Annotated in this window: 38 protein-coding genes (2 of these 38 only partly in view); 3 read left to right on the forward strand and 35 right to left on the reverse strand. The window is 37.0% G+C overall.

Annotation, left to right across the window (positions count from 1 at the left end; genetic code table 11):
• A protein-coding gene (locus DMB68_RS02730; protein WP_110345132.1) for a response regulator crosses the window boundary here: on the reverse strand, nt 1-257 show its 5' end (the start). The gene continues 409 nt to the left of window position 1, outside the view; 257 of the gene's 666 nt are visible here — the first part of the coding sequence; its start codon is at nt 255-257; its stop codon lies off the left edge, out of view.
• Nucleotides 258-422: 165 nt separating this feature from the next.
• On the reverse strand, nt 423-839 hold the full coding sequence (locus tag DMB68_RS02735; RefSeq protein WP_110345133.1) for a DUF4293 domain-containing protein: 417 nt from the start codon (nt 837-839) through the stop codon (nt 423-425).
• Nucleotides 840-1,026: 187 nt separating this feature from the next.
• Here DMB68_RS02735 and rho point away from each other — a divergent pair, with 187 nt between their 5' ends.
• Entirely contained in the window at nt 1,027-2,853 is a 1,827-nt protein-coding gene (gene rho / locus DMB68_RS02740) for a transcription termination factor Rho (protein ID WP_110345134.1), read from the forward strand.
• Between the two features lie 176 nt (nt 2,854-3,029).
• Here the strand turns inward: rho and DMB68_RS02745 are convergent, their stop codons facing one another.
• The 4 genes from DMB68_RS02745 to DMB68_RS02760 form a co-directional block, all read right to left on the reverse strand.
• Nucleotides 3,030-4,046, reverse strand: coding sequence for a M28 family peptidase (locus DMB68_RS02745; RefSeq protein WP_110345135.1), 1,017 nt, complete (start codon nt 4,044-4,046; stop codon nt 3,030-3,032).
• Between the two features lie 9 nt (nt 4,047-4,055).
• The gene (locus DMB68_RS02750; RefSeq protein ID WP_110345136.1) at nt 4,056-5,027 is read right to left on the reverse strand and encodes a DUF3667 domain-containing protein; all 972 of its coding nucleotides are present in this window, start codon (nt 5,025-5,027) and stop codon (nt 4,056-4,058) included.
• A 32-nt stretch (nt 5,028-5,059) separates the two neighbouring features.
• Nucleotides 5,060-5,833, reverse strand: a complete 774-nt coding sequence (locus DMB68_RS02755) for a dienelactone hydrolase family protein (protein ID WP_110345137.1) — start codon at nt 5,831-5,833, stop codon at nt 5,060-5,062.
• A gap of 123 nt (nt 5,834-5,956) precedes the next feature.
• Complete coding sequence (locus DMB68_RS02760; RefSeq protein ID WP_110345138.1) at nt 5,957-6,409, reverse strand: Lrp/AsnC family transcriptional regulator; 453 nt, start codon at nt 6,407-6,409, stop codon at nt 5,957-5,959.
• 149 nt (nt 6,410-6,558) lie between these two features.
• Here DMB68_RS02760 and rocD point away from each other — a divergent pair, with 149 nt between their 5' ends.
• On the forward strand, nt 6,559-7,812 hold the full coding sequence (rocD, locus tag DMB68_RS02765) for an ornithine--oxo-acid transaminase (RefSeq protein WP_110345139.1): 1,254 nt from the start codon (nt 6,559-6,561) through the stop codon (nt 7,810-7,812).
• 115 nt (nt 7,813-7,927) lie between these two features.
• On the opposite strand, the gene DMB68_RS02770 is transcribed toward rocD, so the two are convergent.
• On the reverse strand, nt 7,928-9,727 hold the full coding sequence (locus tag DMB68_RS02770) for a glycoside hydrolase family 15 protein (RefSeq protein WP_110345140.1): 1,800 nt from the start codon (nt 9,725-9,727) through the stop codon (nt 7,928-7,930).
• Nucleotides 9,728-9,808: 81 nt separating this feature from the next.
• Between DMB68_RS02770 and DMB68_RS02775 the strand changes: the two genes are divergently transcribed.
• Nucleotides 9,809-12,013 carry a bifunctional alpha,alpha-trehalose-phosphate synthase (UDP-forming)/trehalose-phosphatase gene (locus DMB68_RS02775; protein WP_110345141.1) on the forward strand — a complete coding sequence of 735 codons (2,205 nt, stop codon included), beginning with the start codon at nt 9,809-9,811 and terminating at the stop codon, nt 12,011-12,013.
• Between the two features lie 99 nt (nt 12,014-12,112).
• On the opposite strand, the gene DMB68_RS23705 is transcribed toward DMB68_RS02775, so the two are convergent.
• From DMB68_RS23705 to DMB68_RS02905, 28 genes are all read right to left on the reverse strand, one after another.
• Entirely contained in the window at nt 12,113-14,011 is a 1,899-nt protein-coding gene (locus tag DMB68_RS23705) for a family 2A encapsulin nanocompartment cargo protein cysteine desulfurase (RefSeq protein WP_110345142.1), read from the reverse strand.
• Nucleotides 13,995-14,915: a family 2A encapsulin nanocompartment shell protein gene (locus DMB68_RS02785; RefSeq protein WP_110345143.1), complete on the reverse strand. Its 921-nt coding sequence runs from the start codon at nt 14,913-14,915 to the stop codon at nt 13,995-13,997. Before DMB68_RS02785 ends, DMB68_RS23705 begins: the two co-directional genes overlap by 17 nt.
• 133 nt (nt 14,916-15,048) lie before the next feature.
• Nucleotides 15,049-15,957, reverse strand: a complete 909-nt coding sequence (gene cysK, locus DMB68_RS02790; RefSeq protein ID WP_110346324.1) for a cysteine synthase A — start codon at nt 15,955-15,957, stop codon at nt 15,049-15,051.
• Nucleotides 15,958-16,192: 235 nt separating this feature from the next.
• Entirely contained in the window at nt 16,193-17,017 is an 825-nt protein-coding gene (epsC, locus tag DMB68_RS02795) for a serine O-acetyltransferase EpsC (protein WP_110345144.1), read from the reverse strand.
• 535 nt (nt 17,018-17,552) lie between these two features.
• The gene (locus DMB68_RS02800) at nt 17,553-19,028 is read right to left on the reverse strand and encodes an APC family permease (RefSeq protein WP_110345145.1); all 1,476 of its coding nucleotides are present in this window, start codon (nt 19,026-19,028) and stop codon (nt 17,553-17,555) included.
• 21 nt (nt 19,029-19,049) lie between these two features.
• A complete protein-coding gene (locus DMB68_RS02805) occupies nt 19,050-20,216 on the reverse strand; it encodes an LLM class flavin-dependent oxidoreductase (RefSeq protein ID WP_110345146.1) in 1,167 nt (388 codons plus the stop codon).
• A gap of 5 nt (nt 20,217-20,221) precedes the next feature.
• Nucleotides 20,222-20,380: a hypothetical protein gene (locus DMB68_RS23285; protein WP_165830082.1), complete on the reverse strand. Its 159-nt coding sequence runs from the start codon at nt 20,378-20,380 to the stop codon at nt 20,222-20,224.
• A gap of 17 nt (nt 20,381-20,397) precedes the next feature.
• On the reverse strand, nt 20,398-22,101 hold the full coding sequence (locus DMB68_RS02810; RefSeq protein ID WP_110345147.1) for an amidohydrolase: 1,704 nt from the start codon (nt 22,099-22,101) through the stop codon (nt 20,398-20,400).
• Nucleotides 22,102-22,149: 48 nt separating this feature from the next.
• Nucleotides 22,150-23,622 carry a RagB/SusD family nutrient uptake outer membrane protein gene (locus DMB68_RS02815; RefSeq protein ID WP_110345148.1) on the reverse strand — a complete coding sequence of 491 codons (1,473 nt, stop codon included), beginning with the start codon at nt 23,620-23,622 and terminating at the stop codon, nt 22,150-22,152.
• Nucleotides 23,623-23,658: 36 nt separating this feature from the next.
• Nucleotides 23,659-26,844: a SusC/RagA family TonB-linked outer membrane protein gene (locus DMB68_RS02820; RefSeq protein ID WP_110345149.1), complete on the reverse strand. Its 3,186-nt coding sequence runs from the start codon at nt 26,842-26,844 to the stop codon at nt 23,659-23,661.
• A 660-nt stretch (nt 26,845-27,504) separates the two neighbouring features.
• Nucleotides 27,505-29,160 carry an arylsulfatase gene (locus DMB68_RS02825; protein WP_110345150.1) on the reverse strand — a complete coding sequence of 552 codons (1,656 nt, stop codon included), beginning with the start codon at nt 29,158-29,160 and terminating at the stop codon, nt 27,505-27,507.
• 17 nt (nt 29,161-29,177) lie between these two features.
• The gene (locus DMB68_RS02830) at nt 29,178-30,590 is read right to left on the reverse strand and encodes an aryl-sulfate sulfotransferase (RefSeq protein ID WP_196783671.1); all 1,413 of its coding nucleotides are present in this window, start codon (nt 30,588-30,590) and stop codon (nt 29,178-29,180) included.
• Nucleotide 30,591: 1 nt separating this feature from the next.
• A complete protein-coding gene (locus DMB68_RS02835; protein WP_110345151.1) occupies nt 30,592-32,049 on the reverse strand; it encodes a RagB/SusD family nutrient uptake outer membrane protein in 1,458 nt (485 codons plus the stop codon).
• Between the two features lie 11 nt (nt 32,050-32,060).
• The gene (locus DMB68_RS02840) at nt 32,061-35,108 is read right to left on the reverse strand and encodes a SusC/RagA family TonB-linked outer membrane protein (RefSeq protein WP_110345152.1); all 3,048 of its coding nucleotides are present in this window, start codon (nt 35,106-35,108) and stop codon (nt 32,061-32,063) included.
• A 746-nt stretch (nt 35,109-35,854) separates the two neighbouring features.
• Nucleotides 35,855-37,126, reverse strand: coding sequence for a YeiH family protein (locus tag DMB68_RS02845; protein ID WP_110345153.1), 1,272 nt, complete (start codon nt 37,124-37,126; stop codon nt 35,855-35,857).
• Nucleotides 37,127-37,257: 131 nt separating this feature from the next.
• The gene (locus tag DMB68_RS02850; RefSeq protein ID WP_110346326.1) at nt 37,258-39,576 is read right to left on the reverse strand and encodes an arylsulfatase; all 2,319 of its coding nucleotides are present in this window, start codon (nt 39,574-39,576) and stop codon (nt 37,258-37,260) included.
• A 70-nt stretch (nt 39,577-39,646) separates the two neighbouring features.
• Nucleotides 39,647-40,921, reverse strand: coding sequence for an enolase C-terminal domain-like protein (locus DMB68_RS02855; RefSeq protein WP_110345154.1), 1,275 nt, complete (start codon nt 40,919-40,921; stop codon nt 39,647-39,649).
• Nucleotides 40,922-40,928: 7 nt separating this feature from the next.
• Nucleotides 40,929-41,933 carry a glycoside hydrolase family protein gene (locus DMB68_RS02860; protein WP_196783672.1) on the reverse strand — a complete coding sequence of 335 codons (1,005 nt, stop codon included), beginning with the start codon at nt 41,931-41,933 and terminating at the stop codon, nt 40,929-40,931.
• A gap of 12 nt (nt 41,934-41,945) precedes the next feature.
• Nucleotides 41,946-43,205, reverse strand: coding sequence for a hypothetical protein (locus DMB68_RS02865; RefSeq protein WP_110345155.1), 1,260 nt, complete (start codon nt 43,203-43,205; stop codon nt 41,946-41,948).
• A 16-nt stretch (nt 43,206-43,221) separates the two neighbouring features.
• Nucleotides 43,222-45,498: a sulfatase-like hydrolase/transferase gene (locus tag DMB68_RS02870; protein ID WP_110345156.1), complete on the reverse strand. Its 2,277-nt coding sequence runs from the start codon at nt 45,496-45,498 to the stop codon at nt 43,222-43,224.
• 24 nt (nt 45,499-45,522) lie between these two features.
• A complete protein-coding gene (locus DMB68_RS02875) occupies nt 45,523-47,058 on the reverse strand; it encodes a RagB/SusD family nutrient uptake outer membrane protein (protein WP_110345157.1) in 1,536 nt (511 codons plus the stop codon).
• Between the two features lie 27 nt (nt 47,059-47,085).
• Nucleotides 47,086-50,142: a SusC/RagA family TonB-linked outer membrane protein gene (locus tag DMB68_RS02880; RefSeq protein WP_110345158.1), complete on the reverse strand. Its 3,057-nt coding sequence runs from the start codon at nt 50,140-50,142 to the stop codon at nt 47,086-47,088.
• Between the two features lie 192 nt (nt 50,143-50,334).
• Complete coding sequence (locus DMB68_RS02885; RefSeq protein ID WP_110345159.1) at nt 50,335-51,954, reverse strand: sulfatase-like hydrolase/transferase; 1,620 nt, start codon at nt 51,952-51,954, stop codon at nt 50,335-50,337.
• 185 nt (nt 51,955-52,139) lie between these two features.
• Nucleotides 52,140-52,856: a thioredoxin domain-containing protein gene (locus tag DMB68_RS02890; protein WP_110345160.1), complete on the reverse strand. Its 717-nt coding sequence runs from the start codon at nt 52,854-52,856 to the stop codon at nt 52,140-52,142.
• An 11-nt stretch (nt 52,857-52,867) separates the two neighbouring features.
• Nucleotides 52,868-54,820 carry an alkyl/aryl-sulfatase gene (locus tag DMB68_RS02895; RefSeq protein WP_165830083.1) on the reverse strand — a complete coding sequence of 651 codons (1,953 nt, stop codon included), beginning with the start codon at nt 54,818-54,820 and terminating at the stop codon, nt 52,868-52,870.
• A gap of 7 nt (nt 54,821-54,827) precedes the next feature.
• Entirely contained in the window at nt 54,828-55,895 is a 1,068-nt protein-coding gene (locus DMB68_RS02900) for a sterol desaturase family protein (protein WP_110345162.1), read from the reverse strand.
• A gap of 154 nt (nt 55,896-56,049) precedes the next feature.
• A complete protein-coding gene (locus DMB68_RS23290; protein ID WP_165830084.1) occupies nt 56,050-56,211 on the reverse strand; it encodes a hypothetical protein in 162 nt (53 codons plus the stop codon).
• A gap of 129 nt (nt 56,212-56,340) precedes the next feature.
• A protein-coding gene (locus DMB68_RS02905) for an arylsulfatase (RefSeq protein ID WP_110345163.1) crosses the window boundary here: on the reverse strand, nt 56,341-57,671 show its 3' portion. 565 nt of this gene lie beyond the right edge of the window; the window shows 1,331 of its 1,896 coding nt (coding positions 566-1,896); its start codon lies off the right edge, out of view — the gene reads right to left on this strand; the stop codon is at nt 56,341-56,343.

Below are 57,671 nucleotides of genomic sequence, written 5' to 3' on the forward strand. Positions count from 1 at the left end.
CTGGACAGGATGATAACTTTGCAAGGATACCCTTTTTGATGAAACTCTTTTAAAACTTCGATGCCGTCTTTTTCAGGCATACTCAGATCAAGTACAAGGATTTGGGCCTTATTGGCTGTTACTTCATCAAAAATATTCAAACCGTTAGAGGATGAACCTACAATTTCGAATTCAGAAACAGTACTTAATAAATTGGTTAATCCATCAATAAGTACTAAATGGTCATCAGCGAGATGTATTTTTATTTTATGTGTCATAAATAAATTGAAATAACAAAAGCGAAATTATGAAAATTCTACTTAAAAGATTGGATTTCTAAAGTTTATTTTCTTTGATTGATAGTAAATGTAGTGAATTTTCCACAAAAAAACCCGAATCTTACAATTCGGGTTCTCTTCGCGCAATAAACTAAGTTTATAGGTTTATCTCAAACGATCCACAGATTTTACAAGATCTTCATCCTTTTTGATGGCCTTATTAGCTAAAACTAATAACACGATAGCAACAATAGGAAGAAACATCCCAATACCTTTCTCAGAAACCGCGTTAACAGTTTCTCCAGATAAATTTAGTGAACGGTAAACAAATAATCCTAATAAAATTAAATTTAATAAGATGTTCAGTCTGCCCATAACAAACTGATTTTGTCTTTTTTTGTATGATATAATACTGATAATCGTTAACATGGTACTCAAACCTAAAAGTACAGTGTAGAGCTGATCCTGCATAAAATAAAAAGCTTTTCCATTATTTAATGTCCAAAGAGGAATAAAAAACAACAAAACGCCTGTAATTAAAAAGGTAAGGAGTAAATATATAGTTTGAATTCGTTGTAGCATAATCTGAAATTGTTTTACAAAAATATATTTTCTTTTTTATAAATACTATTGTATGATTAAATTTTATTCGTATTATTGCATCATAATACCGTAAGCACTTCATACTGCGGTCAATTCAAAAAAATAATTATCTACCTATTCTTTTTACAGTATTTTCCGTTAAAATAATTAAATTCATAGAACATTCATGTTTGACATTTCTGCATTAAAAGAAATGAAGCTTTCTGAGCTTCAAGAAATAGCTAAGTTAGCTAAAACTATAAAGTTTAATGGTGTTAAAAAAGACACTTTAATTTCTCAGATTTTAGCACACCAAGAAGCGACTGTAGCGCCGCCTGTCCCTACTGTTGATCAGGCAGAAATAGTTGATGACAAACCAAAAAGAGCCAGAATAGTTCCTGTGAAAAAAGCGGTAATTAGTAAAAATGCTCCCGTTTTAGAATTTGATAAGGTAGAAGAACCCCGTGAAGAAATACAAACTCCGGTTGTTTCAAAGCCAAATGCCAAAATTCAGGAAAAACCAAAAACTGAGGAAACTGCTGAAAATAAAACAGTACAGAAAGTAGATAAAAAAGAACCAAAAATCGTAAAATTTAATAAATCAGCTTACGAGAAAAAGGTTGCTCAACAAAAAGAGAAAGAAGCCGAAAAAGAAGAAAATGTTGTAGAGGAAGTTAAGGAAACTGTTGAAAACCAATTGCCAACAGCTGAAAAAACAGAGGCAGCTGCTCCGGTAAAAAAGATTAATCCTAATCAGAATAAAAATCAAAATCTTAACCAAAACCCGAATCAGAATCAGAATCCAAATCAAAACGGGAATGGAAATGGAAATAACGGAAACCAAAATCCAAATCATAAAAATAAAAAGAATAATAATTTCAGGGATTCAGACTTTGAATTTGACGGAATTATCGAAAGTGAAGGAGTTCTTGAAATGATGCCCGATGGATACGGTTTCTTGCGTTCATCAGATTATAATTATTTAGCTTCTCCGGATGATATTTATCTATCCACTTCACAAATCAGGTTATTCGGTCTTAAAACCGGAGATACCGTAAAAGGAGTGGTTCGTCCTCCAAAAGAAGGAGAGAAATTTTTTCCATTAGTTCGTGTATTAAAAATTAACGGACATGATCCGCAGGTAGTTCGCGACAGAGTTTCTTTTGAACATCTGACACCTGTTTTTCCTTCTGAAAAATTCAAATTAGCCGAAAAAGGCAGTTCTATATCCACCCGAATTATTGATTTATTTTCTCCAATCGGAAAAGGGCAGCGTGGTATGATAGTCGCACAACCGAAAACCGGTAAAACAATGTTGCTAAAAGATATTGCTAATGCGATTGCAGCAAATCATCCTGAAGTTTATTTAATCGTTCTTTTGATTGATGAGCGTCCTGAAGAGGTTACAGACATGCAGAGAAGTGTACGTGGAGAAGTTATTGCTTCGACTTTTGACAGAGAGCCACAGGAACACGTGAAAATTGCTAATATTGTGCTTGAAAAAGCAAAACGTCTGGTAGAATGCGGACATGATGTTGTGATTCTTTTAGATTCAATTACCCGTTTGGCAAGAGCATACAATACAGTACAGCCAGCGTCAGGAAAAGTATTAAGTGGTGGTGTTGATGCTAATGCATTACAAAAACCAAAACGTTTCTTTGGAGCGGCAAGAAATGTAGAAAACGGAGGTTCATTAAGTATCATCGCAACTGCATTAACTGAAACAGGCTCTAAAATGGATGAAGTTATCTTCGAAGAATTTAAAGGAACAGGTAACATGGAGCTTCAGCTGGATCGTAAAATTGCAAATAAACGTATTTTTCCTGCAATTGATCTTACATCTTCAAGTACTCGTCGTGATGATTTATTGCTGGATGAAAAAACATTACAAAGAATGTGGATTATGCGTAAATATCTTTCTGATATGAACCCGGTAGAATCTATGGATTTTGTTAACGATCGTTTCAAGAAAACCAGAAATAACGAAGAGTTTTTGATTTCTATGAATGATTAGTAAGGGACAAAGGTTTGGAGGTTCAAAGTTATAAAGTTTTTAAAAATTTAATAAACTTCTGAATTTAGATATATAAATAAAAAGGATGAGTTTTAACTCATCCTTTTTTTATTGTTTAAGATTTCCAAGACCTATGAAGCTTTGCAACTTTGAGCCTTAGTATCTAAAATAGAAATCTATTTTTTATCAACTACTGGGCGATTCTCTCTATTTGCCAACTCCCATGCAACAACAAAAGCAAGTTGGGTTCTTTTGGTTAAAGCATCATATTCAATTTTTTCTGCTATATCATCTTTTCCGTGGTAATCTTCATGGACTCCATTAAAAAAGAAAACGGCTGGAATGCCATGTTTTGCAAAATTATAATGATCAGAGCGCTCATAAAAACGGTTAGGGTCTTTAGGATCGTTAAATTTAAAATCCAAGTCCATTTTGATATATTTGTCATTTTGTGACACAACAGCATTATGTAAATCTGTAGACAATCTGTTGGCTCCAATAACATAAACATAGTTGTTTGTTTTAGCATGCTCTACATCACGGCGGCCAATCATATCAATATTAATATCAGCAACTGTATTTGCTAACGGGAATAATGGATTTTCAGAGTAATATCTTGAACCATGCAATCCGTGCTCTTCGCCTGTTACGTGAAGAAATAAAATTGAACGTTTTGGTCCGTGTCCGTCTTTTTTTGCTTTTGCAAAAGCCTTCGCCATTTCTAATAAAGCTACTGTTCCTGAACCATCATCATCGGCACCATTAAAAACTTCACCATTTTGAATGCCTACATGGTCGTAATGGGCTGAGATTACCAAAACTTCATTCGGTTTTTCTGAGCCTTCAATATAAGCCCAGATGTTTTCTGAATCTGGCAAGTTCTCATTGCGTCTTGCATTTAAAAAAGATGCCGGAATATGTTGATAATAGTCAGTTGCTCCTTTAGGAAATGAAATTCCATTTTCCTTGTATTGTTCAATCATGTAAAGTCCCGCTTTCTTTTGTCCTTTTGATCCGGTTTCGCGACCTTCCATTTCATCAGAAGCAACAACGTAAAGCATTTCTTTCAGGTCTTTTTCTTTAATGACCTTTATGTATTTGGTTGGGTCAGAATTATCTTTATAAGTAACCGATTGAGTGTTTTTACATGAAAATGCAGAAGCAATTAATAATAGAAATACAATTTTTTTCATTATTTGTTTTTAGTGTATGTTTATAAATGTGTAAATAACATAAAGGGATAGTAAAAATATAATAAAAAGAGCGTTTATAATGAATAATATCGCGCTTTTAACAAAAGAAACTATTCTGGATTCTCCATAAAAACGATGATGCGCAGGATAAAAATAATAACACATCCAGATTGTTCCGACAATGCCGGTAATGGTAGAAATAATACTCAACGGACTATCATCTCCAAAAAGACCGATAATCCTGTCAATCATAAACATTACAAGGAAAATCAGCAACAAAAATGAAAAATAATGAAGTGTAAAAATGCCATGATCGAAATAATACCATTTCTTTTTATCATGAAACAGCCATAGGAAAAAGGCGAAAAAAGGCATAATTATAAAAAGGATCTTCGGGATATTGTGAGAAAAGGATTCTATGAATTTTTCAATTATTTCTTTCTTAGTAAACTTTTCAGTTATATGTACCGCTTTTTCATAAGTCCAATAAGAAAATGAGTTAAGCTTATTTTTCTCGTTGCCATATTTCTGAATAGAATCAATTTCTTTCATTGATTTTAAATGAAAATATTTATCATTGCTTCCTATGTCCCCCAACTTTATATTAGATTTAACCATCTCCGCATTCAATTCTTTTTCACTTTTATTAATATTTTCATTAACACTGCCGGGAAATATAGCAATTAATAAAAAAGTAATAAAACTGATAAAGATATACAAACGAACAGGAGCTAAATAAGACAATCGCTTTCCTGAAAGGTATTCTTTTGTTAATGTCGCAGGTTTAAAGAGAAGGTTTTTAATGGTTTTCCAAAAAGCATTTTCGTAGTGTGTTAAGTCTTCAAAAAAATGAATAAAAAGATGGTGAAATGTTTTTCTGGAATCTGTGTTTTCCTGTCCGCAGTTAGGGCAGAATTTTTGCTCAACAAAATGACCGCAATTTAAACAGGTTTTATCTTCTCTAATCGGACTGTGTGACATGGACTTTTTTGGTTTTGATTAGTATATAATGCTTATTTTTTAAGAACTTCATTCAGAAAAAGCTGCAAATGTTCAAATGATCTTTTCGCAGCAACTGCATTATAGGCAGCGCCTTTAGAATTATCATTTCCAGCCTCCGGATTCGTAAATGAATGTACCGAATTTGCATAATAAATCATTTGCCAGTCGGCTTTTGAATCACGCATTTCTTGTTGAAAGGCAGCTATTTCTTCTTTTGGAACAAATGGATCATCTGCTCCGTGGCATATTAAAACTTTAGTTGAAATTGGTTCTGTTTTTCTGGCAGCATCCTTACCTAAACCGCCATGAAATGATGCAACTCCTTTTAGTTTCAGTCCTCCTCGTGCTGCTTCCAGAACTCCTGTTCCTCCAAAACAATATCCAATAGCTACAATATTATCAGTATTTGCTCCGGATTTGATTAATTGATCCAAAGCCAATTGAATTCGTTTTTGATAAGCCTGATAGTTATTTTTGTAAAATCCTGCCTGTTTTCCTGCTTCAGCAGTGTTTTTTGGATAATTTCCCTCACCATAAATATCAGCTATGAAAACGGTGTAGCCCAATTTTGACAGGTCCTCTGCAATTCCTTTAGAAGCATTATCAATTCCAAGCCATGCCGGCAAAAGCAAAATTCCAGGATTTTGGCTGCTTTTTTTCGCAGATTTTATAGACAATCCATTCAGAACCTGATCTCCATCAATGTATTTTACGGTTTTTAATTGGGCGTTCATAGTGCAGAAAAATAAGGAAATAACTAAAATAAAGAATGTTGATTTTTTCATGATTTTTTACAATTTTAAACAAATATCTGAAATATAATCGTACGAAAAAACCTCAAAATGGTTTTCTTTTGAGGTTTTTTAAAAGAATTCAAAATGTTGAGAATTATGTTTTTAGAAGATGTTTTAAAGCGTAATGTTTCTCTTAAAGGCACATCCTAATTCGACTATGGAATCGGTTTTGGCAATCCCTGAAATCCGGTCTATTTTTTCGTACAGAACCTTTCGCATATGTTCATGATTCTGGGCGATGATTTTGATGTAAAGCGTAAAAGAACCAGTTACATAATAACACTCTGTAATTTCCGGAATTGCTTTTAATGCTTCGATAATCCTGTCGGAATCTGAATCTTTATTGAGTGTGATTCCGGTAAAAGAAGCCCAGTCATAACCAATTTTTTTTTCGTTCACCAAAGGCCTGATTCCAGAGATGATGCCCTGTTCTGTTAATCTGTTAACACGCTGGTGTACCATGGTGTTTGAAATTTTTAAAGTAGCAGCAATAGTAGAAAAAGCCATTCTGCCGTCTTTTTCAAGTTCTTTTATAATTCTAATGTCAAATTCGTCTAAAGGGTTCATTTTTTAATGTTTAAAAATTAAAATTGACTTTTTTATTTCTTTTATATGTAAAATTAACTTTTTATTGGGTAAATAAAGTCAAAAATAGTGTCTTATATTGTTAAATAATATAATATGATTATTTTTGTAAAAGTTATAAATAGACAATCATGGCACATAAACAAGAAATCCTTTCAGTGAAATCAGAAGTTTTAATTGAAAAAGAAAATAAATACGGAGCTCACAATTATCATCCACTTCCGGTAGTGTTAGACAGGGGAGAAGGTGTTTATGTGTGGGATGTTGACGGCAAAAAATATTATGATTTTTTATCTGCTTATTCTGCCGTAAACCAAGGGCATTGTCATCCTAAAATTGTGGGAGCAATGGTGGATCAGGCGCAAAAACTGACTTTGACTTCAAGAGCTTTTTACAACGATAAATTAGGAAACTACGAAGAGTTTGTAACCAATTATTTTGGTTTTGATAAAGTATTGCCAATGAATACGGGTGCTGAAGCGGTAGAAACTGCTCTAAAACTTTGTAGAAAATGGGCTTATGAAGTAAAAGGAATTCATGAAAATCTGGCACAGATTATTGTTTGCGAAAATAATTTTCACGGAAGAACGACTACCATTATTTCTTTTTCAAATGATGAGAGTGCCCGTAAAAGTTTTGGACCTTTTACAGAAGGTTTTATAAAAATAGAATATGATAATTTAACGGCTTTGGAAAAAGCTCTTGAATCCTCTAAAAATATTGCCGGTTTTCTGGTGGAACCAATTCAGGGCGAAGCCGGAGTTTATGTCCCGAGTGAAGGTTATTTAGCAAAAGCAAAAGCCCTTTGCGAAAAACATAACGTCTTGTTTATTGCCGATGAGGTTCAGACTGGAATTGCCCGTACCGGAAAATTATTAGCGGTTCACCACGAAAATGTGCAGCCTGATATCCTGATTTTAGGAAAAGCAATTTCTGGCGGAGTTTATCCTGTTTCGGCAGTTTTGGCGAATAACGAAATTATGAATGTAATCAAACCGGGACAACACGGATCGACTTTTGGAGGAAATCCTGTTGCAGCAGCGGTTGCTATTGCAGCTCTTGAAGTGGTAAAAGACGAGCAGCTGGCTGAAAATGCTGAACGCTTAGGAATTGTTTTAAGAAAAGGCTTAAACGAAATAGCAGAACGCAACAATCTGATTACTTTGGTTCGTGGTAAAGGTTTGCTAAATGCAATCGTAATCAATTCTGATGAAGAATCAGATTTGGCCTGGGAAATCTGTCTGAAATTCAGGGATAACGGTTTATTGGCAAAACCAACCCATGGCAACAAAATTCGTCTGGCTCCACCTTTGGTTATTACCGAAACTCAGATTCAGGAATGCCTTGAAATTATTGAGAAATCTTTGAATCATTTTAGAAATTAGACTACACGCTGAAAGGAATTAATTTGATTCTAATAGCATTATTTAAAAAACCGTATCATTCCTGAAGGTATTAACTTCAAATGATACGGTTTTTTTATTGTACAAACTTTATTTTTTATCGAATGGCATCCAGTACAATCTCCTCATGAGTAATATTGGAGAGATTTATAGCAGTTTCTATTAGGGCTAAATGCGAATATGCCTGCGGGAAATTACCTAAAAGGCGTTTGGTTTCAAAATCGATATCTTCGCTAAATAACCCTAAATGATTACTATAAGAAAGCAATTGCTCAAAGAGTTTTTCCGCCTTCTTCTCTTCTCCAATTTTGTACAGACTGTTAATGAACCAAAAAGTACAAATGGTGAAAGAAGAGGAGGGAAGACCAAAATCATCTTTATTTTTGTATCGGTATAAAAGTCCGTCATTGCTCAGATCACGTTCAATCGCCTTAACTGTTGCCACATATTTTGGATCCATGGCTTCAATAAACCCGTAACTTTCCATTAAAAGTACAGAGGTATCAAGATCGTTAGAACCATAGGATTGTGTAAAAGCCTGTACCGATTCATTCCAGGCGTTTTCCATAATATCATTTTTTATAACTTCGGCCAAGGGTTCCCATTTTTCTACTTTGTGATTTTTGCCTAATATTTTGGCTACTTTGATGGCTCTGTCTATTGCTGTCCAGCATAATATTTTAGAAAACGTAAAATGTCGTTCTTCTGTTCTGAATTCCCAAATTCCTTTATCTGGTTCCTGCCAGTGTTTGTCGACTACCCAGACAATTCCTTTGGTGATGTTCCACAGTTCTTCACCATTTTCAGTATCATTGCTAAACGTAATAAGCTGCTGGTAAATCACATCCATCAAAATGCCATAAATATCATTCTGACGCTGAGAGTAGGCTGCGTTGCCAATTCTTACAGGCTTGCTTCCCATGTAACCGCTCAGGTGATCGAGGGTTTCTTCAGTCAGTTTTTTTTCTTTGTTGATGCCATACATGATTTGTAGCTTCTCATCTTTATTAGGAACCAGGTCTATAATAAATTGCAGATAATCTTTCGCGAGTTTTTTATGTCCAAGTTCAGAAATCACTTTTACTACCATAGAAGCATCCCTGATCCAGCAAAATCTGTAATCCCAGTTTCTGACCTCACCAATAGTTTCCGGCAGAGAGGTTGTGGCTGCGGCCAAAACAGCACCGGTTTTTTCATAACTAAGCAATTTCAGTGTGATAGCACTTCGGGCAATCTGCTCATTGTATTTTTTGTATTCTGTAGTTTTATCACTCCAGCTCAGCCAATAGGTTTTGGTTCTTTCGAATTCCAGATTTATTTTTGTGAGCGTTGGAATAAAAATTTTCTCATTATAGGCCATCAACAAATAGCCATCATCCTTAAGTGTGATCTCGTTTCCGTTAGCTATACTTTCCAGATCTAAATTGCTGTACAAGAAAAGCGAATCGAATTTGATTGTTCCTGTAAGGCTCACAATATGATTTGTTTTGACAAAACTGGTAGTAACGCCTGATGCATAATCAAGGCGCGGTTCATATTTTATTTTAAATGATGGCGAACCGGAAACTTTTTTAAAATACCGGATAATTTCCGGAGGAGCCATATAGCCTCCTTTATCTTTCCGGTAACGGGGCATGAAATCATTAATTTCAAAAGTATCAGTACCGTTAGAAAAGGTAGTTACTAATATACTTGTATTGGGTATGTATTTTTGAATAATTGTATAATCATCAGTTACCAGAATTTCGAAACTTCCTCCAATTTCCTGATCTAATATTTTTGCAAATACTGATGCAGAATCAAATTCCGGAAGGCAGCACCATTCGATGGCTCCTTTATCCGAAACCAATGCAGCACTGCGACAATTACCAATAATACCGTAGTTTAAATTCTTCATAAAGTAATCTTTTAGTTAGGTAAAAGGGTATTAATTATTTAAATTTACTAAAACGATGTTATTAATCCAAACCATTCTTAAATGAATAAAACAATTATAATTTCCAACAGGCTTCCTGTAGACCTAAAATTTGATGAAGAAAAATTAGTAGTAAAATCAAGTATTGGCGGTTTGGCAACAGGAATGAAATCAGTGCACTCTGAAGGAAACGGAATCTGGATAGGATGGTCAGGACTCACAGAAGAAGAAATAGAACCCAGCAGACAAAACGAAGTAGACAAGGCTCTGGCTAAAGAAAAATGTATCAGAGTTCCCCTGACAGCATACGATATAGAAAATTATTATTATGGCTTCAGTAATACTGCGCTATGGCCGCTTTTTCATTATTTTCAGGCTTATACTGAATTTGAACTTACACATTGGGAATCTTATAAAAATGTGAATCAGAAATTTGCTGATATCATCCTTGAAAATGTAAACGAAGGTGATACTGTCTGGATTCATGATTATCAGCTTTTATTGCTTCCTGAATTACTTCGGGAGAAAGCGCCAAATCTTACCATTGGATTTTTTCTGCATATTCCGTATCCGTCATTCGAGCTCTTCAGGACTTGCCCATGGCGTGATGAGCTATTATATGGTATGCTTGGTGCTGATCTTATTGGTTTTCATACGTATGATTATGTGAGGCATTTTATCAGTTCTACATCCAGAATTACCGGTCTTGAAATTCGCTTTAATGAAATATTTTACAAGGACAGAATTGTAAAAGTAGATTCTTTTCCTATGGGAATTGATTATGATAAATACCATAATGCGGCTCTGGAACACGAAGTACGTCCGGATGCTACAAAATCAGAACTGATGCACAATATCGAGCTGCATAATATGTCTTTTTCTGAAAGTAAGCTTATTTTATCAATCGACAGAATGGATTACACCAAAGGTATTCCGAACAGGATAAAATCTTTTGAATATTTTCTGAACAAATATCCGGAATATAAAGGGAAAGTAAGGCTGGTGATGCTTTCTGTTCCCTCAAGGGAAAATGTTCCTCAATACCAGCGATTAAAACGAGAAACAGATGAATTAGTGGGCAGGATAAACGGTCAGCTGGCAACTGTAAACTGGACTCCTGTCTGGTATTTTTACAGATCAATGCCGTTTGATGACCTGATTGATTTATATGTTGCTTCTGATGTTGCTCTGGTCACACCCACAAGGGACGGTATGAATCTGGTTGCTAAAGAATATGTAGCAACAAAAACACAAGGAAAAGGTGTACTTGTTTTAAGTGAAATGGCTGGCGCAGCTAAAGAAATGCATGAGGCACTTTTGGTAAATCCCAATAATTTCGAGCAGATTGCAGATACACTGAAATATGCCCTGGAAATGCCTGAAGCGGAACAAAAATCGAGACTGGAAGTCTTGAAGAAAAGAATTTCACGCTACAATGTAGAAAAATGGGCCGACTCATTTCTGAATGCCCTTGAAATCACTAAAAATGCAAAACCTGTCACAATTACCAAAAAAATGAATCCTGAAATAATTCACGATACTTTATTGGATTATAAGAATTCAGGGAAAAGACTGCTTTTACTTGATTATGACGGAACACTCGTAGGATTTAAGAATATACCCGGAGATGCAAGTCCGGATGATGAATTATATACTCTTTTGGACACTATTGCAGCAGATGAAAATACGGAAATCGCTATAATCAGCGGACGTGATCGTAAAACACTGGAAAACTGGTTTGGACATAAGAACTATACTTTAATAACAGATCACGGTGTATGGCTTAGGAAAAAAGAAAAAGAATGGGTAAGCCTGGAACACATTAAATCAGAATGGAAAGAAAATATCCGACCCATTATAGAAAGTTTTACAGACAGCACTCCCGGCACTTTTATTGAAGAAAAAAACTATTCTCTTGCCTGGCATTACCGAAGGGCTGATGCTGAGCTTGCCAATTTAAGGACAATGGAACTTAAACATGTTCTGACCAGCCTTTTGGCAAACAATTCGCTTTCAGTGCTGGAAGGGAATAAAGTGCTCGAAGTGAAGAGCAGTAATGTGAATAAAGGACGCGCAGCAGGAAGATTGGTAACTCAGGGCAATTATGATTTTATTTTGGCTATTGGAGATGACTGGACTGATGAATATATGTTTCAGGAATTACTGGAGAGTGCTTATACCGTTAAAGTAGGAAATACAAAAACTGCAGCCCGATATTTTGTCAATGATATCTCTGAGGTTCGACAGATTTTACAGATTTTAAAATAAACACAAAAAGGCGATTGAACAAACAATCGCCTTCTGTTTATAACTGCTTAAAATATCAAAAAAAGCAATTATGAGTTTGAGTTAGTGAACTCTGTTTTATTAGAACCTGACTTTTTTAAGTTCCCACAAAGTCTCGATAAATTTGTCGACATCCTGAGTGGTGTTATAAAAGGCCAGTGAAGGACGAACCGTAGTTTCGACACCCAATCTTCGTAAAATTGGCTGTGCACAATGATGGCCGGTTCTAACTGCAATTCCTTCTTTGTTTAAAGCCTGACCCACTTCGTCATTAGAATATCCTTGTAAATTAAAAGAAAGTACGCTGGCTTTGTTAGCCGCAGTTCCGATTAATCGAACACCCGGAATTTCTTTTAGGAGTTTCGTGGCATATTCCAGCAAATAATGTTCATATTGTCCGATCGCGTTGATACCGATTTTTGTAACGTAATCAATCGCGGCTCCAAGACCAATAGCGTCTGCTATATTACCGGTTCCGGCTTCGAAACGATTCGGGGCTTTATGGTATTTAATCTCCTCAAAAGTCACATCCTGAATCATGTTTCCACCTGATTGGTATGGCTGCATATCGTTTAGTAAATCTTCTTTTCCGTATAAAACACCAATTCCTGTTGGACCAAATATTTTGTGACCGGAAAAAACCAGCCAGTCGGCATTTAAATCCTGTACATCTACTTTCATATGCGAAACAGATTGTGCTCCGTCCAGTAAAACTTTGGCTCCAACAGCATGTGCCATTTCGACCATTTTCTTCGCAGGCGTTACAGTTCCGAGTGCGTTTGAAACCTGCGTAAAAGCCACAATTTTAGTTTTTGAATTCAGTAATTTAGCATATTCATCCAACAGAATTTGTCCGTCATCATCAACCGGAATCACTCGTAATTTCAAACCTTTTTTATCCGCTAATCGTTTCCACGGAACAATGTTGGCGTGGTGCTCTAAATTACTCACCACAATTTCATCTCCGGCTGAAAGATTGTTGTCACCCCAGCTTTGAGCGACAAGATTGATTCCTTCGGTAGCACCACGAACAAATACTACTTCATTTATCGAACCCGCATTCAGAAACACTTTTACTTTTTCGCGGGCAGCTTCATAGGCATCAGAAGCTCTTGCAGCCAATTCGTGTGCCGCACGGTGAATATTCGAATTTTCATGCTCATAAAAATAAGCAATACGATCGATAACCGATTTTGGCTTTTGTGTCGTTGCAGCATTATCAAACCAAATCAATGGTTTTCCGTTTACTTTTTCGCTTAGAATTGGAAAATCCTTTTTGATTAGATTAGCATCAAAAGGAGCACTTTCTAACTGATGAATTCCATGAAAAGAACTTCCTGTACCTGCTGTTGGAAATGAATTCTTTTTATCAAACGCAAAAGGATTGTTTTCAAGGAAATAATACGAATTCTGTGCTTCTGCCGGGTTTGATGTCAAAGCAGACTGGATTCCGAATGCTGTGTTGACACTTGCTAATGCTTCTCTCAATTCACTTTCAAAAGAGGAACTCTGCGTTTGAAAAGGCAGATAATTATCATTTAAAGGAAAAGAAGAAAAAGGATTATTGTCATTGCTGCTTCCTTTTAAATTAACATCACTAAAACCTGTATTAGGATTATTAATGTTGAAATTTTTGTCGTTAGGAAAAACAGTATCCAGATCCGTAATGGGATATAAACCGGCAACACCAGTGTTTGCATAATTTCCAACAGAAGGGGATACTCCAAAACCACTCACGGGTGAATGAGAAGGGTAGGTCGTAGTTGGATTCTGTAAACTGCTATTTGGCGTAAACTCGGCCAGATTTCCTGCACTCAATAGCGTCTCTACAACTTTAGTAGCTTTTGGATGATCGTTATGGTCCGGACTCAGTGAAATTTCTTTTGGAAACTCATTGGGTAAGGCCTTAAACAACTCATTGGCTATGTGCTGCAAATCTGCTACGTCATACAAACCGTTGTTGTTAGTATTTGTACTCATGATACTTTCCTATTTCTACATCTTCTAAAACTGCTATAGCGTCATCAACCAAAATTGCTAATGAGCAATAAAGCGATACTAAATAAGAAGCAATTGCTTTTTCGTTTATTCCCATAAAACGAACTGATAATCCAGGAGACTGTTCGCCTTGTAACCCCGGCTGAATCAATCCGATCACGCCCTGACGGCTTTCGCCTGTACGTAACAAAATGATTTTTGATTTACCATTTTGAATAGGCAGTTTATCTGATGGAATAAGCGGAATACCTCTCCATGTCAAAAACTGAGAACCAAATAAAGAAGTAGTAGGAGGCGGAACACCACGACGTGTGCACTCACGTCCAAAAGCTGCTATAGCTAACGGGTGTAATAAAAAGAATCCAGGTTCTTTCCACACTTTTGTCAATAATTCATCTAAATCGTCAGGAGTTGGCGCACCTGTTCTGGTTTTTATAATTTGAGAAGGAGCTACGTTGCTTAATAAGCCATAATCTTTGTTATTGATTAATTCGCTTTCCTGACGTTCTTTGATCGTTTCGATTGCTAAACGTAATTGCTCTGTAATCTGGTTATACGGCTTGCTGTACAAATCAGAAACACGTGTGTGAACATCAACAATGGTCTGAACAGCTGCTAAATTATACTCTCTTGGATTGTCGATGTAATCCACAAAAGTGTTTGGTAAAATTCTTTCGTCCCTTGCTGAGCAATCTACTTCGATATGGCTGCCGTCTTTTACTTTATTCAGACGATAAACTCCTGATTCTACCGGAGTCCAGTGTAAAAGATGTGTTAGCCAGCGTGGTGAAATAGTTCCGATTTGAGGAACAGAACGCGTAGCAATCGCTAATTGTCTTGCAGCTACATCGCCTAATGCTGTCTGTTGTTTTTTTAATTCTGTCATAATTTAATTTTTAAAGGTTAATTGATTGGTTTATTCGTTATTATGTTTGTGAGTAAATTTATGTTAAAAAAATAATCGATAAATGTTTTAATTTTAATTATTTGGATATTAATATGTTAAATTTCAAAAGCCATTAATACAGTTCATCAATGGAGAGATATCTTTCTCCGGTATCATAATTGAAAGTCAGAATCACAGCATTCTCAGGAATATCTTTCAGTTTCTGAGAAACGGCCGAAAGTACTGCCCCAGTTGAAATACCTGCAAAAATTCCTTCTTCACGGGTGATTTTTTTCGCATAATTAAAAGCAGCATCTTTTTCGACCGTAATAATTTCATCAACATATTTGCTGTTAAAAACCTGAGGAATAAACCCTGCTCCAATTCCCTGCAAAGGATGAGGTGATGGCTGACCACCGCTTAAAACAGGCGATAAGGTAGGTTCGACAGCAAAGGTTTTTAAATTTGGAAAATGCTGTTTTAAAATTTTGGAAACTCCGGTAATGTGCCCACCCGTTCCAACACCTGTTATCAGATAGTCAATTCCATCTGGAAAATCTTTAATGATTTCCTGAGCGGTTGTTCTTTCATGAACTTCGACATTTGCAGGATTATTGAATTGCAATGGTATAAATGAATTGGGAGTTGCGGCAGCAAGTTCATGTGCTTTTTCAACAGCACCCGAAGTTCCTTTTTCTCTTGGCGTCAAAACAAATTCGGCACCATAAGCATTCATGATTTTTCTTCGTTCCAGACTCATGGATTCCGGCATTACCAAAATGACTTTGTACCCTTTGACAGCTCCAACCAATGCCAGTCCAATTCCGGTATTTCCCGAAGTAGGTTCAATAATAACCGAATCAGGATTTAAAAGTCCTTTTTTCTCTGCATCTTCAATCATGGCTAATGCGATTCGGTCTTTGATGCTCGAACCTGGGTTTGTTTTTTCCAGTTTAATCCAAACCTGATGATTTTTGAAAAGTTTGTTAAGCCTTACGTGAGGTGTATTGCCTATGGTTTCGAGTATATTTTGATATTTCATAATAGTTGGTTTGTTTTTCTCACCATATAAGTGATATAAGTTCATTTTAGTTTTAGTCTATTGCTATGCTTTAAAAATTTTTCACGCAGATTTAAAAAAGATTTTAAGCAGATGTACGCAGATTTTTTTCATAAATAGTATCTAGATTAAATCTGCCAGAATTTGCGTGAAACAAAAAACTTTTTTAGACATTGCTTTTAAATGAACTTATAGAACTTATATGGTTTAAATTTTTTTATATCGAATAAAAAATTGGTTCAGGGAACGGATTGTTATCTTTTACTTTCATTTCATTTTTATGATACACAACCGAGTTTGAAGGAACAGTATAAGTAAGCCAAACATTTCCTCCAATGATGGAATCTCTGCCTACAGTTGTCTGTCCTCCAAGGATAGTGCTGTTGGCATAAATAACCACATTGTCTTCGATTGTGGGATGTCTTTTAATGAAAGCTTCTTCTTTTTTTACACTTAGAGCACCAAGCGTCACACCCTGATAAATTTGGACATTATTGCCAATAACAGCCGTTTCTCCAATGACTATTCCGGTACCGTGGTCGATGGCAAAATCGTCTCCAATCTGCGCTCCGGGATGAATTTCTATACTGGTTTTAATATGTGCATATTCTGAAATGGTTCGTGCCAAAAGCTTTAAATCCTGTTCCCAAAGCTGATGCGAGAAACGATAAATTGCAATGGCAAAAAAGCCTGGGTAAGAGTATAAAACTTCTTCGAGAGTTTTGGCTGCAGGATCTTTTGAAAAAATAGTTCTGGCATCATCTATGACTTTTTTATGTAAACCCGGTAATGCCTCAAAAAATGTTTTGGTTTGCCACTGGCTTTCTTCGCTTTCCGGAGCAAAATCCAATACCAATTCGTTGAACTGAATTTCTAATTCAGTGAATTTGCCCTCAATAATAGTCACATTGCCTAAAGATTTAGACGTAGTTGAAAACAACACACAAAATAACTCATCAATAAAATGATGTATTAATTTCTTAGGAGGAAGAATTAATAAGTTTTGATGCTGATTTGCTATTTCCTGATAAAATGAGTTCATATTGAATTATTTTTGCGTTAAAAATATTTTGGCTGATGCGTATTGAATCAGTTTTTGAATATAGTTCTGCGCACCTTTTTGAAATTGGGTGTCAGTAATGGTTATATTTTGATGTAAAAGAGTCTTTTTTTGTCTCGATTTAATAAATAAATCCGATTGAATATGAAAAGGGCAGGAGGTTAACAACAGAAGCACATATAACAAAAGTTGTTATAAGTATATTTTTTAGAAGGGATGTAAGATATGCTTGCCGTTGTTTTCAAAATGTAGTTTTTTATAATTTTATAACTCTACTAATTCTATAGACAAAGTTAAATTTAAAAACATAAAATCCAAAAGTTTTTTAAAATTTCTTTGATATCAAGAGGTGAAATATGAATTTATATAGAATTTTTAAATTTAATGTTTTGATTTTTAATTGTTTATATGTTTGTGTTTTGTAAATAAAAAAGACAGCAGAATAAGTATGTGTACTCATTTATGCTGTCTTTATTATTTTTTATGATATGAAAAAGTAAATTTCAGGTTTTAAAATCTACTTTTTAGAAGACGTATCCGAAATTAATTCGTCCTTTTGTCTGAATTTGAGGGTTATTTTACGGTTATAATTTTCTCTGATATAAAAAACAGGTATTCCAATGCCGGCAATAATTAACCCCGGCCAGGTGTAAGTTGGCTTATAAATAATTAGCAGAATACAAAAGGCTAATCCCAAGACAATATAAATGGCAGGTAAAAATGGATAACCAAAGGCTCTGTAAGGTCTTTCGTGTTGTGGCTTTTTAATTCTTAAAACAAAAATCCCTGCAATTGTTATAACGTAAAAAATCACTACCACAAATGAAATCATGTCCAGTAAATTTCCGTATCGGCCGCTTAAACTTAAAATTGCAGCCATAAAAAATTGTATCCAGAGCGCATTGGCAGGAACCGAATGCTTGTTCAAAATCGCTGTTTTTTTGAAAAACAAACCGTCTTTAGCCATACTTTGATAGACTCTTGCACCTGATAAAATCATTCCGTTGGCACATCCAAAAGAAGCAATCAGAATCATTAAAGCAATAATCGACGTTCCACTAGAGCCAAAAATAGCCTGAGCTGCGGCAATTCCAACCCTGTCTTTTTCCGGTGTTCCAATGGCTTCAACAGGCAATACTGCTGTAAACATTACATTTACCGATACATAGATAAGTGTAACTACAGCTGTTCCTAAAAGTAAACTCAATCCAATATTTCGTTTTGGATTTTTTATTTCGTCAGAAACAAAAGTCACATTATTCCACGCATCATAACTGATTACAGTTCCCACTAATGCTGAAGCGATCGCTCCCCAAAAGGCAGGTGTATTGGTATATTGTAAAGAAGACCCATCCGGATTTAGTTTTTGCAAATGAAAAGGATTAGTCCAGTTTGCCTGCCAGATTTCGGGTTTAAAAAAGATAAACCCGAAGACAATCAGAATTAGTAAGCTGATTAATTTCGTTCCGGTAAAAAACTTCTGAATTACTTTACCCAGTTTTACTCCTTTTGTGTTGATGTATGTCAATATGAATAACAAGACAATAGACGAGAGCTGTGCCGGAGAAATTGTAAAAGAATCTCCAATTTTAAAGGCTACCAAATCTTCACTGAAAAGTGGAAAAAAATACGCCAGAAATTTAAAGAACGAAACACAAACTGCAGCAATGGTTCCGGTTTGAATGACCGTAAATAAACTCCAGCCATAAACAAATGCTACAAGCGGATTGTAAGCTTCTTTTAAATAAACATACTGACCACCCGATTTAGGAAACATTCCGCTTAATTCTCCATAACTAACGGCTGCAGTCAAAGTCATGAATCCACCGATTAACCATACTAAAATAAGCCAGCCCGCTGATCCGATATTACGGGTAACATCGGCACTTACGATAAAAATTCCCGAACCTATCATTCCGCTGGCGACCAATAAGGCAGCATCGGCAAGACCGAGTTCTCTTTTGTATTCTTGTTTTTTTTCTATTTCTGACATTTTAAATTTTAATTTTTATAACTAAACCAATTCTGCATTGGTTAAAGGTGTTGAAGGTGTTTCTTTTGGAATTCTTCCTTGTAAATCAGGCAGCGAAACATTGGGCAGACGTGGTAAAACGAGTTTGGCAAAATAATTCGCTTCTTCAATTAGAGGAAAACCGGAGAAAATAAAAGAACGGAAACCCATATCCATATAGCGGTTTAGTTTTTTGATAATCTGGTCGGCACTTCCTACCAATCCGCTTCCGCAGCCGGAGAATACTTTACCGATATCTGTCCATAAAATATCTTCAACATATCCTTCATCATCAGCCGTTTCCCTTAATTCATCTTGTTTTAAAACTCCCAGTGAGCGCGAATCTTCTCCACGGCTTCTGATTTCCAGTCCTCGTTTCTCATCAAATTTTGAAATCAGTTTTTTAGCGTAAGCTCTTGCTTCTTCCTGCGTTTCGCGAACAATTACATGGATTCTTAATCCAAAATCGATAACTCTTCCTTCTGCTGCAGCACGTTCACTCATTTCTTTTAAGGTTGCATACATCGATTCTTCAGATTCCGGCCAGGTCAAAAATACATCGCAGTGTTTGGCGCAAACCGCTCTTGATCCCGGCGATGTTCCTCCAAAATACAATAACGGACCACCATTTTGCTGATACGATTTTACAGGATCTGACGGCAGGTCAAACTGATAAATTTCGCCTTTGTGAGAGATTCTGTCCTGTGTCCAGGCTTGTTGTAAAATCTGAATTACTTCAGAACATCTTTGGTATCTTAAATTAGGATCTTCACGGGTTCCGGGTAAATCAGAGTTGATAATGTTTAAAATCAATCTTCCCTTTAAAATATGATCTAATGAAGAAATGGCTCTCGCTAACATGGGCGGATGAACTTCTCCGGTACGAATCGCCAGCAATAATGTAATCTTACTGATTTCAGGAGCAACGCTGGCAGCAAAAGTGAGCACGTCCTGTCCGACAGTATAAGCTGAAGGATAAAGAATATTACTAAATCCGAGTCGTTCAGCCTCTAAAGTGATCTCTCTGCAATGCTCGTAACTGCTTCTTCTGGTGTTGTCTAAAACCCCTAAATATTCTGTATCTCCACCAATAATATCATTAAACCAGGAAATTTCAGCTACTCTTTCTGTGGTTCTGATGCTTACAGTTTCAATTTTTCCTTTAATCATTTTTATTATTTATTTTTTTTAGAATCCTTTTTCAATTTTGTATTCCTGCTGTCTGAAGCGTTTGTATTTCTGGAAACAGTTTCACTAAACCATGAAATTTCATCATTCTTTTTCGATACTCTGATTGCTATAGCAGGTGCCGGATTAAGGTTTGTCTGAGTCATTTTTTTTAGTTTTTAAATTAGTCCTTTTTAAAAATCGTTTTCCCTTCTTTTATGGTTTCCAAAACAGTAATGTCTTTTATTTTTGAAGGTTCTATTTTGGTCAAATCATCTGACAGTACCACTAAATCTGCCAATTTTCCGGCTTCGATAGAACCTTTGCTATTCTCTTCAAAATATTCGTAAGCACCGTTTATGGTAATGGCTCGTAATCCTTCAATAGGCGTAAGTCTTTCATCAGGACCGATAACTTGTCCTGTACGGGATTTTCTTTCTACCGATGTCCACAATAAAAACAACTGATTCAATGGCGTAACCGGATAATCAGTATGGTTGGTGGCTACAACTCCTTTTTTTAGAGCCGATTTTAAAGGACTTAAAAAACTGGCTCTTTCGATACCTAAATTGCGGGTATGTACATCACCCCAAAAGAAAGCGTGATTGCTAAAGAGAGCGGCGATTATGCCCAGTTTTTTGTAGTCATCCAATTGATCAGGTCTTACAAACTGTGAGTGAATGGTTACAGGTCTGCGATCGCTGCTGTTTACATTTAAAGTTTTATTCGCATTTTCGATTGCTTTTAAATACATATCGATCGTCGCATCTCCGTTGCAATGCACAAATGGTCTGATATTGTTTTGGAAAGTTTTAATAACGAGTGCATCAAACTGCTCCTGTGTAATGTTAGGAAAACCTGTACAGTGATCGTGGTTACAGCCCGGTACTTCTACCAGATAAGATTTACTGAAAAAAGCGGTTTTGCCTTGTGGAGAACCATCAGCAACCATTTTTGTTCCTGCCAGTTTCAAATGATTTTTTAATACTCCAAATTTAAATTCAGGATTTTCTAATACTTTGTCTAAAGTTGGATAACCAGGTAATGCCTCGATATCAATAAATAAAGCGTTTTTGTCGGCTGCTTTCTTTAATAACTGAAGCGACTCAAAACTCGTGTAACCATCCTGAGCAGTTGTAATTCCGTTACTTGCATAAAACAATTGCTGTTCGTTTAGACCTTTTATCTGATCGTCTAAAGAAGGAGCAGGTTTTGCAGGTCTTTTGAGCAATCTACCGGCATTTTCCTGCAACAATCCTGTAGGTTCGTTGGTACCTTTTTTTCTTTCGATGGCACCACCTGCAGGGTTTGGAGTACTGGCGTCAATTCCTGAAAGTTTTAACGCATAAGAATTCGAAACCGACATGTGTCCGTTGATGTTTGTAATGGTTACGGGATTATTTGGAAAAGCAGCATCTAAATCTTCCTTATTCGGGTGTCTTTTTTCTTCCAGCTGATCCTGATCGTATCCGTAAGCATCGATCCATTCTCCGGCAGCAATATTTTTTTCTTTTTGAAAATCCTGAATGCGGCTTATCAAATCGGCAATATTTTTAACTGTACCCATTGGAGGCGAACCTACATTTACCGTAGCCGATCTGGATAAACCCATAAAATGGCTGTGGCCATCGATGAATCCGGGAACTACCGTTTTTCCTTTTAAGTCAATAACAACCGTATTTTTATCTTTTAGTTTTTCAATTGTACTGTTATTTCCAACTGCCAGAATTTTTCCGTTACTTACCGCAATGGCTTGTGCAGTACTGTTTTTTGCATCAACCGTAATGATGTTTCCATTGATGAAAATCTTTTCGGCGGTATTTTTTTGCTGAGCATTGCTAATCGTCGCAGCGAAGAGTATAGCCAGCCATTTAAAATTATTTTTCATTGTGATATTTTATTTATTTAAAATTTAATGATTTTTAAAAATTGAATATTATCTCGGAGCCAGTTTGTTGTACGCCAATTCGTTACTTGGGATAGCCCAGACATAATTGCTCGCTGTTGGCAATACTTCAGGGGCAACACCCGCGTTTCCGGTTTTCCCCGGAAGTGTTTGAACTCTTCTTACCAAATCGTGTGTTCGGAATCCTTCACCCACTAATTCGATTCTTCTTTCATTTAAAATCGTAGTGATTAATTCTTCTTTTCCAGCTATACCTGTAGTGAAAACATAAGCGGCATCTGAACGGTTTCGAACAGCAGTCAGTAAGTTTCTTGCTAAAGGCAGATTTTCATTTTGTGCGGCAGCTTCAGCATAATTCAGAAGAACTTCTGCATAACGGATTACCGGTACATAATCTGTAAACGGAGCTCCGCTTTTCTTGAATTTATTCAGCAGTTTTTGCCCTGTACCATTTGTAATTACAAGTGCTTTTCTGGCATCTGTAGAAAGTGCAGAAGAAAAAACATTGTCAGCAATAATTCCTGACGAATTAAAATAAAGTACCGGTGTCAGGTAATTTGCGCTAAGGGCACTCTGTAATCCCGGAGCTTCAGCAGCAGTTGTAAACGGAATAGAAAAAATAGCTTCGTTACCTACATATGAACCTCCGTATACTGTAGCAACATTAGGTTCTAAACGATGCGTCAGACTTCCGGAAACATATTGAAAAGGAGCTGATTCCGGTACCAGTTTACCTGCTTCTGAAATGACCTTTGGATAATCACCTTTGCTTAAATAAACTCTTGTTTTTAGTGCAATTGCAGTAGCTTTATGTGCTCTTGAAGCGGTAACTATCGCAGTTGCATAACTGTCCGGTAAATCGGCTTCGGCTTCATCAAGATCTTTTATAATTTGGGTGTAAACGTCAGCAACACTGCTAAAAGCCAAATCGTTAAGACCTCCTGAAGAATTGCCTTTCAATCGCAAAGGAAGTGCCAGTGCAGCACTGTTTTGTGCATACGGTTTTGCATAGGTCTGAACTAAACTGAAATACGAAATAGCTCTGATAAACTTGGCTTCGGCAATATAATTCTTGCGAAGATCTTCTGTTACAACTGTTGAGGTTGCAAGATTATCAATCAGAATATTAGAAAAATTAATGGTGGTGTACGCAACACTCCAAACGGAGTTTACAAAATCCCCGGATGCCGTAATTGATTGATTCCACACATTCGCTCCGGTTGAGTTGTTACCATCATTCTGACTAAATTCATTTCCTCTTTGTTCATTGAAAATAATATAACGCCCACCGTAAAACGACGGATTGCTGAACTGACCGTAAAGTCCGTTTACCTGTGCCAGAATCTTTGCAGGTGTACTAAAAGCTGTTCCGGTAGAAATACTTGTTTCCGGTACAGTATCTAAGGCATCATCACTGCATCCCGCCAATAATAAGGCTATAAATGGTGTGATAATGAAGGCTGTTCGTATGCTTTTTTTGTAGCTTTTATAATTGAAAATCATGTTGTTTTTATTTAATTGTGTAATTAAGATTAGTGCCTAGAAACCTACATTAAGCCCTAAAGTGAATATGGATGAATTGGCCGGCACGTTTTGGTCTTTTCCTGAATTGATTGAGTTTCCGTTGATTGAAATCTCAGGATCTGAACCACGGTATTTAGTCCAGGTCAATAAATTAGATCCCTGAGCGTATACTTTTGCAGATGAAATGTATTTGCTTACCAATTCGTTCTTAACCGGAATTCTGTAGCTCAAAATGATATTTTTCACTTTTACGTAAGAGCCGTCTTCTACATAAGCAGAGTTGCTTGAAGAGAAACCTCCTGAAAAACTGTCTCCGTAAATCAATTTTGGAACGTCGGTAACTTGTCCCGGTGTTGTCCAGCGGTTTTTTATGAAAGTTCCGTTGTTAAAGAACCTCTGATCTGATAAAGTCGCTCTTGTACCGTTGTACAATTTGTTTCCGCCTGAAAAAGTAAGACCAATATTTAAATCAAAATTGCCATACGAAAAGTTATTGTTTAATCCACCGTAATAAGTAGGAAGTGAAGGTCCCTGAATACGACCATCACGATAATTGTCAATTGCAGGAGCAGTACTTCCGTTCAGGTAAGTGAAAGCTTTTGTAAGTGCATTGTATTGTACTTCTTCGTTATTCGCATTTACATAAACACGGTTTCCGTTTTCCGGATTAACCCCTGTTGTGGGAACGGCAAAAATAGATCCTACTGAATAACCTTCTCTCGTGATATTCTGGATTCCGAAAGTGCTTAGAGCTGTTGGATAAATATCTCCGTAACCTCCTAAAGAAGTCACTTTGTTTTTGATGGTAGACAAATTAAAACTTGCATTCCACTGAAAATCATTATCGTTTATAATATTTGCGTTTACAGTAAGCTCAAGCCCTTTATTGTACAATGACCCTACGTTTGCTGCAATAGAATTGTTCGGAATTCCTTGTGATAAAGCCTGTGGTGCATTTAAAATCAAGTCGTTGATGTCATTTTTGTAATAATCAGCTTCAATGGTAATTCGGTTATCAAACAAGCCTAAATTAAGTCCGATATCAAACTTTTTACTGGTCTCCCATTTTAAGTTTGAATTTCCAGCCTGTCCAAAGTTAAGTGTAGGTACTCCTGCATAAGTTCCGGAAGTATATTGTGATAAGGCTGCATAATCGTTCAATTCGCTATTACCGACAATTCCGTAACTTGCTCTCACTTTTAAAGCATTCAATACTTCTCTTACAGAAGAATTTTTGAAAAAATCTTCTTCAGAAATATTCCATCCCACAGAAGCACCACCAAAATTACCCCATTTGTTTCCTGAAGCCAAAGCAGATAATCCGTCTCTTCTGAAATTAAGATTCAATAAATATTTTTTGTCATAATCATAGCTGATACTGCTAAAATAAGAAAGCAAAACATTTTCTGTCTGGATAGAAGGGCCAGGGGCAATGGTTGTAAATCCACCTTGGTAGCTGGTGAAAAATGGATCAGTCAAACCTGTTTTTATAGCGCCCCATCCGTCAATTTCACGAACATTTTTTTCTTGTCCCAAAAGTACTTTTAAACTGTGTTTATCATTAAATACAGTCGAGTAGGTTAGGGTATTGGTCCAGTTTGACCTTGTGTATTTTGTGTTTGAGTTTGTAGCAGCTCCTTTAGTAGAAAAACCATCTCCACTAAAAGGATTTCTAAATTCTTTATTTTCAACAACAAAATTATTGGCACCGTAAACAGTTTTGAATTTTAAGTTTTTAATAATTTCAAGTTCGGCATAAATACTTCCGATAAAACTGTTGTTTTCAGAAGTATTTTTGTCTAAATCTAAAATTGTCTGTAGGTTATAAGCATTAAAAACTCCCAATGCCGGACTATTTGCACTATATCCAATATTTCCGTTTGTTGTGTTGATGTTATAAGAACCATCAGCATTGTAAACAGCAACGTTCGAAGGTAAAATATAAGTAAGTCTTCCAAGTGGCTGTAAACCGATGTATTGTGTATTTACACCATTTCCTGCAGAAGAAGCAACTGAATTAGGTGTAGAAGAACCCGAATTTGGACCGGAATTCAGAGAGTTGTTATAAGAGAAATTAGTTCCCAATGTAAGAGCGTTATTCAGCTTATGTTCAAAATTCAATCTGATGCCTTTTTTTACAAATTCATTGGTTTTTAAAATTCCATTTTGATCGGAATAATTGGCTGATATAAAGTAACTTGTTGAATTTGTAGCACCTGAAAAACTTAAATTGTGATTTTGAGAAACCCCTGTATGATAAGCGACATCATACCAATTAGTATCAATCGTAGATCCATCAGCATTTTGTCCTAAAGCAAATCCCGGTGAAAGACCGGCATTTGTTCTGGCCTCATTTTTAATGGCTACATAATCTTCGGCGTTTAAAAGTTTAGGTAAATTCGAAGCCTTATTCCAGCTTACCCAAACGTCATAATTCACGTTCAGTTTTCCTTTTTTTCCTTTTTTAGTTGTAATCACAATAACCCCGTTTGCGGCACGTGAACCATAAACTGCAGCTGCTGAAGCATCTTTTAAAACATCAATTGTTTCAATATCGTTAGGGTTAATATCTGATAACGGATTGTTTCCAATGGCACCACCGGCAGTTCCCGTAAAAACCGTTACACCATCAACAATAATTAAAGGATATAAAGAACTTGTGATAGAATTGATTCCTCTAATCCTAATAACAGGAGTGGTATTTAAAGATCCGCTTGGCTGAACAATGTTTAATCCCGAAGCCTGTCCGCCTAACAGCTGATCAAAACTTTGAGCCGGTCGATTGGCAATTTGCTTGGCATCAATTTTTGCTGTTGATCCGGTAAATGTTTTTTTAGCCGATGTGCCATATCCTACAACGACTATCTCATCCAGTTTTTCAACTTGTTCCGTCAATTTGATTACTACAGGACTTCCATCAACAATAACTTCTTTTGAGGTATATCCGATGTAGGTAATTTGTAGTGTATAAGGAAATTTTTGACCAGTTTGAAAATAAAACTTTCCATCTAAATCTGTTTCAACGCCATGTGTCGTTCCTTTGATGTTAACAGCTGCGCCAACAATAGGCTGATTGGTGATCTGATCTACAATCGTTCCGTTTAGTTTAGATTGTATATTTGGTTCTGTATTTTGAGCATTAATTCCTATGGAAATAAACAAAATGCTAATCCATAAAATAAGTTTTGTGTTTTTTTTCATTCTTGGTTTGTAATTATAAAGAGTCTAAAATTTTTGATTCAGCTCTTTGTGGTATTTATTTAGCGATAAATTTTCTTAAAGTCTTTATTTCTGTTGCCGCAGAAACATTTTCTATATACAGTTACACAGATTTTGTTTAGTCATGATTATATTTATTTATGAATTACAGTTATGATGTAATAATTCCTGATGTCTGAAATTTGCATCAAATGATTATTATATAGTATTAAAAGAAACCGTAATGGTTTAAAGAAATTCGATTCAATAAATTCAACTGAAAACGAAAAGGTCAGGGAGTTTTAACAACAGAAACACATACAACAAAAGGAGTTATAAGTATGTTTTTTAGAAGAAATGTAGTCTGATAAGTTTGCTGTTGTTTTCAAAATGTAGTTTTTTATTATTTAAATTCTACTAATTCTATAGACAAAGTTAAATTTAATGTAATAATATCCAAAATTTTTTCAAATTTTCTTCTATCAAAAATAAAGAAATCTTATGGAATAAAAGGGATGTTGTGTTTTAATGTATTGATTTTTAATTACTTGTATCTTGTAGTGGTAAAAATAAAAAAAGACAAAAGAATAAGTGTTTTAGACTTATTTTTCTGTCTTTTAATGTTTTGCAATATGCAAAAATAGTATTCTATGCTTTTAAAATTTACTTTTTAGCAGCTGCTCCCGGAATCAGTTCATTCTTTTGTTTGAATTTGCTGTATTCAACAACTCCGGTTTTATCAGCCCAGTCAAAATATTTTGCTGAAAGTTCATTTACGATTCCCGGGTTTTGTTGTGCTACATCCTTAGTTTCACCTCTGTCATTTTCAAGGTTGTAAAGTTCCCATTGGTAAGACGGATAAATAGAAACCAATTTCCATTTGCCTTCTCTAACGGCTCTGTTTCCGGCTCTTTCCCAGAATATTGGAGCGCCACGGTTTACTTCTGAAGCACCGTCAATTAAAACAGGCAGTAAACTTTTTCCAGGCAACGGATTTGAAGTTACACCATTCAGTTCTTTTGGATACTGAATTCCGGCCAAATCATAGAAAGTAGGAGCGAGGTCAATTAAATGTCCGGTTCCTTTATCAATTCTTCCTGCTTTGATTTTGGATGGATACCAGGCAATAAAAGGCGAACTGAATCCACCTTCGTGCATGTTATTTTTATAATCCTGTAATGGTGTGTTGGATAAATAAGCCCAGTTTTGCTCCTGATAATCAAATGATCCTGAAGTTCCAATTGGTCCGTCATTTTTCACTAACCCTCTTCTCAACGGATTGTAGGTGTTGAAACCGCCTTGTGCACCATTATCCGAGATGAAAACAATCAGTGTGTTTTTGTCTTTTTTCAGGGCTTTTAGTTTGTCCAGAACCTTTCCGACATTCTGATCCATATTGTCTACCATTGCTGCGTACACTTCCATTTTGGCTTTCCAGAATTGTTTTTCGTCATACGTCAGTTTATTCCATTCCGGTACTTCAGGATCTCTTGGAGCGATGGTTTGGTCTGCTAATAAAATGCCATTTTCTTTCAGTTTTTTGATTCTTTTTTCTCTTAAAACATCCCAGCCTTCATCAAATTTCCCACGGTATTTGGCAATGTCAACAGGTTTTGCCTGTAATGGCCAGTGAGGTGCTGTAAAAGCGATGTACAAGAAAAAAGGTTTGTTTTCTTTGTTTTGTTCGTCCAGAAATTGAACAGCATTGTTACCAATTTCATCTGTAAAATAATACGAATCAGCTTTAGGGTGGAGTTCTTCATTATTACGGATTAATGCTACCGGATATGGTGTTTTTCCGAAAGGCAATCCATCAGTATTAAAATAATTGGAGGCACCTTTTAAGATTCCGTAGAATTTATCGAAACCTCTTTGGTTTGGCCATTGTGCTTTATCTTCTGAACCTACGTGCCATTTTCCGGACATTAAAGTGCTGTAACCACCTGAACGGAAAACTTCTCCTAATGTTAAAGATTCTTTGTTCAGATACCCCTGATATGCCGGCAATCCTAAGTTTACATCAAAATATCCAACACCGGCTTTATGCTGATATTGACCTGTTAAAAGAGAAGCTCTTGTTGGCGCGCAAATGGAATTGTTGTAAAACTCGCGTAAACGTGTTCCTTCAGTTGCTAATCTGTCCAGGTTTGGTGTTTTAATTTCTGAACCATAATTTCCTAAGTCAGAATACCCCATGTCATCTACCATAATCAGGATGACGTTTGGTTTTGATGAATTGGTTTGCGCACTCAGTTCATAAGATCCCAATGCCCCGATCAGCAGGGCAGAAAGCAAAGTTGTAATTCTTTTTTGATTCATCTTACTGTAATTTTATATTAATTGTTTTTTGTTTGTGGAACTCTAAATTTTGAAATATCAATTGGTTCCAACCCTTTTTCAGAACGTGGTGTACCTTCCGGAACCCAGTCGTAAGGAACAGGCTGTGCCCTGAAAACCCAATTGGTTTTAATAGTTTGTGTACCTGAAAGCGTAGTTTCCTTAAAAAACGGATTTACATATTCCCAGACAATTTCTCCTGCAGGTGTTACCTGAAAAATTCTTCCGTTCATGCCTTCGTCAATTAGTGTATTTCCATTTGGCAATCGGCGGGCACTTGAAATGAAGGAACTGTAGAAATTCCAAACCGGCTGATTTGAATTTAAAGCGGTATACTGCCAGACAATTTCTTTTTTGATTGGATCGATTTCCAATATTCTCGAACCAAGCTGAGAAGCCAGATAGGTTGGAGGATAACCCGAAGGTCCCTGATTGTCAAAAACCAGCAGATTTCCTGCACCGGGCAAACCTTCCGGAATAATATGCGCATCGTGCTGTCCGCTAAAACGATCTACAGGACGCGGAACATTCGTTGCCAGACTTGGTCTCAGGTTAACCGAGTTTACAAAATTGGACGCTTTTGGGTCGTTTTCTTTCAAATCGAAATCAGGACCTAAACGCCAAACAATTTTGCCAGTCTTTTTTTCGATAATAGCGATAAAACTTGCTTCTCTGGAGTCGATCACAATATTATCAGGATGAAATCTGGTATCGCCGGCACTGAACCACTTATTCTGGCCAATGGGCTGCATATCGTTGATAGTCAGAAATCCGTGTCCTTTTCTGCCGTTTACATATACTTTGCGAAGCAGTTCGCGTCCTTCCGGAGAAATTCCGAACTCGTCAATATGATCTCCTGCATTCCAGCTCCAGACAATATCTCCGTTTGGATTCACTTCATAAATCGTCTGGTCATCAATTGATTTGTCGCTGACTCCGATAACAACATGGTCAACTGTCCCAACTAACAAAGTATTTCCGTTGGCCAGTCGATGTACGTCATGGTTCTGGCGGGCTGCACCTCCAGGCGCTTTCTTACCCCATTCCCATACCGTTTTGCCGTTCCAATCCTGTTCTCCCAGAACTTTGTTGTTAAAAATTCCGCCATAAACGCCCGGACCATTTTCTAACTGAATCAGAATGTTTCCTTTCTTTCCATTATTATTTTTCGGATCAATAATTTCAGATGGAAAACCAATATGATCCCAGCTTTTCACTTCATTACCATTCATGTCTATCAGATGTGATTTTTCATCCGGAGAAGAATGCAAAACGTAGCTGTTATACGCTTTTGCAGGATTATAAATCGTTACTCCGGTTGGAATTACCGACTGTGATCTTGCCTCATTTAGTACTGCCATTAGCGTAAGGGCTAATGACAGTGTGACCATTTTGGATGTTGTCTTTTTCATATTAAATAGCTTTATCTCTCCAGGCCGGAACTTGTTTTAGATTTTTATTCAGATCCAGTTCTCTCTGTGGAATCGGGAAATGAACATGTTTAGGCTGTGCGTTGGTTTTACCTGCCGCTTTTAGTCTGGCAACAAAATAATCCGGGCCTCTTCTCGAGAGATCAAACCAGCGTTGGTATTCATAAACCAGTTCTTTTCTTCTTTCTTCAAAAACAGCTTCTCTGAAATCGTCTTTGTTGATTGAAGGAGAAGTTACCGACAGCAAATCAACTCCGGCTCTTTGTCTAACGCGGTCAATTCCTGCAAATGCTTCTGTAGTTGGACCGTTTAGTTCATTTAAAGCCTCAGAATTAATTAATAATATTTCTGCAAATCGAATAATTGGTGTGTTTTTCGAAGACTGTCCCGGTGATGCCGGAGTTGTTGGATCAAAATATTTATTGAAATGAGGTGCTACTTTATACGTTTTGCCATCCGTTGGGCTCACAAATTCAATCGCAAACGTGATGTATTTACGTTTATCATTTTCGGCGAAAGCCTGAAACAAACCACCGGCAGTATGCAGAGCATCGGCCTGATCTCCCGCAATCCCGGGTACAGAAGTTGGAGCGGCAGTAGAAGCCAACATATTTCCGTTCCAGTTGGTAAGTCCTTTAAACTGTGCTGAGAAAATATGTTCTTTGCCATTTTTGGTGGCTACATTAAATACATCAGCAAAATTTTCGAACAGATCATAAACTTTGCTATCAATCACTTCTTTGCTTTTATCGGCCGCTTTTTGCCATTTTTTCTGGGTCAGATATACTTTAGACAATAAACTTTTGGCAGCACCTGAAGTGATTCTTCCTTTAATTGGCTGTACAACCGGTAAAGCTTCAGCATCAATCAAATCGGCTTCAATCTGTGCATAGACATCCGCTTCCGGAGTATTGGGAGGATTTATTGCTTCCGGAGTAAGTGAAGTAGTTTCGTGTAAAACCAACGGCACATCTCCAAACCATCTCACAATATTGAAGTACAAGACTGCTCTCAAAAATTTAGCTTCATTAATCAGGTCGATATCTTTTTGAGAATTCAGATTCGGATTTTTAGCGATGTTGTCAATGGCGACATTTGCCCTGTTGATTCCGTCATAACTCTGACGCCAAATCTCTAACATACGGTCGTTTGAAGCATCATGTGTCAAGTTTGATAAAGCTCTAACATGCGCATTTCTGGCTCTTGGACCTGCTTCATAATCATCAGTTGCCATTTCGGTAGAGATTTGAATCAGTCGATTGTAAAGCGTATGAGTGGTGCTGTTAATTGCGTTATAAATTGATAGTACGGCCGCATCAGCATCTTCTGTTGTATTGTAAAAATTACCTGAGCCGATAAAAGCTTTTGGATTTTCATCCAAAGGATTACAAGCACTTATGATAAAAAGAAGTGATAAACTATATAGGATTGTCTTTTTCATGATTGTCTTTTTTAAAATGTTACGGTTAAACCTCCCGAAATTGTTTTGGATGCAGGATAAATTCCGGTATCTGTTCCTGGTGAAATGGTAGTTCCGTTGGTTACCTCAGGATCAAATCCTGTGTATTTGGTAAATGTGAAAAGGTTCTCGCCAACGACTCTGAATTTAACAGAAGTCAAAAGCAGTTTTTCTGCCGCCTTTTTAGGCAAATTATAACTGAATGTGATGTTTTTGATTCTCACAAAAGAGCCGTCTTCAACAAATCGGTTAGAAAAAACGGGAGCCGGATCCAGTTTTGCACGAGGCGTAGTTGTACTTGGATTTGTTGGCGTCCAGGCATCCAAAGCACTTGTAGAAGCATTTTGCTGACCATTATATAATTCTAAAGCCTGCGCATTTCCGTTCAGAATTTTATTTCCAACAGATCCGTTGATAAGTGTCGATAATTCAAAACCTCTGTAGGTAAAATTGTTCGTGAAACCAAATATAAAATCAGGCTGTGCATCTCCAATACTGGTTCTGTCTGCAGCGGTTGTAAAGGCGCCGTCGCCATTTATATCTTTGTACAAACGATCACCTGCTTTAGGAGTTGCATTTCCTGTAAAAACTCCTTTTGTGCCAACATCCGCTGTCTGCAATATCCCATCGGTTACAGCTCCGTAAAAAGTTCCTAATGATTCTCCTTTTCTCAGGATATAATTTCCGAAAGTGTAGAATTCAGCATCATTTCCTAAAGCTATAATTTTATTGCTGTTGAATGAAATATTAAAATTCGAGGTCCATGAAAACGCTGTATTTCCAAGAGCTGTATTGATTCCTAACTCAATACCCTGATTTTGTACGGTACCAAAGTTTTGCAGAGAAGATGTAAATCCGGTGGTGTACGGAATCTGAACAGCCAATAGTAAATCTTTCGTTGTTTTGCGGTAAACATCAACAGTCAGGTTTAATTTATCATCAAAAAAACCAACGTCAACACCTGCATCAAATTGATTGGTCAGTTCCCATCCTAAATCGTCATTTGAGATTCTCGTTGGTGTAAAACCGGTAAAGATTTGATCTCCGAATAGGTATTTAACACTGCTCAATGTTGAAAGTGACTGGTATTCCCCAATTTCCTGATTTCCGGTTGCTCCGTAACTGCTTCTGATTTTTAAGCTGTTAATAACATCTTTTATGGGAGAAAAGAAATCTTCGTTGCTAATTTGCCATGCTGCTGCAAAAGAAGGGAAGTAACCCCATTTATTGTTTTTTCCAAATCTAGAGGAACCATCGGCTCTTAAACTTGCAGTCAGGAAATATTTTGAATTGTAATTGTAATTTACCCTTGATAAATACGAGTTCAAAGCCCAGGTACTTTCTCCGGAAGTAGGCATTAACGCTACATTTCCACTTTGCAGACTGTAATAATAGGTTACATCATTTACAAACTGCTGTGATCCTGCCGTCACAAATTCCCTTACCGAATTTTGCTGTGTATAACCTGCCAGAACATTCAGACTGTGTTTTTCTGCGAAAACTTTAGAGTAGGTAATAGTGTTTTCGTTTAGCCAGGTTTTAGAATCTGCTGTACCGATTTTTCCTTCTCCATTGGTAATCAAACCTTCATAAATAGAGGAAGGAAGGTAACTTTTCTCTTTATTGAAAATAAGGTCGGTTCCAAAAGATACTTTGAAAACCAAATTCTTCAAAATGTCATATTCTCCGTAAATAGTTCCCAGGATACGATCTGTAATTGCCTCATTCTTGCGTTCGTTTAAGGTTGCAATTGGGTTTGCAAATATGTTTTCAAACGGATTACGCAAAGTGTAGCTTCCATCCGGCTCATAAATAGTGGCGGTAGGAGGCATGCTTAGTAAAGAAGTGATCAAACCTGCCGGAGCAACTTTTGATTTTGTTTCTGCAATAGTAAGATTCAAACCAAATCTTGCTTTACTGCTTATTTTGGAAGTCAAATTGACTCTTCCGCTCAGCCTTTCAAAACCGGTATTTTTTATAATTCCTTCCTGATTGTAATAATTTCCGGAAACGGCATATTTGGTTTGGTTGTTTCCGCCCGAAACACTTAACTGATGATTCTGTACAAGCCCTTTTTGAAACGCTTCTTCCTGCCAGTCAACGCCTTTTCCTAATGCGGCAATTTGTGCATCGGTTAAATATTGATTAGGTCCTAAAGCTGGATTGGTATCGTATAAAGCAGCATTTCTAAGTCGGGCGAAACCCTTTGCATCCAGAACATCCACTTTATTGCGAACTTCCTGCTGGCCAAGTGTAAAATCATAATTGACTGTCATGGCACTTGCAGATCCTTTTTTAGTAGTAATAATTACAACTCCATTGGCACCTCTTGATCCGTAAATTGCTGTAGAAGAAGCATCTTTTAAAACCGTAATCGACTCAATATCTGCAGGGTTTATGGAAGATAACGGGTTGGTTGGCGTACCGCTCAAAACTCCGGCTGTAAAATCTGAATTGTAAAGCGGAAAACCGTCCACTACATAAAGAGGCTCATTTCCTCCCTGAATTGAACTTCCTCCACGAATTCGGATACTTAAACCTGCACCCGGCTGACCGGAAGTCTGTGTAACATTTACACCCGCTACAGATCCCTGAAGTGAACTTTCGAGTGTTCTTTGCGTTGCTTTTAATGCTGTAGAAGAAACGGTTTCGGCAGCACCTGTATAATCTTTTTTGGTCGTACTTCCGTAACCGATGATTACAAGTTCATCCAGTTCCTTGCGGTCTTCTTTTAAGGATATCTGAACAAAATCAGTATTTGCAGTGTGTTCTGCAGTCACATAACCAATATAACTTACAATCAGTATGTATGGAAATTTTTGACCGGTCTGGAAATAAAACTTTCCGTCTAAATCCGTTACTGCTGAGTGAGTGGTTCCTTTAATCTGAATGTTAACTCCCGGAATTGGCTGATTGGTAACCTGATCAATGACAGTTCCATTTAGTGTAGAGTTGATAGTAGCTTGGGTATTTTGGGCATTAATTCCGGCTGAAATCAATAAAATGCTAATCCATAAAAGGATGTTTATATTATTTTTCATTCTTAATATTTGTTTTGGTAATTATAAAAGGAGCCCTGAAAGTTTGCTTTTAAACTCTCTATAATCCTTTGATTTAGCGATAAATTTTCTTTAAACTTTATTATTTCTGTTGCCGCAGAAATATTTTGTTTTTAGCAGATGCTGTACATTTTTTTCATGTTTTTTAATTTTAAATTTGTTTTTGAATTTAATATGTGAACATAAGTCATTATGCTTTTTGTTTCGAAAAATGCAGCAAACAGTGTGGTATAAGCAGTAAGAAACCTATGACATTTTTTTGGTTTATATTCGATTACAAAATACTAATCGGTCTAAACTGATAAACGTGAAGATTTAGCAACAGCTACACATATAACCAGAAGTGTTATAGGTATATTTTTTAGGAAGAATGTAATTCGTTGTGCTAACTGTTGTTTTCAAAATATAGTTTTTTATAATTAAATATGATTTTTAAACCCTACTAATCCTATAGACAAAGTTAAATTTAATATAATAATATCCAAAAGTTTTTTTAATTTTTTTTGAAATAGGGAACGCGAAGATTTTAAATAGATAAAATAGAATGGTTAATTGTTTGTTTTTTAGTATTGTATGAGTTATTTTGTAGTTCTGTAAATAAAAAAGAAGAGTGAAAAATACTTAATAACAGGTATTTTTTCACTCTTCTTTTAGTTTTAAACATCTGATAAATTACTAAAAAACAATCTTTTTTATCAGAAGTATTCGTAGTTTTAAATTTTTGAATCTCAATTCAATCCTTTTCCAAATAATAAAAAAGCAATAATCAGTGTGATAATTACATTAAAAAACTGAGCAATTAAAAAAGCATACAAAGGTTTTTTACTATTGTTACTGAATAAATCCTTAAAATTGGTTTCTAATCCAATGCTCGTAAAAGCAAGGGCAAACCAAATTCCCTGTAGATTTTTCAAACTGTCTTTTACAGTATCTCTTGTTTCTGAAGTCAATAAAAAAGAGAATATTAGTGAAGCAAAAATAAAACCAAGGACAAACTTTGGAAAACGTTCCCAGATAACTCCAAGAGTCGGTTTTGAGGCAACAGCTTCAGAAGATTTATTGTGTGTGTAGGTCCAATAAACAGAAATTGCAAAAGCAGCTAATCCTAACAATACATTTTGTGAAAATTTGACAATGGTACTAATTTTCAATGCTGTTTCTCCAACCAAAGAACCCGATGCCACAACAGCTCCGGATGTATCGATACTTCCACCCAGCCAGGCTCCCGTAACTTCTTCAGGAAAATTGAAAAATTTGGCGATAATCGGCATAAAAATCATCATTGGAATCGCCGTAACCAATACCATAGAAATAACATACGACAGTTTTTTTGAATCTCCTTTGATGGCACCAGAAGTTGCAATTGCTGCCGAAACACCGCAAATAGAAACCGCACTCGAAATCATCATCGTCAATTCGTCATCGACTTTTAATTTTTTACACAACCAAAAAGCAAAATACCAAACCGATAAAACGACAACCAAAGCCTGAATTAATCCTAAAGAACCGGCTTTCAGAATGTCTGAAAAAATGACACTTGTTCCCAACAAAACCAAACCAATTTTGACGAAAACTTCTGTAGAAAGTGCAGAACGAAACCATTCAGGAAGTTTGAAGAAATTACCAATTACAAGGCCAATAACCAAACTAAAAATTACAGCTTCTAAATTGATTCCTTTTATAAATGCATTTCCGGCTATTATCAGAGCCAAAACAGTCAACAGATATACAATTGGAAAACCCAATAAAAAGTTTTTTACTGATTTACCAACTAAAAAAGTGGCAATACTTCCAATAAATGTGAGGTAAATAAACTGAATTAACAGAACTTGTAAATTTCCGATGGCAAATACATCCGCCAGTAAATCAGTTCCATTGGACCATTTGAATACGGGAACTTCTGGAAGAAATACAAAAAGCGAAATTCCGATGATTAAGAATCCTAACAGTACGACTGTCCAGTCTTCGTGAAGGTTAAATTGTTTTGTTTCTTGTGACATTTTTGTTTAATTTATTGCTGTTCAAAGTAATGATTGAATATAATAACTTGATTTAATATAACGATCACTTCTTTTGTTTTTTTAAATACAAAGCGATCAATCCGTGCTGAACTGATCGCTTTGTGTTAAACTTATTTATATTCTATAGTTACGTTATTCAACTTTCCTGAAAAATTAAACGGAACTTTGTATTTATCTGAAACAGGAGAATTTCGGTCTGCACCTACATCAATACCATCTTTATAAATACCAATTCTACCTTCGGATGCTGTAATTTGTCTTTCTGCTACTTTTTTGTCGTTGATATAGATGGATTCTGTTCCGGCAGGAAGATTTCGGTCTTTATTCCCCTTTATAGGTGCAATATAGTTGAACTCAAATTTTAGTTTTGATTTCCCGACAGGAACCGGAATATTTGATTCCAAATGTTTAATGATACTTCCGGAGTTATGGGCCACAATGAATTTTCCATCCTTGATAAACAAACTTAAGCCGTCAAATTCAGAACCGATAGCAAAAAGAACTCCTTGTTCTGTTTTTGATTTTAACTCAATATCGGCAGTGATGGAGAAGGGATCATTTTGAAATTGCGGTCCGCTGTACGTAAGAAACTGATCGATTCCCGGATATAAAACCACCTTGTTTTTCAATCCAAATGGACTGCGTTCTCTTCCGCCGGCACTGTGTCCCAATGCATTGTCGTTCAATGGATATACATTGTGCTTAATGGCTTCGGCATCAAATAAGTCTTGTAGTTCTTTTACCTTTTCAGGGAATTTAGCAGCCAGATCGATACGTTCGTTAAAATCTTCGTTCAGATTGTACAGCTCCCACACATCCTTAGAAAAATCTGTTCCCGATTTATGAAAAACAGAAGCTTTCCAACCCTCTTTAACAATCGCTCTTTTTCCAAAAAGTTCATAATACTGAACAGTGTGACGGTTTGGGGCTTCAGCATTTTTAAAGGAATAAACCAAACTGGTACCTTCTATTGGCTGTTGTTTGTAGCCTTTGATAACCTCTGGTACTTTTGCACCCGTTAATTCGTAAATAGTCGGGGCTATATCAATTACGTGGCCATATTGATTGTGGATGGCACCTTTTTTAAATCCACCGTTTGGATAATTCACAATAAGCGGCTGGTGAGTTCCTCCTTCACTATTAGGATCAGCTTTCCATAAGCGGAAAGGAGTGTTTGTGGCTTGTGTCCATCCCGCAGGTGCATCTTCAAACGAATGTTCTGTCCCGATTTTATCAATATTTTTATAAAGTTCAGCTATTTGTTTGTCTTCATCCAGACTGCTGATGTAACCATTGAAAGATCCATTCGTTGGACTATGGCTTGAGCCATTATCGCCAATACTTACCAGAATAACCGTATTATCTGACTGTCCAATTTCTTTCAGATAGTTAACAATACGTCCAAATTCATAATCGGCATGGGTTAAAAATCCGGCATACACTTCCATAAAGCGGGCGTATACTTTTCTCTGTTCCGGAGTTAAGCTGTCCCATGCTTTTACTGTTGGATCACGATCCGGTAATACGGCATTTGCAGGTATTACACCCAGTCTTTTTTGACGTGCAAAAACTTCTTCACGATACCAGTCCCAGCCTTTGTCGAATTTACCTTTGTACAAATCGCTCCATTTTTTATCTACCTGATGAGGTGAGTGAATCGCTCCGGTAGCAAAATAAAGGAAAAACGGTTTTTCGGGTTGTATAGACTTTTGATTGGCAATATAACTAATAGCTTTATCTGCCAATAATGTAGTTAAATGTTTGTTGTTAGGTTCAATATCGATGACTTTTCTATCCTCGTATAAGTTCGGATGATACTGATCTGTATGGCCTAACTGAAACCCATAAAAATGATCGAAACCACGACCGACAGCCCATCTGTCAAAAGGACCATTTGCGGTAATTTCATCAAGCGGAGCTACATGATATTTACCGACAGCAAAGGAGTTGTAATTGTTTTCATGTAATACCTCGGCAATCGTTGCTTTATCTCCTGGCATGATAGCATCATAACCCGGAAATCCACTTGAGCTATAATTCAGAGTTCCCATGTGTACCGAATGATGGTTTCTACCCGTTAGTAAAGCAGCTCGTGTAGGAGAACATACGCCCGTTGAGTGGAAATTGGTATAACGAATTCCATTGTTGGCCAAACTGTCTAATACCGGAGTCTCCATAAGTCCTCCAAAAGCACTTGCAGTACCATAACCCGCATCATCAATCAGGAAAACAATCACGTTTGGTGCTCCTGCCGGTGCTTTTTTCTTTTCGGGATGATACTCTTGCGACTCAGCGACAGTTCTTCCAATTTTTCCTTTAAATTCTTTATCAGAAGTTAATTGTTCCGATTGCTGTCCATAAGCATTCATCAATATGGAAGATGCGAAAAGCATACTAAACCCAGCTCTGAAAATTATTTTTTTATTCATTGTAAATTTTTTAGAAGTTATTTTATTTCCTCTTTGATGTAATTGGAACATTTTTAATTTTTTTCGAATATTAAATCAAAGTTTCAATCAGTTTTTTATTCAGTGTAAAGCCAAAACCGGGATCGTCATTTACGATAATGTTTCCGTTTACAAACTGTTCATGAGGACTAATAAGTTCGTCACGCCAAGGCACTTCGCCATATGCCAATTCGAGAATGGCAAAATTTGGGATATTCGCGCACAAATGTGCCGAAGCCGCTGTTGCAACAGGTCCGCTTGGGTTATGGGGTGCAACACTTACTCCGCCCAAAGCATTAGCTATGGAGGAAATATTTTTCAGTTCTTGTAAGCCACCGCAATGTTTTACATCAGGCATAATGATGCTCAATGCATTTGTTTTTAGCAAAGGAGCAAAACCTTCAACCCCAAAAATGGCTTCACCACCGGCCAGATTTTGTTTGATATTATCTTTAATTTCTTTGGTTTCCTGAACAAATTTTTCAGGATTTACAGGCTCTTCAAACCAATAAAGGTTAAAGGTTTCAAGCCGTTTGGCTGTTTCAATGGCTAAATCGCGGTTTAAATGACTATGAACATCAATAAGTAATTCAACATCATTACCAATGGTTTGGCGAATGGTTTGAATACAATTCACGGCATAATCAATATCCTCTTTCAACTTTGATGGGGAAGAAGGTAACGGAGCCATTTCGTCAAAAGGAGCCAGTTTAACAGCCTTAAATCCATTTTTCAGGGCTTGTTCGGCGTTGCGCTGAAAGTTGGCTACTGATCGGTGTCCGCTATTTTCTTTATCGTTATTGGCACGGTTTATATTGGCATATACTTTAACTGTGTCTCGTAGTTTACCACCCAGCAGTTCATATACAGGAACACCGAGGGCTTTGCCTTTTAAATCCCAAAGTGCCTGTTCAATGCCACTAAATGCTGTGCCGGAAATTTTGGACTGAATTGCTCTCTTCCAGGCACGTTGCCTGAATTGTTCAATATTGAAAGGCGATTGGCCTTTGACAAGTTCAAAGAAGTAGGATAGTTCCTGATGCAGGGCTTTGTCTCCTTCACCAGAAAAACCACCGAAAGCATGCGACGCTTCACCAAATCCGGATAAACCTTTATCGGTAATCAGTTCAATGAAATACCAGCTTCCCCTTTGGTTGACTTTTACTTTATAAACTTTGATCTCCGTTACTAACAGCTTATTTCCGGAATTTGGTTCAGAATGGGAATTAGGAAAAGCGGACATTGCTGAAGGAACCAGCGGCATAGCAGCCCCTAATCCAGCCATTTTTAAAAACGATCGTCGTGAAGAATTGGATGTTTTATTCATTGTCTCTTTATTTTAAACTTAGTTCTCCAATACCAATTCCACTTTCACCGCCTACGGTATAAAGCAAGTACCATTTTCCATTTTCCTCAAAGAAAGCCGGATCGCGAAGTTCACGTACCAATCCACTAAATGAACCTGCATTTGAAACTGTAATGGGCAGTTTGACTCCTTCATAATCTTCTGCAGGTTGGGCAACAATTACCGGAGCAGTGGGGGTCCAGTCTTTCCAATTCTCTGTCAGTTTAATTTTAGAAAGCAGGATACTCTCGGGCTTGTCGCCTATTTTGGAGTAGAAAACCAATAAATTATCCCCTTCCACTTTTAAGGCTGCATGTCGGAGGTAATTTTGCTCGTTCTGATTTTTATTAAATGGGTTAGGACCTTCTTCAAATGTTAAACCTCCATCGGTTGAACGGTAGAATTGACCGGCTCTGGCTACGGCATACCGGGTTCCTTTCCAGTCAAAAACTCTAAAATACGACTCCCCTAAAACGGTTGTGTCTGGATTAAAATGTATACCATCAACAGAAGTTGCTCTCAGCGAATACTGCCCTTTTTTGCCTTCGTGATTTAACGGGCAATGGAAATACAAAACCAGACGTTTATTGACTTCATCTATGTGAATATCCGGTGAAGCAATATGCGCATTCGAAAGATAAACTTCTCCTTTATTATCTGGATTTGCCTTGCCTGCACCGTCTTTGCAGCGACAGTCTGTCGTTTTCAAACTACCGGGCTGGTATATTTTCCAGGGGCCTTTTAAATCATCGGCATAAGCCAATCTGATGTATTTGCCCTGATGATGTGCAAAATACAGGTAATATTTACCCAATTTATTAGGCAGCCATTCCGGAACTTTAAGGAGTGATGGTCCATTGATATTCTCTCCGTCAGGGCCAAGCATAGCAGGAGTAATGATTGGATTTGTATCGAATCGCTTAAAACTGATTTTCTCCTGAGCTTTTACAGCTATAGTTATTAAAAGGATTGAAATTAAGGTATGTATTTTCATTTTTTCGTTTTACTATTTAATGTCTTCTTTGATGAAATCTCTGAAAGCCTTTGCTGTTTCTTCTAAAATTTCCGGAGAAGTAGTAGTAGCATCATCAGTTTTCACATGAAAAAACGGATGGGCATACGATACGCCTGCAAATCTTTTATATCCTTTTTTTGCCACATAAATTAGTTCTCCTCCCGGATTTTCATTTGCCAAAACTTTCACCGCATCAATTCCTGCAAATGCATTGTTGAAGGAATTTTTTACAAGATCATTAAAGAAGAATCTACGTTTTGGATCAACATTGGTTTGTTTAACTAATCCTGAAGCAGTCGTTTTGTATTCCAGGGTTGCTGCCCCCGCTCCAAAATGAATCCACAAATGTGTTTTTTCTACTGGCGGTGCATTTTGCTCCAAATATTCGTGCGCACCTTTAAAAGCATGTTCATGACCTGAATTGCCGGTAAACACAAAGGTATATTTCGATTTTTGGGCAGCAGCCCATTTCGCCAGTGATAACCAAATGGCGATACCCGAGCCACGTTCTCCACCACAAGTAAACCATCCACTAATAGGAGTGGAGATTACAATGTACTGATCCCCGTTTCCAATCGTACCATAAACATTACGGCCTTTTACCTCTTTAAAAGTGCCGTTAATAGAAAGCGTAGCCGCTTTGCCGTTTTTTACAAACTCCAGCGCTTTAGTACTATCCTTTGGTGCAATTAAAATAATCGGCACTTTCCATGGCTGCTGATCTTTGTTGGTATTGTATGCTTCAATTTCACCCGAGGGATTGTCGGTTATAGCAACGATGCCCTTAACTCCCACATTAATAATCGAATCAATATATTTTTTTTGATTCGGTCCTTGTTGTTTAAGCGGAAGATGAATTAAAGCGATATTGTTTTTAAGCGTTTTGCCTTTGTCTGCAACCACTAAGGTACCAGTCACAGTACGACTAATATTCTCGTTTACCCACCATAACGGAAAAGCTTTTATAATTTCCTTTCCGTTTGATAGTGATACTTTTTCCGGAAAAAATTGCCGAATAGGAAATTCCAGATATTTTACATCGTATCCATAAGAAACAAGTTCCTTACCCAACCAATCTGAAGTAGCCAGATCGGTTGGTGTTCCGGTGCGATGTTCACCTAAGGAAACAAATTTTTGGACGGTTGAAAACAGTTCGCTACCTTTAAAATAATCAACTTCCGGTTTGTTCTGACCGAATGTTGTGATTCCATATAACAGGAAAATTGCAAGGATTGAATATTTTGATTTCATAGTTCGTTCAAAATAATTATTGCACACTTTGTTCAATCACAATCTTGGTAACTTTTCCTTTAAAATCAAACGGTGCAGGATAGGATTTGGTCACCGGAGAATTTAAATCTTTACCAACGCTAATTCCTTCACCGGATATACTGTTTATGTATTTTGCACGGTTGATATTACTTTCTTCGGCTACTTTTTCACCATTTAGAGACAATACGATACTTTTCGAATCGGTATATTCCAATTTGATGGTGTTTTTACCAATCTGGATTGGTTTTGATGATGTCAGGATTTTTTCTTCCAAGCCATTGTTCAGGATATATTGTAATTTTCCGTCTTTGATATAGAGGCTGGAACCACCCAATAGTCCGCCGTTTGCAAATATTACGCCTTCGTCAGTTTTTGCAGAAGTCTCGATATTAGCAGTAATGGTTACAGCTCCTTTTCCAATATTGACCTGAATTTTTTGTGATACTCCTTCAAGAATTACCGTTTTAGGCTTAATTACAGGCTTGGCCAATCCTTCCTGATAACTGTGTAAAGGATATACGTTATTATTTTTGGCTTCGCTGTCAAACAAATCCTGAAGTTCTTTCAGCTTTTCCGGATTCTTTGCTGCTAAGTCATTAATTTCATTCCAGTCTTCATTCAGGTTATAAAGTTCCCATTTGTCCTGACTGAAAGGGCGTGGGTTAAAATTCGGATCTGTGTTTGCAGTATCTCCGGAATAATTTCTCGGATGATAAACACTTGCTTTCCAGCCATCTTTATAAATTGAACGACCGCCATGAAGTTCATAGTATTGTACATGATGGCGTGTTGGCGCCTTTCCGTCGTTGAAAGAAAAAGCAAAACTTGTTCCCTGAATTGGCCATTGCGGATATCCATTAATTACTTCCGGAACACTAACTTTTGCAAGCTCAACTGTTGTAGGCAAAATATCCGAAACGTGACTGTATTGTGTACGTATACCACCTTTTTCTTTTATTCCGTTTGGCCAGCTCACAATCAACGGATTGTGTGTCGCGCCTTCGCTGTTGGCATCACTTTTCCAGTATCTAAAAGGAGTATTACAAGCCTGTGACCATCCTAACGGATAATTGGGATTTGATTTTTCTGTTCCGATTTTATCTAAATTGTCCTGCAAAAACTGAATATTGCCAGTAATATTGCGTTCTCCAATGCCCAGAGAACCTGTATAAGTTCCTTCTTTACTGCCTCCGTTATCACCAATTATTAAAAAAATCAGTGTATTATCCAATAAGTCTGAACGTTTTAGAAAGTCCACTACACGTCCGATTTCATGGTCGGTGTAGGCAAGGAAACCAGCATAATTTTCCATGAAACGGGCATATACTTTCTTCTCATCAGCAGAAAGACTATTCCAATCCTGTACACCTGCCTGACGCGGAGGTAAAACAGTCCCTTTTTGCAACAATCCCTGAGCAGTTTGTCGTTTGAATACTTCCTGACGGTACCAGTCCCAGCCTTTGTCGAACTTACCTTTGTATTTATCGCTCCATTCTTTCGCAACATGGTGTGGGGAATGCGTTGCACCCGTAGCATAATACACAAAAAATGGTTTTTCAGGATCAGTTGATTTTTGATTGGCAATGTACGAAATGGCTTTGTCAGCCAATAGTTCATTTAAATGTTTGGTATTGGGTTCAATATTTATTTCATTGATACCATCACTAAGCTGTGGATGCCACTGGTCTGTTGCACCGCCATAAAATCCGTAGAATTGTTCGAATCCACGTCCTGTTGGATAGCGGTTAAAAGGACCGTTAAGGCTTTGCTGAGCTGGTTGTATGCCATGCCATTTACCTAATGCAAAGGTATTGTAGCCGTTTTCACGAAAAATTTCGGCAACAGTTCCGGCTTCCAACGGAATCTCACCCAGATAACCAGGTTCACCAATTCCTAATTCGGCATGATGTCCCATTGCTACTTTGTGATGGTTTCGTCCGGTTAACAATGCCGCTCTTGTTGGGCTGCAGATACCGGTTGTATGAAAATTGGTATAACGCAGACCATTGTTAGCAAGGGCTTCAAAATTTGGCGTTTCGACTAAACCTCCAAAAGCTGATGAAGAGCCAAAACCGGCGTCGTCAAGCAGAATCCATAATACATTGGGAGCATCTTTTTTGGCCTTTACTTTTTCGGGCCACCACTGAGTTGATTCGTCAAGTGTTTTTCCAACTTTCCCCTGAAAGGGCTGAATAGGTTCATGCTGTGCTACGAGGGCAGTATTTGCTCCCAAGAATGCAACTGTTGCAATTAAAATTTTATTGATTTTCATCTGTATATATTTTTAAAGTGTTGGTTATTCCCAACCTGGGTTTTGTGCATCTTTTAGTTTTTTATTTCTTTCAATTTCAAATTGAGGGATCGGAAATAAATAATGTCTTGCAGCCACGTTTGTTTTCCCGACTGCCTGTAGATTCTTTAGCAGCGTACCTCTTCCTTCAGGACCAACACCGGTAACTTCACTTCCCGTTTGACGGATAAGGTCAAAATAGCGTTGGTATTCTCCAACCAGTTCTAATCTTCTGTCAAGGTAAACGGCTTCACGGAACTCATCTTTTGTCAAACCCGTTGTAAGGTCGTCCAAACCTGCTCTTTTCCTTACTTTATTAAGCGAAGTATAGGCTTTTTCAGTCGGACCGTTTAATTCATTTTCAGCTTCTGAATGGATTAACAATACTTCAGCAAAACGAAGTAAATTGGCATTAGCTTCTGATTTTCCTGTACTTGCGTAATTTGGATCCCAATATTTGTTGAGGTAAGGAATAGAATCGCCCGGAACTTTACTATCATGCAGATTTCCGTACCACTTACCATTTGTCGGGCTTTTGTATCTGGTCACAAAACTTACATTACGTCTTTTGTCTTTGGCAGTGTATAATTTATAAATGCTGAAATATTTATCTGTTCCTTTGGTATAAAAAGTTAACTGATCCCCATAAGAACCTTTCAAACCAGGTATTCCGGTTGCAATATCCCTGGCAGTTACTGCATTTGTAATGTTGGCGGCAGAATTAAACTGAACCGAAAAAATATGTTCTTTGCTGTTTTTGTAAGCCGGCAAAAATACTTGTGAATAGTCGTCTAGTAACTTATATCCATATGCGCCATTTATTACTTCTTCAGCTGTAGTAATTGCATTCGCCCAATCACGTTTTGTAAGGTATACTTTTGATAATAAGGATTTTGCTGCACCTTCTGTTGCGCGTCCAAGTTCTCCTGTCGATCCGGCCTTAAACGAGTTTGCGGATTCCTTTAAATCAGTAATTATCTGCGCATAAACTTCATCTGCGGTGTTACGTGGTACTTGCAGCTCTTCAACTGAAAGTTGAGTTTGATCCGTCAATAGTAATGGTACTCCTCCAAATTGTCTCACTAAATCGAAATAATACAAGGCACGCAGGAATCGGGCTTCACCAAGTAATCTGCTCTTTAATTTTTCATCCATTGTAATTCCCGGTATTCTTTCAATGGCAACATTAGCCTTGTTTATACCAGAATAATGCTGCTGCCAGCTTTCTTTTCCACGAATTAAAGTAGAAGAATGCGTTAAAGCCGAAAGTGACCTAACATCCGGATTTGGTGAACCCGGTCCGGCACTCAAATCATCCGTCATAAAATCCATTCCGGTATTATAAAGCGAGTTATAGATTGGCTGTCCCACAATATCATTTTGATTTAAGTGGAAATAAATTGCATTCACCGCTGCAACGGCATCATTTGCTGTTTTGTAGAATTGTCCGGGTGAAATAAAAGATTGGGGATCTTCTTCTAGTGTGGTACATGCTGCTAAACCAAGTGAAATAGCAATAAGTAAACTATATATTTTTTTCATTTTGAATATTATTTAATTTATTAGGTTTTAGAAACTAACATTAATGCCTCCTAAAACTGTTTTAGTTCCGGGATAAATACCAACGTCAACTCCTGAGTTAAGTGCGGCCTGTCCGTTTCTGTTTACTTCCGGATCATAACCTGAATAATCTGTAAAAGTGATTAGGTTTTGTCCGGCAACATAAACGCGGGCACTATTAAGCCCCAGATAAGACGCTACTTTCTTAGGCAAAGTGTAGCCTAAAGAGATGTTCTTGAATCTAATGTAGGAGCCGTCTTCAACATAGCGATCTGATAATACTGCTGAAGGATCTTCAACAGCACGATGGATACGGGTATCCGTATTGGTAGGAGTCCATCTGTCCAATAATGTCGCATAAGCTCCTGTAAAACCTGTACCTAACTCATAATCTGCTGCTGATCTGTTGAAAATTTTATTTCCATAAGAAGAGTTAATGAAAACAACCAAATCAAAATTTTTGTAACGGAAAGTGTTGGTAAAACTCAATAGAAACAGTGGTTCTGAATTCCCTACAACTGTTCTGTCATCTGCCTGTGTAATTTTTCCGTCATTATTTAAATCCTTAAATTTTTGACTTCCTGCTTTTGTATTTGCTAATGGAGAAGCAGAAAAGTCATCTCCTTCCTGATACAAGCCATCAAATTTGTACATGTAAAAAGATCCCAAAGGTTCACCCACTTTTACAATTCCCGAAGGTGTTGTGGTAGTTGCCGGATTAACAGGAATAAAGAAATCAATTCCGTTGCCAAGACTTAGTACTTTGTTTCGGTTAGCCGAATAAATTAAGTTACTCGTCCATTCAAACTCACCCACAAAATTCAGGGTTTTCAAACTCAATTCAACACCTTTATTCTCAACCGATCCTAAGTTTTGAAAAGCACTTTCCAGTCCGGAACTATAAGGAATTGGCACTTCTAACAGTAAATCTTCTGTTTTTTTGTAATAAACATCGGCAGTCAGGTTGATTCGATTGTTGAATAAGGATATATCTGTGCCTAAGTTATATTGTGTTGTTTTTTCCCATCCAAGATTAGGATTCTCAAAACTGCTTGGTGAAAAACCGGGTACCAGTGTATTTGAAAACACATACGGATAATAAGAAAGTCTCGCTACCGACTGATAAGGGCTAATCTCCTGATTTCCGGTTAAACCGGCACTTAATCGGAGTTTTAATGAACTAATTTCTTCTGTGTCTTTCAGGAAGCTTTCATTCGAAATGTTCCAGGCAAAAGCTGCTGAAGGGAATGTACCCCATTTGTTGTCTGCACCAAATCGGGAAGAACCATCAGCACGAACCGTGAAAGTAAAAAGATAACGTTCATCAAATCCGTAGTTAAGTCTGGCAAGATAGGATTGAAGTGACCATTCGCTGGCAGAAGATGCCGGAGCGGTTATTACAGTACCCGATCCCAGATTATTATAGGTAAACTCATCACTTGCAAAATTGGATGCTCCTGCACGAAATACTTCTGAAGTCGTTTTTTGTTGCGTGTATCCGGCAAGAATATCAAACGCATGTTTTTCGCCAAACTTCTTTTTATAGCTTATTGTGTTTTCATTCAGCCAGTTAAGAGAGGATAGTGATCCTTTTGAAGCACTCCCGCCAGCCGGGCTTTCATACAGAGTAGAAGGGATGTATCTGTTTTGTTTGTTCTCAATAATATCCGTTCCCAGCGATACTTTTGCTGTTAAGCCTTCAATTATTTTGTATTCTCCAAAACCGTTAAATAAAAACCGATTCGTTTTGGTTTCATTTATTTGTTTTGTCATTGTTGCTATCGGATTTGCTACTGCCGCACCATAACTGCTGTTTACAGTGAATTCTCCATTCGCATCGCGCACCGGAACAACCGGAACCATAGCCAATATGTTTTGAACTACACCATCAGGAGCAACATCGGCATGGGTTATACTTCCGCTCAGACTTAATCCAAATTTGAATTTATCAGTAAAATCATGATCAATATTCAGTCTTCCCGAGTAACGGTCAAAACCTGAATTTATAAGAACTCCTTCTTGTTTAAAATAATTTCCTGAAACTAAAAGCCTTGTTTTATCAGAACCTGCCGTAACAGAAATAGAGTGATTTTGTATCGGAGCTTCTGTAAACGCTTCATCCTGCCAGTTGGTACCAACGCCCAATTGATCAAGCTGTTCCTGAGTATACAACGGAGCTTTTCCGGAATCTTTTAAGGCATCATTTTTCAAATAGCCCCATTGCTCTGCATTTAACATCGGAATGGTACTAATCACATTTTGAACCCCGTAATAAGCGTCATAGGTAACCGCCATTTGGCTTTTCTTGCCTCTTTTGGTCGTAATCAAAATAACTCCGTTTGCACCACGGGATCCATAAATAGCCGTAGCAGATGCATCTTTTAATACGTCAACCGATTCAATTTCAGAAGGGTTAAGGCTGGACAAAGGATTGATGCTTGGTCCGCTGGTTACACCTGAATCAATCGCACCATCTCCATTATAAACCGGAAAACCGTCAATTACATAAAGCGGTTCGTTACCGGCAATAATGGAAGTACCTCCACGGATTCGCACTGAAGTTCCGGCACCAGGCTGACCACTTGATTGTGTAACCTGAGCACCTGAAATTCCACCCTGAAGAAGTCTGTCTACTGATAGTACAGGCAATGCTTTTAATTCAGTTGGGATAGAAGAAAGTGAACCGGTGTAATCCTTTTTCTTTTGAGTACCATAACCCACGATAAGAACGTCTGTCAGCTCCTGTACATCTGCTGATAAGGTAATACGAACAGGACTTCCATCGACAACCAGTTCTTTTGTTTTGTACCCAACAAAACTTACTATTAATGTGTAAGGAAGTTTTTGTCCTGTCTGGAAATAAAATTTTCCGTCTAAATCAGTTTGTACACCATGCGTTGTTCCTTTAATATTTATCGAAGCTCCTATTATGGGTTCATTTGTAGTTTGATCGACCACAGTTCCTTCCAGTTTGGACTGAATAAGTGGAGTAGTGGTCTGCGCATTAATTCCCAGCGTAATCATAAATATGCTGAGAAATGAAAATAGATATAACTTTTTTTTCATTACTTTGTTTTGGTTTAATAAAGAAAGGATGCAGTGATTTTCCAGATTTTTGCATTCCTTTTAGATATGAATATTCTTTTTGAGCCTTGCCATTTCTGTTCCCGCAGAAATGGTTTTTTTATTAACAACAGATTCTTTTCATTTTTTTTATTTTAAGGTGATACATACTTTTTGTTTGTCAGTTTTGATAAATTACAAATCGACAAAATATTTTTGAGTGCCAAAATTAAATTCATAGTAGGTTAAATTTGGCCATAAAGGTTTTATGAGTCCTTTTTCCCAGTTTTGTAAAGCAGTTTGGAGTTCTTTGACTTTTGAAGGATTTTTTTGGGCTAAGTCTGTTTTTTCTGATTTATCAGATGCCAGATTATATAGCCATTGCTGATGTGTTTTTCCGCTGATAATCAGTTTCCAGTCACCGCTTCTGATGGCTTTGGCATCGCCGGAACGCCAGTATAAATTTTTGTGTGCTTCTTTGTTATTGTTCACTGTACTTATTAAATCAACTCCGTCATAAACCCTGTCTTTTGGCAAATCAGAATGTATAGCAGCTGCAATCGTACTAAAAATATCCAGAGAACTCACAGGTGTTTTGTAAACGGTATGTGGTTTGATTTTTCCCTTCCACGAAAGTGCAAACGGAACATTGATTCCGCCTTCGAAATGGGAGAATTTACCGCCTTTAAGTGGTGCGTTTGTAGTAGCAAAAGTATAATCGGCACCACCGTTGTCACTGGCAAAAATGATTAAGGTATTTTCTTCCAGACCTTCTTTTTTTACTTTGGCAACGATTCTTCCAATAGCATCATCCAGAGCGCTGATCATAGCAAAATAAACGCGTTTGTTTTCGTCTTTTACATTCGGAAAACGGTCGTAATATTTCTTGCGAACCTGAAAAGGTGTATGAGGCGCATTAAACGGAACATAAAGTAAAAATGGTTTTGTTTTATTTTTATCAATAAAAGCTTCTGCTTCATCAGCAAATGTTTCGGTTAGATACGCCTTGTCTTTTATGATGGTTGTATCACGACGAATTTGTCCAATTCCAACACGGCCATTCCCCCAAATCATTTTATCGGTAAAATCCTTGTGATGATGATTGATAATATCCGGATTATCATCTTCGGGAGCAAAAAGCGAAAACGCCTGATAAAATCCGTAATGATAATCGAAACCTCTGTCCAAAGGAAAGAATCCTTTATTGTGTCCTAAATGCCATTTTCCGATAATAGCAGTATTGTAACCTTGCTTTTTTGCCAAATCGGCAAAAGTAATTTCAGATAAGGGTAAACCCTGTGTGGCTATTGAAGCTTCATTTGGATATTCAATTTTGTCATTTAATTTCCAGTTATTGGTATTCATTAAATATTTGAAAGCATAATATTCGAGGTTGTTTTTTGGATATCGGTCTCCGGGCTGATATTCATGTCCGAAACGTTCCTGATAACGACCTGTAAGTAAGCCTGCTCTCGAAGGAGAACAAATGGAAGACGAAACATATCCATCTGTAAAAGTTACACCTGAGGCAGCCAATGAATCTATTTGAGGAGTTGGAGTTGATTTTCCTCCGTACAGCGAAATGTCATATTTTCCCAAATCATCAGCAAGCAGAATGATGATATTCGGTTTTTTTTTTGAAGTTTTGGAAGTGTCTTTTTTTGATAAAAATGCTGTTTTTCCTTCAGCTAATTTTGCATCAGCTTTTATTAATGTTCCATCAGTATTGATTGGCCAGAATAAAAATGCTGAAATAATAATGAGGACAATTAAAATTGGTAAACCAATCTTTTTAATTTTTTTAGATATTGCCATATGTTGTGGTATTTAAAAGGAAATGTTTTAGTATGTAATTCGGCTGATTTGATTAATTTCAAATTGATAAACCTACAAGGCTGTTGAAACCTTGTAGGGTAGCAAAAAAAAACAAAAAACAACCTAACTAAATTGCGTAATTTATTGTAATACTTATTAGTACTAAATGATTGAATGGGTCTGTATTAATTTTGTGCCAAAGCCAAATCAACCTGTTTCTTCAAATCGGCTGTACCTTCTTTCTTAAAAATGATTTTGCCGTTTTTGTATAATATCAGAGTCGGAAAAACTTTTATTATTTTGAGGTCGGCTATAAATTGCGGATTGTCTTCCAAATCAATTTCTACGATTTTTAGATTCGTACCATATTGTGCTTTTATGGTTTCCAAAACCGGTTTTACTTTTTTGCAGGCACCGCAATAAACAGATCCAATATCAACTAAAACATCTTTGTTCTCAACAATGATTTTATTGTATTCTGCCAATGTTAATTTGCTTTTTGAATTGGCATAAAACGGTTTTCCGTTACCAATCCAGTTCGCAATTCCACCTTCTAAACTATAGGCTTCCTTGAAACCCTTTTTTAATAAATCGTCTGCCAGCCAGACACTTCTTCCGGCTCCGATAGAGTAGGTAAAAACGGGTTTTGTCTTATCCAGTTTTGCCAGCTGTTGTTCATAATCTTTTGATTCCAGATTAAAATTCACGGCTCCGTTAATATGGTTTAAAGCAAATTCTTCCGGACCTCTCGCATCTATAATCTGCGGATTTTTTTCGGCCTGAATTTTACTGTAATAGACATCTAATGATACTGTATTTGAACTTTTATTTTGGGCAAAACCAATAAGTGTTACAAAAAGGGTTAGAGCTGTGATCGTATTTTTAAATAGTATATTTTTCATGATTTTAAATTTTAAGGAGTTACAATATTCCAATACGGATTGGCCTGTTCAAAAACACTCGCCAGTTCTCTGAATTTAAAAGGATCGCCATCAAAACTTACACCTTCAGAAGTCAGAATTTCCCTTGCCGTTTCAGGGTTAGATAATAATTGTACAAATTTGGTTTTCGGAATTGTTAAGGTAAATTCGGCTTTCTCATTTACGCGTTTTTCGCTTTGATGCAAAACACCGTTTTTAAGATAAACTAATATGTTTTTGTTCAGTTCCGGGAAAATGAAACGAAGTTTGATATCTTTTCCACCTGCTTTATTTCCGTCAACCGTAATCGATAAATAATCAAAAATGGCTTCAGGAGTTAAAGAAGATAAAAAGCCTGCAGTTCTGTTTACCGGATTCTTCGGAACAATTACGCCTTCGCGAAGTTCTTTTGCACCGGATAAATATAGATCTCTCCAGATTCCCGATTCGCTTTGATAAGCTATTTGTTCAAAAGCATCGGCTTGTAAATTTTTAGCAGCAGTATTATTCGGATTGGCAAAAATCACATGTTTTAATACTTCGGCAACCCAGCGGTATTCGCCTTTTTGATAACTTTCGGTTGCTTTTTTTATAGCCCTTTCTTCACCGCCAAACCATTCTACATATTTTTTAGCTGCTTCAATCTGCGGAAGTTTGTCATATTCAGCCGGATTTCCGTCCCACCAGCCCAGATAGAATTGATAGGTTGCTTTGGCATTGTGTTTTACGGTTCCGTAAAAATCACGGTTGTACCATTCTTTAGCTAACTCAGCCGGAAGTTTTATTTCTTCGGCAATCTCATCTTTGTTCAAACCATTATTGGCTAAATGAACCGTTTGATCGTGGACATATTTGTATAAATCACGTTGTTTTTCCAAAAAGGTAATTCCTTTGTCATGTCCGTAAACCGGCCAGGTGTGTGATGGAACTACGAATTCGGTTTTATCTCCAAACAAATCAATCGCTTCATCCAGATATCCGGCCCAGGCTTTGGCATCTCTCGTTTTAGCACCTCGCGGAGTAAGGACATTATGATAGGTATGGCTTGCAATTTCGGCAGAGAAAAAAACTTTTTTTGAAGGTGCAAAAAGAGTTAATTCTGCTGGTGCTTCCGAATTCGGCGTAAGCTGAAAAATCAATTCCAAACCATCAATTGTTAAATTCTGACCCGTTTTTTCGATTTCGAAATTAGGCTGTAAAAGAGAAGAACTTCCACCGCCTAAAAATGGTTTTCCTAAACCAATATCAACCTGTGAATGGTCATTTCTTTCCAAACCTAATCCAAATTGATATCCGGCTCTTCTTCGCATTACATTTCCTAAAAGGACATTTTCGCTCACCGCTTCTTCGTAAAAACCTTTTGGCGTAATGAATTTTACTTTACCGGATTTTATATCTTCTGTAGTAACTAAGCCTTCCAGACCACCGTAATGGTCTCCGTGACTGTGCGTAACGATCACCGCCAAAATGGGTTTATTGGCAACATGCTTTTTTATTAATTCATAAGCTGCTGTCGAGGTTTCGCCAATAGTCAGCGCATCAATTACAACATAACCGGTTTTAGTTTCGATAAACGAAATATTGGCAGCGTCAATACCACGAACCTGATAAACGCCATCGGTAATTTTAAACAATCCGTTGATGTTATTAAGCTGTCCCTGACGCCATAATGCAGGGTTTACAGTTGCAGGCGCTTTTCCTTTTATAAAAGAAAAATCATTGGTGTTCACCACCGTATTTCCGTTTTTTGAACGAACAATTCCTTCACCAACAGTGGCTATAAAACCTCGTTTGGCATCTTCAAAATCGGCATTGTCATTAAAGTTTAATTTTGAATATACAGCCTCATTCGACTTTTGGGTATAATCAGATGCAGGTTTTGATGTTTGTGCGTTTGCTGCAATAGCAAAACCTGCAAGTAAAATACTTATATTAATTTTTTTCATGATATTTTTAAGATTGAACCGGCTCATAAGCGGCCTGATTCTCTGAAACAGTAATTGGATTTTGTTTTAATGGTACAGAAAGAACACCATCGGCCAGAGCGCTTCCTTCTTTTTTAGATTTGAATATCGGCCAAAGAAACTGCGCATACCATTCTTCCTGCTTGTAGGATTTGATTCCGTATGATTTTGGAAACTGACGCGTAATCAAACCTGTTCCGAAGATGACATCCCAAATAAAAAACATGTTTCCGAAATTGCCTTTAAAATGTCCAACACCGTCTCCGCTGGTATCTGCGTGATGTGCGTGATGTGTGGCTGGAGTAGAAATCAAACGTTCCAAAACCCATGCAATTGGATGTAAAACTTTGTACTTGTAGAAAGGTTTATCCCAGGCAATACTCGAATGTGCCGTTAAGGTGATGATGCTTTTTATTACAAGAACAAACAAAGCAGGAAGTCCTAAACCTAAAAAGGTCAAGGTTGCTGTTAAATATATTTGAGAGAAAAAGATTGTGTAGATAAAATTTTGTCTCGAAAGCATCGCCATTCCCATGTACGGAGCCGAGTGGTGTGTTCTGTGAAAACGCCATAAAAAAGGAACCTGATGGTGTAAACGGTGATACCAGTACTGCGTTAAATCATCCGCAACAGCGATCAGGAAAAAACCTCCCCAAAACGGAACCCATGAAAGTGAATTTTCAAGATTCGGAATCAAAACCGGTAAAACTTTCAAACTGAAAAAAGCAATAACTGCAGGTAAAATTAATTTTGGAGCCAGAAAACTGACAATATCTATTTTGCGTTCTTCTCCTGTCCATTCGTCATCATATAAACCTGCTGTAAATTCGATGATTCCCAAAACGATCATAAAAACGGTTAATCCCCACGTACGGATGTTTTCGAAAGCCGGTTTTGTAAATTCTAAAAAAGCCGGTAATGCAATATGCGATTCACTTATAAGACCGTTGCTTAATTTAAAATACAGGTAAATTGCCACTACAGGCAATGTGTAGATAAAAAGACTGATACTTAAATCTCTTGTCAGATTTTTGTTTGAATTGTTAACTGTTGCCATGATTTCTTATTTTAAAAATTGATTGATTATTGCTAAACCTCCGGCTAAAATTGCGAGCGGAACTAAAAAAAGAATTGTTCCTACCACAATCTTTTTTCCTATAATTTGAAAATCTATTAGTTTCATAATTTGTATTTTTTTTAATTAAACATTTTTAATCCAGCACCGGATAAACGGGTTGTTTTTTAGGCTGTTCTTTTCCGGTTACTATCAGTGCATCTATTACTTCGTATTCATATATATTGAAATAAACCTGCTCGTTCTCATTGTCATCCGGTGTTATTATTTCGAAAATTTCTTCGTTTACTTCAGCCATGATTTTTATTTTAAAAATTGATAAATTATTGCTAAAACTCCAGTCAAGAGACCTAGTGGAAGCCCAAAAAGAATCATTCCAATAAGAATCTTTTTTAAGATGAATTCTGGGGTTATCCGTTTCATATCATTAATTTTTTGAAGTATCGTTAGGCTGAGGCTGCTGTGGTCTGTTTTGTTTCAGAAATGTTTTAAACTTATCCTGCACATCACTCCAGTTGATCAACGGATACACATTATTTTCTTTCGCCTGCTGATCGAATAGCTGAACCAGTTCTTTTAGTTTTTCAGGGTTCTTTTTAGCCAAATCATTGATTTCATTAAAATCTTTATCAAGGTTGTAAAGCTCCCAAACTTCTTTTCCTGCGTTATTGACTACGGGCTTGTTTTTAGTATTAAAATCGGTAAACAAGTCTATAAAATCAGGTCGGTAAGCAAATGAAGCTTTCCATCCGTCTTGATAAATAGCACCTTCTCCAAACAGGAAATAATATTGTGTCTGATGTACAGAAGGAGCATTTACATTATAAATTGCAGACGCCAGACTTTTCCCCTGAAGAGAATCCTGTTTGATTCCCCTGATCGATTCCGGTATTTTGTTGATTCCGGTCAGTTCTAAAGTTGTTGGCAAAAGATCAATTACATGACCGTACTGATTTCGAATTCCTGTATTGCTTTTTATTCCGTTTGGATAGGAAACAATCAGCGGGTTTCGGGTCCCACCTTCGGCATGTGCATCTGCTTTCCAGAATTTAAACGGTGTGTTTGCTGCCTGAGCCCAGCCCGCAGGATAATTGGTGTAAGCATCTTTGGTTCCGATTTTGTCGAAGTTTTTAGATAGTTCCGCAATTTGTTCTGCTTCATTTGTAGCTGTGTTTCCTCCAAATTCATTATTTACAGAACCATTATACGAACCTTCTTTACTGGCACCGTTATCACCAATGACTAGCAAAATAATAGTATTGTCAAACTGATTGGTCTTTTTCAGATAATCTACAATTCGGCCAATTTCATAATCTGTCTGTTCAAAGAAACCGGCATAACCTTCAAAGAAACGTGCGTTGATTCTTTTTTCCTCAGCCGAAAGTTTGTCCCATTCTTTTACTCTTTCATTTCGTTTAGGCAGTTTTGCATCTTGCGGAATGATGCCGAGTTTCTTTTGGTTGGCAAAAACAGTTTCTCTGTACCAGTCCCATCCTTTATCAAATTTCCCTTTGTATTTGTCGATCCATTCTTTATCGACCTGATGAGGTGAGTGCGTTGCGCCCGGAGTCAAATACAAAAAGAAAGGTTTTGCAGGAGCAGTTTTTTGCTGATATTGCAGATAGCTGATGGCTTTATCGGCAAGTTGAGTGTTCAGATGGCGTCCGTCCGGTTTTACGGCTTTGTTGTCTTCTACAAGATCCGGTTTGTATTGATCGGTTGCGCCTCCAAGAAATCCGAAGAAATGATCAAATCCTT

Source organism: Flavobacterium hydrophilum, assembly GCF_003202405.1.
GTDB classification, from domain to species: Bacteria; Bacteroidota; Bacteroidia; order Flavobacteriales; family Flavobacteriaceae; genus Flavobacterium; species Flavobacterium hydrophilum.

Coding starts and splice junctions, on each gene's coding strand:
- DMB68_RS02870 (WP_110345156.1), bottom strand. CDS start 45,498: ATGAAAATCAATAAAATTTTAATTGCAACAGTTGCATTCTTGGGAGCA.
- DMB68_RS02895 (WP_165830083.1), bottom strand. CDS start 54,820: ATGAAAAAAATTAATATAAGTATTTTACTTGCAGGTTTTGCTATTGCA.
- rho (WP_110345134.1), top strand. CDS start 1,027: ATGTTTGACATTTCTGCATTAAAAGAAATGAAGCTTTCTGAGCTTCAA.
- DMB68_RS23705 (WP_110345142.1), bottom strand. CDS start 14,011: ATGAGTACAAATACTAACAACAACGGTTTGTATGACGTAGCAGATTTG.
- DMB68_RS02755 (WP_110345137.1), bottom strand. CDS start 5,833: ATGAAAAAATCAACATTCTTTATTTTAGTTATTTCCTTATTTTTCTGC.
- DMB68_RS02825 (WP_110345150.1), bottom strand. CDS start 29,160: ATGAATCAAAAAAGAATTACAACTTTGCTTTCTGCCCTGCTGATCGGG.
- DMB68_RS02835 (WP_110345151.1), bottom strand. CDS start 32,049: ATGAAAAAGACAATCCTATATAGTTTATCACTTCTTTTTATCATAAGT.
- DMB68_RS02775 (WP_110345141.1), top strand. CDS start 9,809: ATGAATAAAACAATTATAATTTCCAACAGGCTTCCTGTAGACCTAAAA.
- DMB68_RS02760 (WP_110345138.1), bottom strand. CDS start 6,409: ATGAACCCTTTAGACGAATTTGACATTAGAATTATAAAAGAACTTGAA.
- DMB68_RS02735 (WP_110345133.1), bottom strand. CDS start 839: ATGCTACAACGAATTCAAACTATATATTTACTCCTTACCTTTTTAATT.
- DMB68_RS02850 (WP_110346326.1), bottom strand. CDS start 39,576: ATGAATAAAAAAATAATTTTCAGAGCTGGGTTTAGTATGCTTTTCGCA.
- DMB68_RS02860 (WP_196783672.1), bottom strand. CDS start 41,933: ATGAAAATACATACCTTAATTTCAATCCTTTTAATAACTATAGCTGTA.
- DMB68_RS02830 (WP_196783671.1), bottom strand. CDS start 30,590: ATGAAAAAGACAACATCCAAAATGGTCACACTGTCATTAGCCCTTACG.
- epsC (WP_110345144.1), bottom strand. CDS start 17,017: ATGAACTCATTTTATCAGGAAATAGCAAATCAGCATCAAAACTTATTA.
- DMB68_RS02800 (WP_110345145.1), bottom strand. CDS start 19,028: ATGTCAGAAATAGAAAAAAAACAAGAATACAAAAGAGAACTCGGTCTT.
- DMB68_RS23290 (WP_165830084.1), bottom strand. CDS start 56,211: ATGGCTGAAGTAAACGAAGAAATTTTCGAAATAATAACACCGGATGAC.
- DMB68_RS23285 (WP_165830082.1), bottom strand. CDS start 20,380: ATGACTCAGACAAACCTTAATCCGGCACCTGCTATAGCAATCAGAGTA.
- DMB68_RS02900 (WP_110345162.1), bottom strand. CDS start 55,895: ATGGCAACAGTTAACAATTCAAACAAAAATCTGACAAGAGATTTAAGT.
- DMB68_RS02770 (WP_110345140.1), bottom strand. CDS start 9,727: ATGAAGAATTTAAACTACGGTATTATTGGTAATTGTCGCAGTGCTGCA.
- DMB68_RS02745 (WP_110345135.1), bottom strand. CDS start 4,046: ATGAAAAAAATTGTATTTCTATTATTAATTGCTTCTGCATTTTCATGT.
- DMB68_RS02865 (WP_110345155.1), bottom strand. CDS start 43,205: ATGAAATCAAAATATTCAATCCTTGCAATTTTCCTGTTATATGGAATC.
- DMB68_RS02875 (WP_110345157.1), bottom strand. CDS start 47,058: ATGAAAAAAATATATAGTTTACTTATTGCTATTTCACTTGGTTTAGCA.
- DMB68_RS02820 (WP_110345149.1), bottom strand. CDS start 26,844: ATGAAAAAAAACACAAAACTTATTTTATGGATTAGCATTTTGTTTATT.
- DMB68_RS02805 (WP_110345146.1), bottom strand. CDS start 20,216: ATGATTAAAGGAAAAATTGAAACTGTAAGCATCAGAACCACAGAAAGA.
- DMB68_RS02880 (WP_110345158.1), bottom strand. CDS start 50,142: ATGAAAAAAAAGTTATATCTATTTTCATTTCTCAGCATATTTATGATT.
- DMB68_RS02855 (WP_110345154.1), bottom strand. CDS start 40,921: ATGAATAAAACATCCAATTCTTCACGACGATCGTTTTTAAAAATGGCT.
- DMB68_RS02810 (WP_110345147.1), bottom strand. CDS start 22,101: ATGAAAAATAATTTTAAATGGCTGGCTATACTCTTCGCTGCGACGATT.
- DMB68_RS02785 (WP_110345143.1), bottom strand. CDS start 14,915: ATGACAGAATTAAAAAAACAACAGACAGCATTAGGCGATGTAGCTGCA.
- cysK (WP_110346324.1), bottom strand. CDS start 15,957: ATGAAATATCAAAATATACTCGAAACCATAGGCAATACACCTCACGTA.
- DMB68_RS02750 (WP_110345136.1), bottom strand. CDS start 5,027: ATGTCACACAGTCCGATTAGAGAAGATAAAACCTGTTTAAATTGCGGT.
- DMB68_RS02845 (WP_110345153.1), bottom strand. CDS start 37,126: ATGTCACAAGAAACAAAACAATTTAACCTTCACGAAGACTGGACAGTC.
- DMB68_RS02840 (WP_110345152.1), bottom strand. CDS start 35,108: ATGAAAAATAATATAAACATCCTTTTATGGATTAGCATTTTATTGATT.
- DMB68_RS02890 (WP_110345160.1), bottom strand. CDS start 52,856: ATGAAAAATATACTATTTAAAAATACGATCACAGCTCTAACCCTTTTT.
- DMB68_RS02885 (WP_110345159.1), bottom strand. CDS start 51,954: ATGGCAATATCTAAAAAAATTAAAAAGATTGGTTTACCAATTTTAATT.
- DMB68_RS02815 (WP_110345148.1), bottom strand. CDS start 23,622: ATGATTTTCAATTATAAAAGCTACAAAAAAAGCATACGAACAGCCTTC.
- rocD (WP_110345139.1), top strand. CDS start 6,559: ATGGCACATAAACAAGAAATCCTTTCAGTGAAATCAGAAGTTTTAATT.